This window comes from Pseudomonas sp. TH15, from assembly GCF_016651105.1.
In the GTDB taxonomy this organism is placed as follows: Bacteria; Pseudomonadota; Gammaproteobacteria; order Pseudomonadales; family Pseudomonadaceae; genus Aquipseudomonas.
This window is the reverse complement of the sequence record NZ_JAEKEL010000002.1, coordinates 392501-448393: the sequence shown is the minus strand read 5'-3', so window position 1 is coordinate 448393 and position 55893 is coordinate 392501. Positions and strand designations below refer to the sequence as shown.

The window sequence follows — 55893 nt, the reverse complement described above, 5'->3', positions numbered from 1 at the left end:
AGCAGATCGCCGAACTGCAAAAGCAATTGCAGGAACAACAGCAGCAACTGCAAGCGGCTCAGGCCAAGCAAGAAAGCCCCGATGCCAAAGCCGCCGCTGTTGCCGCCGCGCAGTCGCAGCTCTCAGCCACCTCGGGCTCTTTGGAAACCGCCACCTCGGCGTTGGTGCAGGCGTTACAAGACGAAGGCAGCAGCACTTCCGGGTCGATGGTCAGCACCTCGGCGTGATGCCGATTCCCCTCACCCCAGCCCTCTCCCGGAGGGCGAGGGGACTGACTGCGGTGAATATTCGAGCTACGCCGACCTGAAATTTCGAACCGCACTCAGGCTTTGAAAACCCCCGATTTGCTCCCTTTCCCCCTCGTCCCCTGGGGGAGAGGGCTGGGGTGAGGGGGAGAAAATCTCACTGACACCAAAATTTCAAAAGCCGAACGCAAAAAGCCGCACGATTTCTCATCGTGCGGCTTCTCATATTCGCGCTATCAGGTGTCTTGCTTGTTGCTCAGCACCTTGCCGGTGGCGGCGTCGAAGTCGACGTCGAATTCTTTGCCATCAGCGGTTTTCAGCTCAACTTCATATTCATAACCATTGAAGTGGTTATCCAGATCCGTGTCAGTGATGGTCGCGCCCGGATGCAGTTTCAGAGCTTCAGCGTTCATTGATTCCAGCGGCTTGATCTTGCCGGACTTGACCAGCTCAGGGATCTGGTCGACGCGTACGTCAGCTTGGGCCAGGCCAGCGGTGAGGGTCAGGGCAGCGGCGGTAAACAGGGCAGTCAAGGTTTTCATCGGTTCAATCCTTTTGGTGTTTATCTAAGCGGTGTGCTGTTTGAGTGAGTTCAGGTTAATCAGCGCAACTTAACTCACCCTTAAAAACATCCTGGTCGATTGCGTCGTTTGTTCAATTGCCCCACATCGCAACCTCTCATGCTGTGCCTTCGATCAAAGGAGGTGCAGATGAAACGTATGTTTGCCACGTTGTACGCGCCGCTGTTCTGGGGCGGTTTCATAGGCGGCGGTGTGTGGCTGGCCAATCTTTCAACCGTGTGGCTGTTGCCGTTGTTTCTTGCGGCATTGGCCGTGTCATTCGCGGCTGAATGGGCATTGCCCTACGAGGTGTGCTGGAACCGTGCGGCGGGTGATCGTCAGCGCGACATCTTGCATGCGCTGATCAACGAAGCGTTGAGCGCATTGGGATTGCTCGCATTGCCGGGGTTGGTCGCTCTGTTGGCGATTGACGGTGTGTGGCCAACGGGCTGGCCGTTATGGCTGCAACTGGGGCTGGCGATGTTGATTGCCGATGCGGGCATCAGCCTGATGCATTACGCCAGTCATCGCGTGCCGTGGCTGTGGCGTTTGCATGCGGTGCATCACAGTGTTGAACGCCTGTACGGCTTCAACGGTTTGATGAAGCATCCGTTGCATCAATTACTGGAAGCATCGGCGGGGCTGCTGCCATTGCTGGTGCTGGGCATTCCATTGCAGGTCGCGTCGTTGTTGGCGTTCGCCATCGCCATCCAGTTACTGTTGCAGCATTCCAATGTCGACATGCGCCCCGGTTTTCTGCGCTGGATTTTCGCCTGGGCACCGCTGCATCGCTTCCATCACATGAAGTACGGGCGCGCCGGTGACGTCAATTTCGGTTTGTTCTTCACCGTGTGGGATTGGCTGCTGGGGACAGCGTTCTATACCGAGGATTACCGCATCGGCCAAGGCGATCTGGGGATTGGCAGCCGCCCGGATTTTCCCCGCGACTATGTGGCGCAATTGCTTGATCCGTTCGAGTCGGTGGCGTTGAGCCGTGAGCCGAAAGTGCCTGATGCGCTGCGCCGCTGACTCAGTCCAGCAGTTTCAGGTCGATGTGTTGCAAGGCTTGGCGCGCGGTGACGCCGAAGAGTTTTTTCAGACTGCGTGAGAAGTGCGCCGAATCGGCGAAACCTGCGTTGTGCGCGGCGGATGTCACCGGGTCGCCCGCCAGAATAGAGGCCATCGCCATGCGCAGACGTCGCCACAACACCAGCCTGCGCACTGGCAAACCGACCTGGCTGACCAACAGTCGCTGCAACTGGCTCAAGGATAAACTCGCTGTATCGGCGACGGCGCGGGCGGCGACTTTATCGGTCAGCGAAGCCTCCACCGCGACCAACGCACGTTCGATGCGCGGATCACTGCGCGAGCGACGCGGGCATTGGCGTATCGCCCGATCAAGCGCAGGCAACGTCAGTTCGGCGTTGAACAACGCATCACGCAACGTGTGCGCGGCAAACAGCAACGGTTCGGCATAAACGGTAAACAGCGGATCCGGCGCTTCAACGATTGCATGGCGCACGTTTGAGGCTATCAACAGCTGCGAGGCGCTGAGGGTTTCGCCATCGAGCAACACCGTCACCGGTCGCTCGGGGGCAAGAATGATTTGGTGAGCATAGTGAGAATGGGGCGCCGTGCGCCCCGACACGCCGTGGATCAGGCCATAGTCGTGCCCCAGCCAGAGGCGGCCTGTCCACTCGGTGTGTGTGGTCACTCAGTAACCGTTGTTCTTCAACAGCTGATCGACACTGGCGGCCGCCGGGCGTTTGTAGAACTTCAGCAGTTCGCTGGCGCGGTTGGTGAAGATGCCGTCGACGCCGGCGTCCATCACCTTCTGGTAATCCACGGCATCGTCGACCGTGTAGACGTGCACCAGCATGCCCTGATCGTGGGTGTACTGGTTCATCCAGGGTTGCACCAGATCCGAATAGCTCTGATCGCCGCCCTTGGTCAGCGCCGCCGAAGGGCCGGTGCCGATTGCGCCCTGGGCCTTGGCGTACTCGATCCATTGCTGGAATTCGGCTTTGCTTTTCGGCTCTTGCTTGGCGTAGTAAGTGGCTTTGTCCTTGTCGCCGGACTCCACGAAGGTCACTTTGGATTTCGGCTCGATACTGCCTTCACCGACCCACAGCAACAGGACCTTCGGCACGTTCGGCATTTCTTTTTGCAGCAATTCGAGGCTGCTCTTCTCGAAGGTTTGCAGCACGACCTTGCCTTTGCCCTGACCGACCGACAGCTCGCTCTTCGCCAGTTTCGAACCCGCCGGGCTCAGCCAGCCGCGATCCTGGAGTTTCTCCTTGAGGTCATGCTCGATGCCGGGGAATTGCTTTGGTTCTTTGGTTTCGATGTACAGGCCGGGCTTGTGCAGCGGATTGCCCTGGGCGATGTCGATGATTTCATCGAGGGTCAAAATCTTCAGGCCGACGTAGGCCGGACGCGCACGATCCGGGTAAGCGGCGTTGAACCAGCTACCGGCGTCGAGGGTTTTCAGTTCGGCGAGGGTGAACTGGTTGGCCGGCGCATCCTTGCGCTCAGGGAATTTGCTGGCAACGTCAGTGGTGCGTTGCAGGTTGTTGTCGTGCAGGGCGAACAGCACACCGTCCTTGCTGCGTTGCAGGTCCATTTCCAGGTAGTCGGCGCCCAAATCGCGGGCCAGTTTGTAGGAGGCGGCGGTGGATTCCGGGGCATCGAAGGACGCGCCACGGTGGGCAATCACGGCCGGATGCGGGATGCCTAAAGTGGTCGCCAGCGCGGAGGGGCTGGGCTGGCTGGCAGCCTGTGCCTGGCCGAGGCCGAGCAGCAGGCCCAGCACCAAGGCGCTTTTGGTGAAGGTAACAGGCATGGTCGAGATCCTTTCGCAGAGGTTTTCAAAGACGTCCCTTTTAACAACTGAGCGCCGCGAGCGCTATCGCAAGACCGACATAAACCGGTTTAAAACAGTTTTTTTCTGCGCTTTTGTGCGGTTCTTTGCAGTACTCTTGGCCGCGGTAGTTTCCCCAGCAGAGGGAAACCCGTTCGCCAGCCCTGCGTGTAAACCATCGATCACCGGTCCCTTTGCGACCTTTTGTGAGGTTTATCATGCGCATCACTTCCCAGCTCATCTGCCAGGCCGCCGACCAGCTCAAAGGCTTCGTTGGCCTCAATCGCAAAACCGGTCAATACATCGTGCGTTTCAGCGAAGACTCCTTCGGCATGGACGTGGCGGACGACGGCATCATTCCCACCAGCGAGTTCGTCTGGGCGCCCGGCCCGGAGCAGGCCATGACCCTCAAGCGTGAGTTGATTCAGTTGTTGCTGGATCAAAATATTGATGAGCGGATCAACATTAGCGAACCGTTGCGGGTTTATATGAATCGGCGGGAAGTGCCGGAGATTTCGGCGGTGCGGAGTTTGGTTCAGGGGTGATGTTTTTGTGGTGATCTTGCTCGCGAAGGCGTCCTTCAAAACGCTGCATCAATTAAAGTTTGAACTCATAAGCCCGCTCAACCCGACACACCCGTGTATGACACGCCGCATACCAGGTCGACCGCCCACGCTCACGAATCGCACTGTGCTCCGGGTGATGCTTCCAAGCCAGAATCGCCGCCTCACTGGCCCAGTACGACACGGTAATTCCCAGCCCGTCCTCGCCCCGGGCTGACTCAACACCGAGGAAGCCCTGTTGCTCGCGAGCCAGTTCGACCATGCGTTCGGCCGCCTCGGCGTAACCCTGATCACCGTCGGTGCGCAGGGAGGTAAAGATCACGGCGTAGTAGTGAGGTGGCGGGGTATTGGCGATCATGGCTTTTGCCTCGCACAGGCCTCGATCAATGCTCGAACCAGAGGCGGCAAAGTCCCCTTGAGCGCGGCTCGTTCCGGCTGGAACAAGGTGGCGACGAAGAACGGATGACCTTGTAATTCCACCGCCCGTAAATCCCCTATCGAATCATGACCGACGGCTGTCAGTTGATGGTTCAGCAACGCCTGTTCGAACTCCGGATTCACACCGTAGCGGCAGCGATAGCCTTCGTGAATCTCGGACTTTTCATACGCCTTGGCGATCAACGAGCCTTCAACCAGACGGATGCTGTCGACCGCTTCTACCAGCGAACACGTCAGCGGCGTGAGCAATGCCCGTGCGGCGTCGGGGGAGGTCTCACCGTGCTCGGCATCTGCCCAGCCCAGCACATTGCGGGCGTATTCCAGCACCGCATGTTGAAAACCGCCGCAGGTCCCGAGGAATGGTCGCTGTTGTTCGCGGGCAAAACGGATTGCCCGTAGCGCGCCGTTCATATCGCGATAGGGGCTGGCGGGCACACACCAGAAACCGTCGAACGTATCGAGTGGTGTATCGGCGTGAATGTGGTCAGTGGCGAGCCATTGGAATTGCACGTCCAGGCCTGAATGTTCGGCGGCCATGCCGAGGGCGACGGGGATGGCTTGATGGGCGGTGACTTGCGGGTCGTAGTCGCCGATCAGGGCGATGGAAACAGCGTCCATGGGATTTCCTTTTCTTGAGTAAGACGAAGTGCTTTTGTGGCGCAGTTGTCGGTTGCCGGGGCTCACTATAGATTGGCGTTCACGCACTCAATATTGGCGTTAACCCAATTGATCAATGCACCGACGCACTATCGGCTCGACTACCCGGACCTGGCGCTGATCCTGGCTTTGGTACGCGGCGGCTCTCTGGCCCGGGCTTCACAGCTATTGAAAGTCGACGTCTCGACGGTGTTCCGCGCCGTGCGCCGACTGGAGGCCGCGCTGGGTCAGCAATTATTCGAAAAAAGCCGTGCCGGTTACCTGCCGACCACCTTGGCGCAGACCCTGGCGGAACAGGCTGAACGCGCCGAACAGGCGCTGGACGCGGCACGCATCGGCGTCGAGCAGGGCGGTGAAGTCATCAGTGGCACCGTACGCCTGACCTGCACCGATTCAGTCCTGCAAGGTTTGTTGCTGCCGGCGCTGGCGCAGTTCATGCCGTCCTACCCGGCGCTGACCATCGAACTCAGTACCTCCAACGACTTCGCCAACCTCAGCCGCCGGGATGCCGACATCGCCCTGCGCCTGACCCGCACACCGCCCGAGCATTTGGTCGGTCGGCAATTGGCGAAGATTTCCTACCGGGTCTGCGCCAGTGCGCGCTATCTGCAAGGCGTCGACGCGGCGGATTTGTCAGCACTGACCTGGATCGCCCCGGACGACTTCCTGCCCGATCATCCGACCATTGCCTGGCGTCGTCAGCAATTGCCCGGCGTGGTGCCGGGCTATCGATGCAACAGCATGTTGTCGGTGACGGAGTTGGTGCGAGCGGGGCTCGGCGTCGCGGCGTTGCCGGACTTTCTCATCACCGACGACCTGCGGGCCTTGAGCGAGCCTTTGCAGGGTTACGACACCGCGCTGTGGCTGCTGACGCGCCCGGATTGCCGGGCATTGCGCTCGGTGGTTACGCTGTTCGATGAGCTCGGCCGGGCATTGCGTTTGCCGTGATCAGTCGCGCGGGTTCTTGTTCATGTGCTGATGCATTTCCGAGGTCAGGTTTTCGATGCGCTCGGTCAGGCTCTTGGTCAACTCGGTGAGCCGAGTGTTCTGCTCCAGCAACTCCATCAACTGTGTCGTGTTCTGTGCGGCCTGAGCCTGGCGCTCGCTGTTAGCAACCGCCAGGGCTTCGCGGTGTTGCGCGTCGGCCTCGGACTGGGCTTTATCACGTGCAGCTTGACGGGTCTGGGCCAGCAGAATCAGCGGCGCGGCATAGGCCGCTTGCAGGCTGAACGCCAGGTTGAGCAGGATAAACGGGTAGACGTCAAAGTGAGTCACGCCCGCCAGGTTGACGCCGATCCAGATGGCCACGATCAGGGTTTGTGCACCGAGAAACGTCGGCGTGCCGAAGAACCGCGCAAACGCCTCGGCGCGCAGGGCGAATGTGTCAGTGCCAAAGGTCGGGGCGAGGTGAGCGTGAGGGCGGTGGAAGCGCAGGTGGTCGACGGGAGTGGTTTCAGGTGTTGCGGGTTTTTCTGTGGTCATGATGCACTCGGCGGGGCTTGGGACGTTGCATGACTATAGCCCTGCGCCGGGTTTTATGGCCTCTCGCAGGCAAGCCTTGCTGCCACAAAATCTGTAGGAGCAAGGCTTGCCCGCGAAGGCCGCGCCTCGATTCAAACGCGTCTACACGCGCTCATTGGCAAACATGCTCACCGCCTGCACCGCTTCACTGGCGCCGTCGCGAATCTGCAAAATCACCGTCCCGGCCTGATTCGCCAATTCCACGCCCTCGGCCGCTCGGTCTCGAGTGACGTCCATGCTCTTGATCGCCTGACGGGTTTCGCTCTGAATCAAACCGATCATGTTGGAAATCTCCGCCGTCGAACCGCTGGTGCGCGCCGCCAGTTGCCGTACTTCATCGGCGACCACGGCAAAACCGCGCCCTTGTTCACCGGCTCGTGCCGCTTCAATCGCCGCATTCAGTGCCAGCAGATTGGTCTGATCGGCAATCGCGCGGATGGTGTTGACGATGGCAGTGATCTGTTCGGAGCGTTCACCCAATTGCGCAATCAATGTTGAAGACTCGGCAATGTCCTGAGCAATTTCGCGCATTTCGCTGGCAGCTTGCTGAATCACCTCAGTACCTTGCTCGGCGACTTTTCGGGTCGCCACCGAGATGTGATAAGCCGCGCTGGCACTGCGCGCATCCTGCTCATGCTGCACGACACGGGCGGTGACGTCAGATGCGAATTTCACCACTTTGCACAAGCGGCCGGCGGCGTCGTACACCGGGTTGTAATTGGCCTCCAGCCACACTGTTTGCCCGTGTTTATCCACGCGTTCAAATTGCCCCTGGAAGAATTCACCCTGGTTCAAGCGCCGCCAGAAGTCCTCATAGGCGCTGCTGTTGACCACCGCCTGCGTGCAGAACAAACGGTGATGTTTACCCTTGAGTTCCGCGAGGGTGTAACCCATGCGTGTCAGAAAATTCTGATTGGCTGTGAGAATACTGCCGTCAAGGTTGAACTCGATCACCGCCATCGCACGGTCGATAGCCTGCAACTTGGCGTTTGCCTCACTTTCCTGCTGCACCTTGGCGGTTACGTCCATGGCGTACTTGACCACTTTCACCACACGTCCCGCGTCATCCTTGATCGGGTTGTAACTGGCTTCCAGCCAGATCGGCTGACCCTTGCTGTTGACCCGTTCAAACGTGCCGGACTGGAACTGACCGTTTTTCAGACGTGACCACAACTCGCGGTACTGAGCGCTGCGGCCAAATTCCGGCGTGCAGAAGTGCCGGTGCGGCTGACCGATCACCTGTTCGGGCGCATAACCCATGGTCTTGAAGAAGTTGTCGTTGGCGCGCAACACCACGCCCTCAAGGTCGAATTCAATCACCGCCATCGAGCGATTGATCGCGTCGAGCAGGCCGGATTGTTCAGTGAGTTTGTGTTGCAGATCGTCGAGAGCCGACTTGTGGCGGTTGAAAAACATGCTCGCAGTACTCTGGAAGTAGGGAAGGTCAAGGATTCAGTCCTTATTCCCGCGCTGGCAGGCCGAATACACGGACGGCATTCGGCGGTGACTGCTCAATGCCAGCGTTCCTTGACTGACAGCCGGATACTTATACAAAACTTCATAAAGTTGTACAAGAAGGCGGTCTGTCGCAGTTTTGTATAAGTTTTCAGGCGCTAGTGTTGTCGGTCTCGGGTCGGCCAAGGGCTACGCTGACGGTGTTGCGACCCGTGTGTTTGGCGGTGTAGAGCGCTTTGTCGGCATCGTCCAGCCAGTCGAGCGCATCCTTATACGCATTTTGATACCGCGCCAAACCGATACTCAGGCTCACTCGCAACTCGGGCACCTGCGGATGGCGATATTGTTGCAAGGTCTCACGCAGTTGCTCCATCAGCATTTCGGCCTTGCTCAGTGGCAGGGTCGGCAGGATCACGCAGAACTCATCGCCACCGTAGCGCCCGGCCAGTTCGTATTCATCCAGCAGGCTTTTGAGTTCTTTGCTCAACTGCTGCAGTGCGGCATCGCCGACGATATGCCCGTAGCTGTCGTTGATTACCTTGAAATGATCGATGTCGATCAACGCCAGTGTGGCTTGGCTGTTGTGCTGGCGGCACTGCTGAAATTTCAGGTGCAGCAGGTCTTTCCATGCACCGTGGTTGAGCAGGCCGGTCAGGCTGTCGGTCCGGCTGAGCGTGCTGAGCGCGCGTTTGTGTTGGGCGAGTTTGATCGCCAAGCGATAACAGACCATGCCCAACGCCAGCGGATACAACGTCAGCATCGGCAGGCAGGCCCAGACTTGCGCTTGCGTGGTGATCAGAGTGAATTTGAAACCGAAGATCGCCCAGCCCAACAGCACCCCGGCGAGCTGGGCGAGGGCGCCCAACACGAACAAACGATGGCCGCCCGCCGCGACGTTGTTCATCGTCATCATCGAAAGGATGGTGACAGCGATGAGCGGATTGAATTGGAACGTGGCTGTCCAGAACCCGCCGAACAGCGAGTCGTACAGCAGGTTGCGGCGCTCGGCCCGATAGGGAAAAGCCGCGCGGGTCGACAGTTGATAGGCGAGGTGGGGCCAGAGTGTCCCGTTGAACAACAAAAATGCCCAGACCCAACCTGGCAGGTTCAACGGATAAAGCGCTGCACCCACACTGATACTGCCGATGCCCAGGCCGATGATCCGCGGCATGTAAATACGTCTGGCAAATGACAAGCCCTTGCCGCGATGGTTTTCCATAGTTCTCTGCGCCAGATTCATTCTGTAACACATTGTCTGGTGTTATTCAGAGCTACCGTTCATCGGTAAAGCGGCGGACATTGTCATTTATTCCAACAGGAATAATCAGTGTCCCTGGAAGCCATTTAACCAGGGCGCAGGCGTGGCACAGGCGTGATCTAGAGCTGATAGCAGGCCAGGAACATGTCCATGGCCGACTCGACCACTGTGGTTTGTACATCGGGCGAAAGGCCTGTCTGGCCCATGGAAATCTGCGGCCAGAATGCAAAGGACTTGAGCAGCCCCTGGACCTGTTGCGCGGCAAACTCCGGTGCGACCGGCTTCAGTCGGCCATCGGCCTGGGCAGCGCGAATCCACAGGGTCAGGCCTTCTTCGCGTTCACCCATGCGAGTGATCATGTTCTGGGCGCGCTCGGGGGAGTGGATGGTGGCCGCGATGGCGACTCGTGCCAGGTCGAGAAAGTTGTTGTCGCCCATCATCTGCACTTTCGCCAACAAGATCTGCCGAAGTTGGTCGCGCAGCGGCAGATCAGGGTGGTAGGACGCTTCCTGTTCGGCCGTCACCCGAGCCCATAATTGACTAAGGATTTCGGCGAACAACTCTTCCTTGCTCGGGAAGTGGTTGTACACCGTGCGCTTCGACACGCCGGCGGTGGCAGCAATCTTGTCCATGCTGGTGATTTCAAAACCGTTGGCACGGAATTCGGTAATCGCCGCCAGGATGATGGCTTCGCGTTTTCGGTCGGTCAGGCGCTGTGGAGCTGTCATAAATACGCTTCGGCAGGAAGAAGTGGGGAATTACACTCGGCAGTTTACTTGTGATCCACTTTCATGCAACCTAGAAACTACACTGTGCAGTGTAATGTTTTGTTAATCCTGCACAGTGAAAAATAGAATCTTCGGCTGATGCGTGCGTGCCTTGGCCATTTATCGTCCCAAAGCGGAAAACTGTGAATTGCGCGGTTTTTCTGGAGTCATTCAGTCATGGCCATTTCAACTTCCCCTGCGGATAACGCCTCTACGCCTGAAGCATCCCATCAGGTAGAAGGGCACTTCCGAAACCACGTCCCTGTAGAGCGCGAAGGCTTTCGCAAAACCCTGCGCATCATATGGAACATGATCTTCCACAAACCACGCAACACCCGCCCGAGCGCTGCCGTCCCGGTGCAAGCGCTGACTCGGGCGGCACTGATTGCCGCACCCAATCACAGTGTTTATCGCCTAGGCCACTCCACCGTACTGCTCAAACTGCGGGACAAATTCTGGATCACTGACCCGGTCTTCGCCGAGCGTGCGTCACCGGTGCAATGGGCCGGCCCCAAGCGTTTCCACCAACCGCCCATCAGCCTGGAAGAATTGCCACCGATTGAAGCGGTGATCCTGTCCCACGATCACTACGACCACCTCGACTACCAGGCCGTGCTCAAACTGGCGGACAAGACCAAGTACTTCCTGACCCCGCTGGGCGTCGGCGACACCCTGATCAAGTGGGGCATCGACGCCAGCAAAATCCGTCAACTGGACTGGTGGCAGGGTACTGAAGTCGACGGCATTCAATTTATCGCCACACCGTCGCAGCACTTTTCCGGTCGCGGCCTGTTCGACGGCAACAGCACACTGTGGGCCTCGTGGGTGATGATCGAAGGCCACACACGAATCTTCTTTAGCGGTGACACTGGTTACTTCGACGGCTTTAAACACATCGGCGAACAGTACGGCCCGTTCGACCTGACCCTGATGGAAACCGGCGCCTACAACGTTGAATGGCCGCACGTTCACATGCAGCCCGAGCAAACCCTGCAAGCCCACATTGACCTCAAAGGACGCTGGCTGCTGCCGATTCACAACGGCACCTTCGACCTCTCGATGCACGCCTGGTACGAACCCTTTGATCGCATCCTGGCATTGGCCTGGGAGCGGAATGTGTCGATCAGTACGCCGCAGATGGGCGAGGCGTTCAACATCGCTCAACCACAACGCGGGGATGCCTGGTGGCTGGCGGTCGAAGGGGAGAGTGGGGCGGTGGTGCAGAACGCCTGACGAGTGTTCGTGTTAGGCGAATACAACCTCAATACGCCCCTCTTTCCTTGATCGGGGGCTGACTTCACGACGATCTGCACGTCTCGCCCAAGATGTGAAAGACATTCCATCATTTTGGCCTCACTGATGCCTCGAAATTTTCCTCGCAGCATTTCGGAAAGTTTCGGCTGAGATAGCCCTAGAATTTCAGAGGCCTGAATCTGAGTGAGATGGCGTGCCTTGATGATCTCGCCGATCTTTGCCGCGAGTTGCGACTTGACCTGCATTTCACTGGCATTGGGCAATTCGAGGTCTTGGTAGACGTTGCCGCTGCCTTCTTCAATTTCTATCATTTTCTGATCCTTTCGCGTGATCCTGAGCGGCTCGACGTCTGCCTCGGATCAGATCGCTGTCGGATTGAGCGGTTTTAATCCCGTTTGTCGACTTCTTCTGAAAACAGTGCAAAACGTAAATCGCACTGCCGAAACGAACCGTGTAAATGGCGCGTAAATGTTGGTGTCGAAGTCTCCAATCAACTCCAGTACACCCGCGCCTCCGAACCCTTTCAGGGGTTTTGCATCTGGGTGCTTCAGGCCACTTTTGGCCTCGTCCAGTGCATAACCAAAAACATCCTGTACGTCTGTGGGCATCTGCTTGAGATCTTTCTTGCTACTGCAAACCCACAAGAGCGGCTTCCTTGCACTCATGCGAAAATATACCTATTTGGGAATAAAGATAAACTTGTCCTTTCAATCAGCCATCGCATAATCCCCACGCCCCGCCGTTTCCGCAGCCATCGCGTTCAGACTCGCACTTCGCCCCGGCGCAAACCCGGGAAAGAACACCAACCCCTGCGATTCAAACCGATACGCCAGCGCCAGACGCGCCGCGTCCGCCACCTCTTGCTGCGCTTCAAACCGTTGAATGTCTTCCGCCGAAACCTCGGCCTCCCGCGACAGCTGATCCACACTCCAACCCAGCATCGCTCGGGCCTGGGCGCTGTGGGCCGGGGTGAATTGGAAGAGGGTGATACGTTCCAGGGTGATTTTCATCGCAAGAGAGGCCATGGTGTTCTCCGGGCTCGAGAGTGCTGATTCAAAATATACTGTGTTTTTGTACAGTTGTTTTGATCCCGGATCAAACGCATTTTTTGATTTTTGCTATTTCGCCGTCTCCATCCAGACGGACGGTGCCTGCCCCAGCACCCGACGAAACATCGTCGAGAACGCCGCCGGGCTGTCATAGCCGAAATCCACGGCAATCCGCGTCACCGGCGTCCCCACCGCCAGCCGCGCTAGGGCCAGCACCACGCAGGCTTGTTGCCGCCATTGGCTGAAGCTCAGGCCGGTCTGTTGGCGGAACAATCGATTGAAGGTGCGCAGGCTGATGTGCAACTGATCGGCCCATTGCTGCGGCGATTGATGGATGTTCGGCTGCTGGAGAAACGTCTGACACAACCCGAGCAATCGTCTTTCGACGGGCAGCGGAATGTGCAACGGCAGATGAGCGCTGCGGGCCAGTTCATGCAGCAATAAGTCGATCAGCACACCATCGCGCCCGGCCTCGTCATACGCCAGCGGAACCTCCACCGCCTCCATCAACAAGTGCCGCATCAACGGCGAGACGCTGATCACCTGGCACCGACTCCCCAGATCGACCGCCCTCGGTTCGATATACACACTCCGCGTACTCACCCCCAGCATCAACACTTCATGGGCCACCTCGGCCGGAATCCACACCGCCCGCTGCGGCGGCACCACCCAATTGCCGTCGTGGGTGCTGACCTGCATCACCCCGGTGGCGCCGTATAGGAGTTGTGCTCGGCGGTGTGTATGACGGGGCAACACATGACCGTGAGAATAATCCGTCCCGATCGCCACCACCGGCCGTGGCGTGTCATCCAGCAGATTGATCGAAACATTGCGCATCGGAGCAGCACTCAGTGGTTGGCGTAAACACGAACATTATTGGCTGACTTGCTGAAGCAGGCCAAGCCGCATCGCCCTATCGTTGACAACTCTCTGCTAACGGACGACGCGTGATGTTCTATCTCTTACTGACACTCTTCGGCTGCATGACCGGCGTCACCGCTGTGCTGTTCGGCTTCGGCGGCGGCTTCGTCGTGGTGCCGTTGTTGTATCGCATGCTCATGGCCAGCCACGGCGCCGACGACCCCATCGGCCAATCGGCGATGCACATCGCCGTTGCCACTTCGACCTGCGTGATGATCGTTAATGCCCTGATCGCCACGGCCAAACATCACCGAGCCGGTAACCTCATTCGCCATTATCTGTGGCCGTTGGGCGGGTTTATTGCAGTGGGCTCAGTGGTCGGCGCGATAGCGGCGGTGTGGGTCAGTGGCGAGGTGATTCGCTACGCGTTCATAGCCTACCTCGGCGTGACCATTGTCGACTGCGTGCTCAGACGCGGGTTTCTCACCCAGGTCGAAGGCGTAATCCCTCGGCGACTGGGCGCCGTGGAAACGTCTGGCGGCGGTGTAGGCATTGGCGCCATCGCGACGTTTCTCGGCGTAGGAGGAAGCGTCATGACCGTGCCGCTGTTGCGCCGTTGTGGCTTGAGCATGTCGCAAGCGACGTCCATGGCCAATCCGCTGAGCGTGCCAGTGGCGTTGGCTGGAACGCTGACGTACATGGCGCTTGCCAGGTTCAGTCAGGCCGAGTTGGGCGCGTGGTTTGTCGGGTATGTGGATTTGCTGGCGTTTGCGCTGCTGACGGTGGGATCGATGCTGGGGATTCGACTGGCCACGCCGTGGATCGGTCGGATTCCGGATCGGGTGCATGCGCGTGTGTACATCGGGTTGTTGCTGATGGTGATGATCAGCATGTGCTTAAGCTGAAAGCGAAGGCGCTCGATTCCCCCGCGCAACGTCGACATAATCCGCAACGCTTCCACCGGGCACACGCCCCGTCACTCAAGGATGAAATGATGTATCGCGGATTGTTACGAATCTCCGCCATTTTGCTGCTCGTCGGTTTAGTGCTCCCGAGCCGGGCATGGGCCGACGACAGCAAGCAGGTGTACACCGGCACCCTGGGCAAAGCCGCGATCGTTATGGAAATCGACACCCGTTACAACCAGGGGCGTTACTTCTACAAAAAGTACCGCACCGACCTCGCACTGGACATCAGCAGAGAGGGCGACGCATTAGTGATGGTCGAAGGCGCTGTGATGGAAGGCGATTCGCGCCCGACGCTGCGTTTGCAGCCAAAACTCAACGGCTGGAGCGGCGAGTGGAGCAACTCGGCCGGGAAAGTCCTGAAAGTCGAGTTGCAGCCCTCCGCGCTTCCCGATGTTCCCGCCGGTGCCTTGCCCTATCTCGCCAACCTGCATGACAAATTCCCCTACGAGTACCTGCGGCTGCAAGGTCTGCAACTTACAAAGGGTAAAACCGAAACCTTCATGGGCTACACATTGCAAGTGTGGCGCGAGGCGGAGTCGGGGGTCTCGCTGTTCGAGGTCGTGTCAGGTTATTCACCGCAAGCGCGAGAGCGCATCAATCAACAGTTGATGGCGCGTTTGTGGGGATATGTGGCGGGATACTACGGCTGCCCGGGTGGTTTTTCGCAATCCAGCCAGCCGCTGTGGATGACACCGACAGTGATGAGCGTGCGCCTAACCAACGAGTTTTACTGTCAGGGCGCCGCGCACCCGAATGAAGATGTTGAATCGCTCAACTTTGATAGCCAGACAGGTAAGTTTCTGACCCTTGAGGATGTGTTGTGGGTGGGGCAGGGCAAGCCCTTTCACTTTCTGGCAGGCTACGAAGGCGCATCGGCCAAGGCCTCGGAGGATTACTACAACTATCGCTCCACAGAATTCGCCCCTTGGCTCCTCAAGCAGTTGTTGGAGCTCCATCCCAAACAAATGACCGTCATCGCCGAAGGTGAAAACGACTGCGGATACGATGAGCAGCAACCCTGGCAATTCCCATCGTGGTACTTCGGCGCAAAAGGCATCACCTTCCTGCCGTCGTATCCACATGTTGCAGCGGTGTGCGGCGTTGTCGAGTGGGGCGTGCTGCCCTATGACATAGTCAAACAGCACCCCGGCGGCGTCCCATTGCAATTGCCCTGAGTCGAAGTGCAAACAGAACCTCGATTCCTGACCACAACCCCGCCATAATCCGCACCGAATTTACCTGCGCTGACCCTCAACTGCCGGCGTGGCCTCCGCCTCTTTCAAGGAACGATCAATGGTCAAGGGACTGATGCGCCTGGCGCCGTGTGCCGCTGTGCTGTTCTCAATGCTGTCCACCGCGCACGCCGAAGATAACCGACTGGTGTTCACCGGCACGTTGGGCAAAATGCCGATCGTCTTCGAAGTCGATACCAGCGACCCGGAGCAAGTTACCGGTCGCTACTTCTATGAGAAATTTCACCGCGACCTAGAGCTTAACGGCACCTATAAAAATGACGTCTTGCTGCTCACAGAGGGCAGCGATCGTATGGAACCGGGCAAACCGTTACCGACGCTGAAACTGCAACAGATAGATGGCGGTTGGAAGGGCGAATGGCAAAATCCGAAAGGCAAAAAGCTGCCCGTACTGGTCACCGATACGCCACTTCCCGAAGTGCCAACGAATGCATTGCCGTACATCGTCAAGTTGCCCAAGACCGAGCCTTACGAATATCTGCGGCTTCAGGGCCTGAAACTCAAAACCGGTAAAAAGCAGGACTTCATGGGCTACACCCTGCAATGGTGGGAAGAGCCTGACACCAAGATGACCATGTTCAGCATCGAATCAGGGATGCCAAAAGAAGATCTGCAACGTGTTAACCAGCAGTTGCTCGGCCGCTTGTGGGACGAGGCTATCAGTTACTACGGTTGCCAGTTGCGCGGCCGCGGTTATGCCGAATTCCTCCAGGACGTCACCCCGACGTTTATCTCGCCCAGTGTCATCAGCCTGAACATCTCCACCAGCTATTACTGCGGCGGCGCCCACCCGGACTTTGGCGACTCGCCGATCAACCTCGACGTGCACACCGGGCACACCTTGTCCCTGGAAGACGTGCTGTGGGTGGGCGAGGGCAAACCACTGCTGCACGCCGACCGCGACAACGCCGGCGATACGCCTCTGACCAAGGAAGAAGACGAAGCACGCTCGCGCTACCAACGCGAAGTGTTCGTGCCGTGGCTGATCAAACAACTCACCGCGCTGTACCCCGATGAAATGAAAAAACCGGCTGAGGGCGACGAAGACAGCTGCGACTTCACCGACGAAAGCGTCTGGGGTTACTCCAACTGGCACTTCACCGCGAAGGGCTTGTACCTGGGCGCCTACTTCGCCCGTTTCCAACGGGGATGCGACTCGCCGGACTGGTCAGTGCTGCCGTACTCGCTGATCAAACAGCACCCCGGCGCGGTAAAACTGGAACTACCCAAGGGTTAATCGTTACTCCAGCCCCGGTGCTTCCCGAACAATAAAGTGATCCAGGTTCTCAATACTCGCACTGAACACCCCGAACGTTTGCTCGGGGTTTTTCTTGCTTGGCACCTGCTTCAACTCCGGCGTCACGCCATAGAAGAAACAGAACAACTCCTTCCCGCTCTCGATGGCATGCTTGATCTCTTCCAGAAACGCCTTGCGCTTGCGGTAGTTGTCGATCAGCTTCTTGCTCAAGTAAACATTCACCGAATAAGGCTTCTTCTTCGCCTCGTCCGGCGCTTTGAACCAGACCTTCTGTTCGAAATCGATGCGAAAGCTCTGGGTGTAATCCTTGATCTCCTTGATCTTGCCCCAGTAAATCAGCCCCTTGTTGTCCTGCAGATACTCGATCTTCTTGAAGAACGACCCATAAGGCGCCGTGTGCTCGCCAATCTTCAGCGGCATGCGCTTGAGCAACTCCTTATCCTCGAAGTTCGACACAAAACACTCCACCGGATGGGCGAAGACACTGGTCTTGTCCGGCGCCGACTCGCGGCTCGGGTGCTCTGCATGACTTTCCGCCGAAGTGCCTTTCGGCGCATCCCGCAGCACATCCGCCGCCACCGCCGGACTCGACGGCTTGCGCACATACTCACGCCGAGTCAGTAACAATTCCGACGGGAAATGCTCCTCGCGACTGTCATCCGTTTCCGCACCATCCGCCTCAAGCCCCGAGGCCGGCGTCTTCAAACTGACATAAGGACAATCCGCCACATGCCGCGTGCTGGGCGTGTTCTTGAAGTGCGGGGTGCGCACGTAATTCACATTCTTGGCGTTGAACGTCGTCAACACATTCGCCGCATCGAAGGCCGAACGACAGGCATCGTTGGGGCATTGGAAGTGTTCCTTGGCGGAGTCGAACTCCATCGTCTCGTCGAAATTCAAATCCCGCACGTCATAGATCGACAGCTTGTCGTCGAGGCTGAGGCAGTAGGCGAGGTCGAATTTCATGGTGGGTTCGGGTCCTTGAGTGGGGAAGGGTATTAATAGCGGGAGGCGCGGCGGGTTGCACTGACTGTTTTCTGGATGATGCGGAAACTGTGGGAGCCAGCCTGCTGGCGAATTGGTGGTATTAACTCATTACCGAATCCAGACACCCACTCAGCAGCAACACATTGAATTGTGGTGAGGGGATTTATCCCCGTTGGGCAGCGAAGCTGCCCCAAATCCAGCAAATGAGGTTAGCCAGACAAACTGCAATTATTCCTTTTCGAGTCTTCCAACGTTGTCATAAAGCCAAGCAGTGAATTCCGCTCTGTCGTCCGAATGGTGGCAACGTTGGTGACAGTTGGGGCACAACGCCACAACATTCGTGTCAAGGTCCGAACCCTTTTGCGACAGGTGCTTGACGTGATGCACTTCTAAAAACGGTTTCCCATCCTTTTCAAATGGCGCTGCTTTGCCACAACCTTCGCACTTTCCATCGGCTTGCTGACGAACCCAGCCCCTCAATTCAGGATCGCGAAAGTAAACCTTTCTAGTGGAAGTCGTTTGGATCGGTGTTTTTATCCCCTTAGGGACGTAATCAAATTGCTTTCGCTCAAATTTAGCCGCGCGTTGCTCGAGCAATGCTTCGTCCGCCGTTGGATCAGAATCTTCAAGTGTCAGAACAGTAGATGCATCAAGTGCCTTACGGATGCTGCGCGCTACATTCGCGCCAACATTCTTGGCCGGTTTGTAGCCTTCAATGCGCGTTCTACCCATTTCGACCAGCACTGTAGAGATGTTCTGCATCCGGAACTCAACAGAACCCTTAGTCCGACCGGCTAATGGGCCTTCACGCAAAATGCGATTTTCCTCAGTCTTGACGAATTTCTGACCGCTCTGCTCGCGTACCAGCATTTTGAGATAGGCGTCGACTGCCGCCTGAATCTCTACGTCACTCCAATCGCTATTACTTTTTCCGTGTCCATACAATCGCCGAGGGTTGAAAAGCCTCGGACGATACTGAGTGGCCATCACTGATGTCTACGAAATTTCCTACGACGCTGGAGGATTTTTCATTCGCGTCCTCCTAGGATGAGGGCGAGCACCGTTGCGGTAGGTATTAGCGTGTGCACTGTGAGTCGGAAAATTTAAATTTTTACTAAATAGCTTCTATATATCCAACCATCGATATGTTTATCGTTAATTTCTGCTCTGACATGGATCCAGTCAGATGTGTCGCCTTCTAAATTTTCTATCCAAACTCCCTTCTCTAAACGGGTCAGTTCGGCTGAGTTTTTGTTTGGGTCTTTTCTAAGGATTACTTCATGGCCAGTTACAATGCTCTGACCTTGGAGAAAAGCTCTTTGGCCTTTTGAGAGTGCCCGAACGGATGAGCGTATTTCTTCAGAGGTTTTTGAAACGTCTATATTATTTTGGTAAGTAGTGATCAGTGCTATCAATGCAACGATATTAAGAAATTTCTGTAATTTTTCCCAAAAAAACTAAGAAATACAGTTAGATATCGATGAGCGTCAATAGAGAGCTCAGTAAGTTTTCCCCCTCGCTCGATGACGCTAACTATTTCCTCTTCTAGTTTTGACCGGTTCGCTAGCGTTTCGGATTGGTTTTCCGCATAGGGATCAAGGTCGGGTGCTTCGGCGCTAATTTCTTTGGTTGTTCGAATGGCTTCCGACGAATGCGTCGTTAGATAATTGAATAGAAAAGAGCTCTTTTGCCTTTCGAACCACTCTGGGCCTAATTTAGATATGTCAAATTCAGTTAGTCGCACGACAGCGCTGCGAATGCTGTTGCTTACATTGGCACCGATATTACTCGAAGGTTTATAGCCCGAAATACGTTGTATGCCTAACTGCTCAAATACAGCAGAAATATTTTGCATGCGGAACTCGATTGAGCCCTTTGTTCTGCCGGATAGAGGGCCTTCACGCAGTACACGATTTACATGCGCCTTATTCATAGGTTGGCCAGTTTTTTCGCTTAAAAGCATCTGAAAGTAGGCTTCTACCGTTGCCCCAATCTCCTCTTCGCTCCAAGCGTTGATGCCAATCACAGTATCCATAAATCGTCCGAGGCTTGAAATTCCTCGAACGATACGTATTGGCCATCATAGGTGTCCAGGAAAAATCCTACAGATGAGGCTGTGCATCTGATCTTTCAATATGCGGTCTCGTCAGCTGATTGACTGTTTCGATAGTAGTAGTCTTTGCCACCATGGCTTGGCTGCCTTCTTCTCTCGTTTGGTCGGTTCATTTAATAGGTAAGGCATATCCCTTAGCCGAATCCAGCCCTCATCCTGCCAATGCAGCAAACTCAAAGACATCTCCGGCCAATCCAACAAACTCAACATTGGCCGATTTGAGTCTCCCGAATCCTCCGCATCGCGCAAGGTCGGTACTACCTCATTGGTTAGCCACTCACGCAACACCCGATTCCCCGGTACATAGTGATACACCAACAGCGCATACACACCGGACTCACTCAGCATCAAATGCTGTTCTGGTTCCCCAAAATGCTTAATCCACATGACGCGGCGCTGATCGCTATCTAGCTTGTTGACTACCCGATCATTCAGATGGAAACCCATCAAACGGCCGACATCGCGGGCGGAGAACCATGTCTGGTTTTCGAGTAGAAGGGCATGCAGAGAAAGATTGTGGCGAGAGAAGACGGTTACCGAGCATGGATCAGACATATATATGACCTCTACGTTATAGATTTTGGGAGGGCCTGACCCCAACGTAGAGCGGATTTAAGAAATCCCAACGAGCAGAGCAGTTGCCACCGACGAATTACACGTCTGTGTCACTGACCAAGCTTTCTACGTTGGGCGTTTCTTAGGCACCTGCGATGGAGCTTAGTAGTGCTCGTAGCGGGCTTCAATGGGAAGCGACTGTAAGTGCTGTAGGAGATGGAACGCTGTGACGTAGGCGTAAAAAGGATTACCAATCGCCCATAAAAAAGCCCCGATCAGATCGGGGCTTTTTGCTTTCTCGACTCGCCGACTCAGACAGCAATCGTCAAATCGTGCCGAGCGAGACTATTAGTCCCAGCTCAACGCACCACCAGTCTGATACTCAATAACCCGCGTCTCAAAGAAATTCTTCTCTTTCTTCAAGTCCATAATCTCGCTCATCCAAGGGAACGGATTCGTAGTCCCCGGATACTCTTCCTTCAACCCAATCTGCGACAGACGACGGTTAGCGATGAACTTCAGGTAGTCCTCCATCATCGCCGCATTCATCCCCAACACCCCACGAGGCATGGTATCGCGAGCGTATTCAATCTCCAGCTGAGTCCCCTGCAGAATCATCTGCGAAGCCTCTTCCTTCATCTCAGCATCCCACAAATGCGGGTTTTCGATTTTGATCTGGTTGATCACGTCGATGCCGAAGTTCAGGTGCATGGATTCGTCGCGCAGGATGTATTGGAACTGCTCGGCGACGCCGGTCATTTTGTTGCGTCGGCCCATGGAGAGGATTTGGGTGAAGCCGCAGTAGAAGAAGATGCCTTCCAGGACGCAGTAGTAGGCGATCAGGTTGCGCAGCAACTCTTTGTCGGTTTCGACGGTGCCGGTTTCGAACTTTGGATCGGAGATCGAACGGGTGTACTTCAGGCCCCAGGTGGCTTTTTTCGCGACCGATGGGATCTCGTGGTACATGTTGAAGATCTCGCCTTCATCCATGGCCAACGATTCGATGCAGTACTGGTAGGCGTGGGTGTGGATCGCTTCTTCGAAAGCCTGGCGCAGGATGTACTGGCGGCATTCCGGGTTGGTGATCAGGCGGTACACGGCCAGGACCAGGTTGTTGGCAACCAGGGAGTCGGCGGTGGAGAAGAAGCCGAGGTTGCGCATGACGATGCGGCGTTCGTCGTCGGTCAGGCCTTCCGGGTCTTTCCAGAGGGCGATGTCGGCGGTCATGTTGACTTCTTGCGGCATCCAGTGGTTTGCGCAACCGTCCAGATACTTCTGCCAGGCCCAGTCGTACTTGAATGGCACGAGTTGGTTGAGGTCGGCGCGGCAGTTGATCATGCGCTTTTCGTCGACGGCAACACGGGCGGAGGCGCCTTCGAGTTCAGCCAGGCCTTCGGCAACGTCGAGGTTGTCCAGGGCAGCCTTGGCACGGGCGATGGCGGCGGAGTCGGAGGCGGTCACGGCACGCGCTTCTTGGGCGGCAACGCCACCGGCGGTGTCGAGGCGGTCCATGTTGGCTTCAGTCGCGTGGCCAGCGTTGGCGCCTTTTACGGCTACTTCGCCCGTGTCTTCTTTGTCGAATTCGTCCCAGCTCAGCATGACGTGTCGTCTCCTGCGTGAGGGCCAGTTGCCCGTGTGATGGTTTTTCACACGGTCGTACCGACCGCGTTGGATCTTAAGGAATCGTTTTTTGCAGCAGCTATACGCAGGCATCAAACAGAATTTTGTACGGGTTTCCGAGAGCCTCTGACGGGCGCAGTTCGCGTTGAACGCGTCTGCGGGGCTTCAGAATGGCTTTTGATCCCTGTAAGGGAATATTGCTGACCCGATTAGGGCGGCATTATAGGGAAAAAATGCGCTCGTGGGGGAGGGCGAAAGCGCGCAGGGCGGTCGAGCGGGAGGGGGATTTGAGTCGGAGCGAGGGTTTACAGGGCTTTCGCCGATGTTGGTCTCTGAGAATTTTTTTGATTAATTTTTTCGCCGGGCTTTGGTTGCTCAAGATTTGAGCAAAAAACCGCGTTTTTCACTATATCTTGTGTTTTGCAACCCTTTTGCACGACTCCAGACACAACTGAGCCCGACCGAAGCCGGGCTGGAATCGACCCTCAATGAAGCGCTGAGAGGTCCAATTCGGTGCAGTCTCAAATCATCAATTGGTGCAGCCGTTACCCATAACGCTGTAACGCAGGATGTGGCGTTGGCCTTTGGAGTCGTCGTATTCCATTTTCATCGGAACAACTTCACACACGTTCGGGACTTCGCTCATGGACACGATGTTGGCGATGTCCAGGTGGGTGGAGTAAGTGTATTCCTCAACTACCACGGGTTTTTGCTGTGCGACATCAGTCGGGATCTCGTCTGCCATGGCGGTTGCGCACAGACTGCTGAGGGCCAGAACTAATAAAGCTTTCATTTCAAATTTACCTTTCTAAAGTCGAGAGGGGTCACGCAATCCTTTTGGGATTGCGTGTGGAACTTCAGTACTTGGTTTTTGATTAACTGCCTTCGTGGGGGCTGCAACTTGGTTAATCAGGTTTGCCTTGTTGGCGAGGCTGATTTTAGGCGTCGGGTTTACATTCATATACCCATGCTTTTGATAAACACCTTTCGCGATTCTCGTAACAATCGCCCTCAAGATCAAAAGATCGCAGGTTTCGCCAGCCCCTACGGGGGATGTGGAGGCCCGGGTTGCGTGGCTTCGAGCGGTTTAACGGGATATTCACAGCATTTTGTAGGGGCTTGTTACTACCATCGTCGAATGGTTCTATAGGCCCGGCCCGGCTACAACAGGGTCATACAAAAACAACTATTCCACCGAGGTAAGAAAGATGAGTGCGGCTTCTCTGTATCCCGTTCGTCCCGAGGTAGCAGCCAATACGCTGACTGACGAGGCGACCTACAAAGCCATGTACCAGCAGTCGGTCGTCAACCCGGACGGCTTCTGGCGCGAACAAGCCAAGCGCCTCGACTGGATCAAGCCTTTCACCACGGTGAAGCAGACGTCCTTTGACGATCACCATGTCGACATCAAATGGTTCGCCGACGGCACGCTGAACGTTTCCTACAACTGCCTCGACCGTCATCTGGCCGAGCGCGGTGATCAAATCGCGATTATCTGGGAAGGGGATGACCCGGCCGAGAGCCGCAACATCACCTACCGCGAGCTGCACGAAGAAGTCTGCAAGTTCGCCAACGCCTTGCGCGGCCAGGATGTGCACCGCGGCGACGTGGTGACTATCTATATGCCGATGATCCCCGAAGCCGTGGTCGCCATGCTGGCCTGCACCCGGATCGGCGCGATTCACTCGGTGGTGTTCGGTGGTTTCTCGCCGGAAGCCCTGGCGGGTCGCATCATCGACTGCAAATCCAAAGTGGTGATCACCGCCGATGAAGGCATTCGTGCCGGCAAGAAGATCCCGCTCAAGTCCAACGTCGACGACGCGCTGACCAACCCGGAAACCAGCAGCATCCAGAAAGTCATTGTGTGCAAGCGCACCGGTGGCAACATCAAGTGGAACCAGCATCGCGACATCTGGTACGAAGACCTGATGAAAGTGGCGGGCACTGTCTGCGCGCCGAAAGAAATGGGCGCTGAAGAAGCGCTGTTCATCCTTTACACCTCGGGTTCGACCGGTAAGCCGAAAGGTGTGCAGCACACCACCGCGGGTTATCTGTTGTACGCGGCGCTGACCCACGAGCGCGTGTTCGACTACCGTCCGGGCGAAGTCTACTGGTGCACCGCCGACGTCGGTTGGGTCACCGGCCACACCTATATTGTCTACGGCCCGCTGGCCAATGGCGCGACCACCCTGCTGTTCGAAGGCGTGCCGAACTACCCGGACATCACCCGGGTGGCGAAGATCGTCGACAAGCATAAGGTCAACATCCTCTACACCGCGCCGACCGCCATCCGCGCGATGATGGCGTCGGGCAAGGCTGCCGTTGAAGGCGCCGATGGCAGCAGCCTGCGTCTGTTGGGGTCGGTCGGTGAGCCGATCAACCCGGAAGCGTGGGATTGGTACTACAAGAATGTCGGCCAGTCCCGTTGCCCGATCGTCGATACCTGGTGGCAGACCGAGACCGGCGCCACGCTGATGAGCCCGCTGCCGGGTGCGCACGCACTCAAACCGGGTTCAGCGGCTCGACCATTTTTCGGCGTGGTGCCAGCGTTGGTGGACAACCTGGGCAACATCATCGAAGGCGTCGCCGAGGGCAACCTGGTGATTCTCGATTCGTGGCCAGGCCAGGCGCGCACGCTGTATGGCGACCATGACCGCTTCGTCGATACTTACTTCAAGACGTTCCGTGGCATGTATTTCACCGGTGACGGTGCTCGTCGCGACGAAGACGGTTACTACTGGATCACCGGTCGTGTGGATGACGTGCTTAACGTTTCTGGCCACCGGATGGGCACTGCCGAAATCGAAAGCGCCATGGTTGCTCACCCGAAAGTCGCTGAAGCGGCAGTGGTCGGTGTGCCGCATGACATCAAAGGGCAGGGCATCTATGTCTACGTCACCTTGATCGGTGGCGAAGAGCCAAGCGAGCAATTGCGCCTGGAGCTGAAAAACTGGGTGCGTAAGGAGATCGGACCGATTGCTTCGCCGGATGTTATCCAGTGGGCGCCGGGGCTGCCGAAAACCCGTTCGGGCAAGATCATGCGCCGGATTCTGCGCAAGATTGCCACGGCTGAATACGACGGGTTGGGGGATATCTCCACCCTGGCGGATCCGGGCGTGGTGCAGCATTTGATTGATACGCACAAGACCATGAACGTCGCGTAAGTAGCAGGTTGAAGTGCTGGAAAGCCCCGTTCGGTGTAGGCCGGACGGGGCTTTTTTGTGTCTGTTGGTTTTGTAGTGGCTGGATGGGCCTCATCGCTGGCAAGCCAGCTCCCACAGGGTTTGTGGTGTGTTGGGGGTTTCAGTTAATGCGCAAATTTGGGTTGGCTGGACTGGCGTCATCGCTAGCAGGCTAGCTCCCACAGGTTTTGTGGTGTGTCGGAAACTTCAGCTTTACCGCAAATCCCTGTGGGAGCTGGCTTGCCAGCGATAGCAATCTGTAAGGCGCCGATGTAGCCGACTGTCAGAAACCGAAACCACCCAACCAATAATTATCGATCTGCGTCGTAAGACATTTCCCACTGTTACCCCGTCCCAAGAAAGTAACTGAATGTGTAACCGCCCGCCCCGATCCGGGGCATTGGGAAACGCAAAGCCCCGGATCAGGGCCTCTCAACCCCCTCCGAAAAATTAGACATCACGCTGCGCTTGCCGGATTAGAAGGGTTTGCCAATAATAGGCCCGCAATTTGCAGCATAGATCGGTTCACTATCTTTTGCTCTTGCATGAAATTGCGAGGCTGTCAACGTGCCCAGGCGGCATTCTCAGTGCATCTGTAATTTGTTGTCGCATTGAAGAAATATCGGCTTCCGGCCTGTCGTTAGAATGCCGATCACTCGCTCGTCGTTGCTCGCGTTGAAATCAACGTGGGTTTCCAGGACGCAGCACCGCATTCCGGTTTAACCCATTCGCATATTGGGCCTGTGCTCACTCTGCCGTTTTTGCCCTTTACCGATGGAGTCCCAAGATGAAGAAACTTGTGCTGCTTGGCGCCCTGGCACTGTCCGTGCTGTCCCTGCCGACCTTCGCCGATGAAAAACCTCTGAAAATCGGTATCGAAGCTGCTTACCCTCCGTTTGCCTCCAAGGCGCCGGACGGCAGCATTGTTGGTTTTGACTACGACATCGGCAACGCCCTGTGCGAACAGATGCAGGTCAAGTGCGTCTGGGTCGAGCAAGAGTTCGACGGTCTGATCCCGGCACTTAAAGTGCGCAAGATCGACGCGATCCTGTCGTCCATGTCGATCACTGAAGATCGCAAGAAGTCTGTGGACTTCACCAACAAGTACTACAACACCCCGGCTCGCCTGGTCATGAAGGCCGGCACTCAAGTCAGCGAAGGCTTGACTGAGCTCAAGGGTAAGAACATCGGCGTACAACGTGGTTCGATCCACGAGCGTTTCGCCCGCGAAGTCCTGGCTCCGCTGGGTGCCGAGATCAAGCCTTACGGTTCGCAGAACGAAATCTACCTCGACGTAGCTGCCGGCCGCCTCGACGGTACCGTGGCTGACGCAACCCTGCTGGATGACGGCTTCCTGAAAACCGACGCCGGCAAAGGTTTTGCCTTCGTTGGCCCGGCCTTCACCGACGTCAAATACTTCGGCGACGGCGTAGGTATTGCAGTTCGTAAAGGTGACGCACTGAAAGACAAGATCAACGGTGCGATCGCTGCCATTCGCGAGAACGGCAAGTACAAGCAAATCCAGGACAAGTACTTCGCCTTCGATATCTACGGTAAGTAACACGTCCCGGCGACAAGTCCGAAATGGCGCAAGCAACAGGATCTCTGAGGTTTGCGCCATTTTTTCATCCCAACTTTCGAGGACCTGAATCATGTTGAAAGGCTACGGGGCTGTCATCCTCGATGGCGCATGGCTGACGCTTCAGCTCGCCTTGTCGTCCATGGTCTTGGCCATTGTTCTGGGTCTGATCGGCGTTTCGCTGCGTCTGTCCCCGATCCGCTGGCTGGCTTGGCTGGGCGACCTGTATTCCACGGTGATCCGCGGGATTCCCGACCTGGTGCTGATCCTGCTGATTTTCTACGGTGGTCAGGACTTGCTCAACCGCGTCGCACCGATGCTCGGCTTTAACGACTACATCGATCTGAACCCGTTGGCCGCCGGTATCGGCACCCTGGGTTTCATCTTCGGTGCGTACCTGTCCGAAACCTTCCGTGGCGCCTTCATGGCGATCCCCAAAGGTCAGGCAGAAGCCGGCATGGCGTACGGCATGAGCAGTTTTCAGGTGTTCTTCCGGGTGTTGGTGCCGCAGATGATTCGTCTGGCGATTCCAGGTTTCACCAACAACTGGCTGGTATTGACCAAGGCGACCGCGCTGATTTCGGTGGTGGGCCTGCAAGACATGATGTTCAAGGCCAAGCAGGCGGCAGATGCCACCCGCGAGCCTTTCACCTTCTTCCTCGCAGTGGCGGCGATGTACCTGGTGATTACCAGTGTCTCGTTGCTGGCATTGCGTCACCTTGAGAAGCGCTACTCGGTAGGCGTAAGGGCGGCTGATCTATGATCTTCGACTACAACGTCATTTGGGAGGCCCTGCCGCTGTACTTCGGCGGCCTGGTGACCACCCTCAAGTTGCTCGCGCTGTCGCTGTTCTTTGGTCTGTTGGCGGCGTTGCCGCTGGGGCTGATGCGCGTCTCCAAGAACGCAGTCGTCAACATGAGCGCCTGGCTGTTCACCTACGTGATCCGCGGCACGCCGATGCTGGTGCAGCTGTTCTTGATCTACTACGGTTTGGCGCAATTCGAAGCGGTGCGTGAAAGCTTCATGTGGCCGTGGCTGTCCAGCGCAACGTTCTGTGCGTGCCTGGCTTTCGCGATCAACACCAGCGCCTACACCGCTGAAATCATCGCCGGCAGCCTGCGCGCTACGCCGAACGGTGAGATCGAAGCGGCCAAGGCCATGGGCATGTCGCGCTACAAAATGTACAAGCGCATCCTGTTGCCGTCGGCCCTGCGCCGGGCGCTGCCGCAGTACAGCAACGAAGTGATCATGATGCTGCAGACCACCAGTCTGGCGTCCATCGTGACCCTGATCGACATCACCGGCGCGGCGCGAACGGTCAACGCGCAGTTCTACCTGCCGTTCGAGGCGTACATCACCGCGGGCGTGTTCTACCTGTGCCTGACCTTCATTCTGGTGAAGCTGTTCAAGCTGGCCGAGCGCCGCTGGCTGGGCTATCTGGCCCCGCGGAAGCACTGATATGGAACGCATCGATCATTCATTGCCGTGGAGTCACCTGGGCAGCGAACGCCAGATTTCGGTGTTCCGCTTCGGCCGCGGCGAGCGCAAGGCTTACATTCAGGCCAGCCTGCACGCCGATGAACTGCCGGGGATGCGTACCGCTTGGGAGCTGAAAAAGCGCCTGACCGAACTCGAAGCCCAAGGCTTGTTGAACGGCGTCATTGAACTGGTGCCCGTGGCCAACCCGCTGGGCCTCGGCCAATTGCTGCAAGGCAATCATCAAGGGCGTTTCGAGGCAGGCAGCGGCAAGAACTTCAACCGGGATTTCGTCGAGCTCAGCGCGCCAGTGGCCGCCGAACTGGAAGGGCGCCTGGGGGATGATCCTCACGCCAATATTCGCTTGATTCGCCAGGCCATGAGCGACGCCTTGGCGGCATTGCCACCGGCGGCGAGTCAGCTACAAGGCATGCAGCGCGTCTTGCTCAGCCATGCCTGCACGGCTGACGTGGTGCTGGATTTGCATTGCGATGCCGAAGCGGCGCTGCACATGTACGCGTTGCCGCAACACTGGCCGCAATGGCGTTCGCTCGCCGCACACCTGAATGTGAAAGTGGGCCTGCTGGCGGAAGACTCCGGCGGCAGTTCCTTTGACGAAGCCTGTTCGCTGCCGTGGCTGCGTCTGTCGCGCCACTTTCCGGATGCGCAGATTCCACTGGCGTGCCTGGCGACTACCATTGAACTGGGCGGTCAGGCCGATACCACTCGCGCCGATGCCGTAGCGTACGCCGAAGGCATTCTGGCGTTCCTCGCCGAGCAAGGCCTGATCAGCGGCGAATGGCCGAAACCGGCCCAGGACGCGTGCGAAGGCATGCCGTTTGAAGGCACTGAATTGTTGTTCGCACCGCACCCGGGTGTGGTGAGTTTCCTGCGTAAACCCGGTGAATGGGTTGAAGCTGGCGATGAGATTTTCGAAGTGATCGATCCGTTGGCGGATCGGGTCAGCACGGTGTGTGCTGGTACGTCCGGGGTGCTGTTTGCCATTGAACGGCTGCGTTATGCCCAACCCGGTTTCTGGCTGGCCAAGGTGGCGGGGCGCGAAGCGCTGCGTCACGGGCGCTTGCTCAACGACTGACTGACTGTTTTTGTGAGAACCGACCGCATGTACAAACTTGAAGTCCAAGACCTGCATAAACGCTATGGCAGTCACGAAGTGCTCAAGGGCGTGTCCCTGAAAGCGGCGGCTGGCGATGTGATCAGCATCATCGGCTCCAGTGGCTCCGGCAAAAGTACTTTCCTGCGCTGCATCAACCTGCTTGAGCAGCCACACGCAGGCAGGATTCTGCTCAATAACGAAGAGCTGAAACTGGTCGCCAACAAGGAAGGCGCGCTGAAAGCCGCCGACCCGAAACAGTTGCAACGCATGCGTTCGCGCCTGTCGATGGTGTTCCAGCATTTCAATCTGTGGTCACACATGACCGCGATGGAAAACATCATGGAAGCGCCGGTCCACGTGCTCGGCATGACCAAGGCCGAAGCTCGCGAAAAGGCTGAGCACTACCTGAACAAGGTCGGTGTGGCGCATCGCAAGGACGCTTACCCGGGCCACATGTCGGGCGGCGAACAACAGCGCGTGGCGATTGCCCGTGCGCTGGCGATGGAACCTGAGGTGATGCTGTTCGACGAACCGACCTCGGCCCTCGATCCGGAACTGGTCGGTGACGTGCTGAAAGTCATGCAAGCCCTGGCGCTGGAAGGCCGGACCATGGTGGTGGTGACGCACGAAATGGGCTTTGCCCGTGAAGTGTCGAACCAACTGGTGTTCCTGCACAAAGGTGTCGTCGAAGAGAGCGGCAACCCGCGTGAAGTACTGGTCAATCCACAGTCCGAACGCTTGCAACAATTCCTCTCGGGCAGCCTGAAGTAATCGCTCCCGTTACGCACCAAATTAGGTCATGCTGCGCACCGCGCGCCAGATGGTCTAATTTGGTTGCAGCCGCCTTCGGCCTTTAACACTGTTTTAGTTTCGGATTGCCCGCCATGACTGCCCATCGAATTGGTTTCCTGATTTGGCCCAGCACTAAAGCTCTGACGCTTGCGCTGGCTGAGGAGGCCTTGCGTGTTGCTCAGCGTGTGCATCCAGACGTTGTCTACGAACTGTCGTTCTTGCAGGCCGAACCGCCGACCGAAGGCGCCTGGCAATTGCCCGGTGAGCCTTGGGCCGGCAAGCTCGAAAATTTCCAGAAGTTGTTTTTGCTCGCCGATGAGCCGCCGACCGCACTTGCGCCGGCCCTCAGCAGTTCGCTCAAACAACTGGTGCGTGCCGGTTGTGTGATTGGCGGTTTGTCCGCTGGTGTTTATCCGTTGGCGCAGTTGGGTTTGCTCGACGGTTATCGCGCGGCTGTGCATTGGCGCTGGCAGGACGATTTCGCCGAGCGTTTCCCGAAAGTCATCGCCACCAGTCATTTGTTTGACTGGGATCGCGATCGCTTGACCGCGTGCGGCGGCCTGTCGGTGCTCGATTTGCTGCTGGCCGTATTGGCCCGCGATCACGGCGCCGAACTGGCCGGTGCGGTCTCGGAAGAACTGGTGGTCGAACGCATCCGTGAAGGCGGCGAACGCCAGCGCATTCCACTGCAAAACCGCCTCGGCTCCAGCCATCCGAAGCTCACCCAAGCGGTGTTGCTGATGGAAGCCAACATCGAAGAACCGCTGACCACCGACGAAATCGCCCAGCACGTCTGCGTGTCGCGTCGGCAGTTGGAACGGATCTTCAAGCAATACCTCAACCGTGTGCCGAGCCAGTACTACCTGGAGCTGCGCCTGAACAAGGCCCGGCAGATGTTGATGCAAACCAGCAAGTCGATCATCCAGATCGGCCTGTCCTGTGGCTTCTCTTCGGGGCCGCACTTCTCCAGCGCCTATCGCAACTTCTTCGGTGCCACGCCGCGGGAAGATCGCAACCAGCGGCGCAGCAGCAGCCCGTTCGAGTTGTCGTCGGTACCTTCAGAGCGTGGTTGATCGCCGCGCGTTATCTTTCGGTCTATTCGTCGACCTCCGAACCTTCGGAGGTTGAAATCTCTATTTCTGCCCACTCGACGGTGCTTTCGATTCCAAAGTGCATGCCGTGTTGTTTGAAGTAGGCGGTGAGGACTGTCTGGCTGTGCGCATCGAAAGGGTTGCCGCGTAAATTGATCGATTCGGCTAGCTTTATCGGCAGTTCGAGAATGTCACTGGGCATCTGGGTGATCGCGTTGTCGCTCAAGTCTGCGGTGGTGAGGTGTTTGAGTTGCAGCAAACCCTCGGGGAGTTCGCTGATGCCGGTTTTGTTGAGCGTCAACGCTGACAAACGGCTCAACTGGCTCACATTGGGTGCCAGTCCCAGCGCGTTGTAGCTCAAATCGAGAAACTCCAGCTTGACCATTTCACCCAGTCCCACCACGGTTTCGGCGCTCAGACTGATGTTGCATTCGGTCAGGAACAGCGCAGTAAGATCACCCATTTTGAACACTGCCTGAGGGATGTCGCCGAGTGAAAACTCGCGAATGTTCAGCGTCCTGAGTTTGGGAAAACCGTTCAGGAATTGATCCGCACCGGTCGTGGCACCTTCTTCGCTGAACAAGCTCAAGTTCGACACATGACTGAAGTCTGCCCTCAGTGCCGGTAACTCGCCGATGATGGTGGTCGGCAGGTTGAGCTCGTACAGCGTCTCGCCATTTTCACCGAGTTCTTCGAACTCGCTTTCCCTGCGCCAGCATTCTTCGACCAGTGCCTTGAATTCATCCCGTGCCGACTGCTCCTCTGTCAGTTCGAGCAGGGTGAACGGGGCGTTGGTGAACGGGTTGATTGCCGGAATATCACCGGTCCAGGCAGCCAGATCCTCTCTAAGAGTCGAGTATTCGTTTTCCAGCCGAGTCAGTTCCAATCGGGCGTTATCCGTGAGTCCCGGTAGGCGGTAGAAAAACTGGCTGGCTTCCTGTGTGTTGAACAACGAATAAAGCTGTTTTACCCGAGTGATGTCCACCTCTTCACAGAGCACGTCGAGCGTTTCCCCGTATTGATGAAAAAGCGCTCTTATTCTGTCGCGCGTAACGCTCGAAACGGGGTTGTGGGAAAAGTCGAAACCGGAGGTGATTTCTTGCGGGTAATGGAAAAAACCCTCTGGTATTTCGCTGATCTGGTTGTCGCTGAAAACACCGTTATGCAATTTCGGATGATTCAGCAGTCCGTTTGGAAGATCGGTGATGCCGGTGTCGGCCAGGTCGATGTAGGTCAACCCGGTCATGCCGGTGATATCCGGCGCTCGCCCCAGTGGGTTGCCATATAAATCCAGTGCGCTCAGCGAAGTCAGTCCGCCCAATGTGGCCACTGCTGCGTCATCCAGGGTGATGCCGCATTCGGCCAGTACCAGTTGATTCAGATTTGGCATGAGCCCGATGGCCTGGGGCACGCTACCCAGATTGCAGCTGCGAATTTGCAGATGCTTCAGTCCGGTGAAATTGCGCAGGAAACGGTCTGTGCCGAGTACCGCACGACTGCCTTCCAGTGACAGGTGAGTGACGTGTCTGAAATCCGCGGTGAGTTGCGGCAGCTCGCCGATGATCGGCTGCGCGAAATGCAGCGGTAATTGCGCCTCGGGGCTCTCGTTGTCAAGCGTTGTGCGTTCGATCCAGCAACGCTGCAGAGCGTCCTTGAATGCCAGACGATCATTCTTCGCTTCGGAGAACGCTGCAGCATCGAACCGGGTGCCGGTCAGTGGGTGCAGCCTTGGCGTTTGTGTTGTCCAGGCGTCCAGATCAAGTCGCAGTTGCGCAAGCTCGGCGGTCAGACGCGTCAATTCCAGGCGCGGACCCGCTGGGTAGGTCATCAGCCTTTGCATGAATGCTTGCAGTTGTGCTGGCGTAAACGATGGGTTGAGCGCCATCGCCTGATGTTCAAGCACCGGAACATAAGGGTTGAACTGTCTGTAGCCTTCGCTTCCTCCGGGTAAGCGCATGATGTGCGGATCGTAAGCCGGCTTGAGTTCGCGGTGCAGTGCGAGGATTTTTTCAGATCGTCGCGGACCAGTGCATGTTCGCGGACGGCCTGCTTGAGCTTTGTGCCTGCGCCGATGTTGATGTCCAGCGCGTCGCGCGCATTGTCGGGCAGGGCCTGCAGCACGGCATTGTAGAAATCGAACGCTGCTGACAACGGCTGATCGTGTTCGTCGTAAGCCTGGTAGCGGCCATCTTCAAGCAACACCAGGGTTTTGCGCGGCACGGCATCGGCGGGGCCAATGCTGTCGCGCAGTGTGCCGTGGACGCCGTACTCGTGAACTTCGATTCGCAGGTTTTTTGGCCACCCGGGAAGACCTTCAAGTGAGTGCAGTGCCAGCCGATCAGTGTCCAGCGGTTTGCTTGAGTCCAGGTACAAACCTTCAAAGGCGCGGCTGGTGCGGACGTCTTCCATGGCCCAGCGAGACAGTTGTACCAGCCGCTTGGGCACAGATGACTGTTGAAGTGGCTGGCGTTCTTCGCCCGTGACAGTGCGCAGTATCTCCCGGGCGACGCTGGTGGGGAGGCCGGGCGTTGCGTCGATAAGCTTTTGCGAAGCTGCGTGGGTGCTGTGTTCGAGGGCGCGATAGCGTGCATCGAACAAAAGCGTACGGCGCTCGGTGGCGATGTTCGCCAAGGTTTTCCTCAGCGTGTGAGCTCGCGCCGTAGAGGATATGGGAGGGCGGCCGGGCTCTTCGTTCAATAGCGTTTTGAGCTCGCTTTCGTCGAGTTTCGACAACAGATTACTGAGCAGATCGCCCGAACCCGCCGGCGGTTCGTTCAGTTCAATCGTCGGCAGATCCTGGCGGTTGCTTTCCCAGACGGTTTCGCCTTGAGCGTTGAGCAGGCGCAGGCTCTTGTCCTCTGGCCAGGGGCAATGTTCGGTCAGCAGTTGCAACTGAGTGATCGGCTCGGCCTGGGAAAATTCGGCGGCGTCGGGGCTGTGCATCTGATCGATGAAAGTACGAATGGCTTTATCGATGTTGAAGCGTTTGAGGGTGTCTTCCAGCAGCGGTGGAAGTGGCTCGCGCTCAGCGTGAAATTTGCGCAGCACGCCTTCGTGGCAGCCGCTGCTGGTGAGTGCTTGTTCCAGCTCGGCGGGTGACAGGCTGTCGACCGTATGACCAATACGTCGCAGCAGTTTGTCGGTCGGCCAGGTCAGCGGGCGATCAAGCTCTGTTTGCCATGTGCCGCTGTGGAAGTGGTCAAGCGCAGGAAGATAGGCATCTGCGCGCGTCGGGTGATCAATTCGAAAACCAGTGGAACCTGGCTCCGGCCTGACGGCGAAGACTTTGCCGTCCAGCGGCAGTAGTCGTTTCCCTTGGCTCTGATGCAGGCCGTATTGATCCGGCAAGGAGCCTTTCGCAGGAGTAATAGTTTGTTCGTAGGGGGCGAGATCGGCTTTCCAGTAGAGGGTTTTTCCGCTCGGAGTGATGACGGGTTTGAAGCGGTCAATGAACCGCAGCACCTGTTGCGGCAGCAGGTTGCGAAACTCCCCGGCCAGGAGCATACCGCCGGCAGCAAATGTTCCCAGTTGCACAACCGATTCAACGGCGTCCATCAGATGCAAAAAAGCTTCGGATCGTTGCCCCTGCGCCCATTCGATGATGCCCTCAAAGGTCTCGTTCAGAAACTGATAGGCCATGTAACCGAGCATCAGCTCTCCGAGAAACGGCACGAACGGCGTCGCCACCAAAGCGGCGACGGTCAACAACGTTGACGCGATGTTCGTCAGCGAATCCCAGAAGGCCCAACGTGCTTTCTGATCAACCCATGCTGTGGGCACGGCGAGGTCTTTGCCGTCGTTGAGGATTTTGTTCAGCGCATCTTCGAATTGCTGCTGCCATAACGATGCATTGATGATCTCGACGCGAAACTGCAGATTGGGATTTTCAACGGCGACTTCGCGCCAGGCAGGTTTCGGATCGCCTCGTTCGTGCGGGTAATACTGAATCTGCAACAGGCGTGCTTTGAGTGTCGAGAAGAAGCGGCCGCGCTCGTTGTGAGCAATGAAGCGACTGAAAAAATGCTGATAGTCGCTTTGTCGTAGCTGCCGGGTCAGCTCGGCGGCGAATACGGCGCTGGAAGCGTATTCCTTGATCGGGTGCTCGGGATCGTTCGGCACGTAGGCGACCACTCGGCTGACGTGCTTGCTGGTATTCAGGTCGGGCGCAAACACGATAATGCCGTGCAGCTTTGAGGACAGCAGCGACAGGCTATTACTGCACAAGGTTTCGCCGTCGAGCCGCATGCCTTGCAAGCCGTCGATCAAGCCGCCGATGAGACGGAACAGATCTTCCTGAAGGTCGTTGTTCATGCGCGCGTACAACAGTGCCGATTTCAGCGCGGCTTTCTGGCTGGTTTCAACATGCAGACGCAATGTCGCTGCCACGTCGGGTCGGCTGACACCGAGATGGTGTTGCAGATGCTGTTGGTATTGCGCACCGAGATCGAGTGTCCGACACAGTTTTATGAAGTCGGGTATTGATAGCGTCCGGGTGATGTCCGGGAGGGTTTTGAATTGCTCGCGCTCGTCTGGCCGGGTGATGAAGCAGGAGTCGGGCTCGAACGCATCCGCTTCGGTTTCCTGGCTCTCGAAGTTATGCCGCGCGGCGTCCAGTAAGGACAGGCTCCAGACCCGCTGGGCGCCCGTGGAAAATCCGAACCAGGGATTTGTCACAGGAATGTACAGACGAACGAACGTGTTGTTGACGTCGAGAGTCAGGCCGAATTGATCCTTGATGGCTGCTGTCAGCAACGGCGCGGCAAAGGCGTCGACATCCTTGAGATCGGCCAGCAGGCGATCCACCTGGTTCTGCGCTGTCCAGTGCTGCGCATTCAGTGCGCCCAAATCAACATGATGCTGACGAGGAGAGGTTGCCAGCCCAGGCTCAGGGTGTGGCGCTTTGCGCCGCAATGCATCGCGTCGCGATGCAGAAGCGCTGGCCAGCCAATCGGGTGTGGCGTGATGCAGGTGCAGAAAATGCGTGTCGTCGTGCGCCGTGTCGAAATCGTCGAGACGGGCGGTAGATTGAAGCGGTTGTGACAGGTTCATACGCTCATCCATTAGCGTGTGGTGAGCGCCCAGCAAATCAGAAAAAATGATCATGTGCGGTACATAGTTACCGCACATTGAATTCATTGATCAAATACAGTGAAGCCACCGCAGATCTCTCTGGGCAGTTTAAACTGCGCCTTTGCGACGGTATATGTCGCATTGCCGTAAACCCGGCTGAAACCGGGGTTTGCGCTATAAGAAGTTGTCGCTTGGCGGCAAGGCCGGGCTGAAAACTGTCCTTACAATCCCCTCATCGCTCGCCAGTTTCAGGCGAGTGTTCCTCATCAGGAGACTCCGATGTCCGTTGAGCACGCTGCGGTACAACGCGCCGATTTCGACCAGGTAATGGTTCCCAACTACGCGCCTGCCGCATTCATCCCTGTGCGTGGTGCCGGTTCCCGCGTTTGGGACCAGTCTGGCCGCGAGCTGATCGACTTCGCCGGCGGGATTGCCGTTAACGTATTGGGCCATGCGCACCCGGCGCTGGTCAGTGCATTGACCGAACAGGCGAACAAGCTGTGGCACGTGTCCAACGTGTTCACCAATGAGCCGGCCCTGCGCCTGGCGCATAAGCTGATCGACGCCACTTTTGCCGAGCGCGTGTTCTTCTGCAACTCGGGCGCCGAAGCCAACGAGGCCGCCTTCAAGCTGGCCCGTCGCGTCGCGTTCGATCGTTTCGGCAGCGAGAAGTACGAAATCATCGCCGCGCTGAACAGCTTCCACGGCCGCACCCTGTTCACCGTGAACGTGGGTGGCCAGTCGAAGTACTCCGACGGCTTCGGTCCTAAAATCACCGGCATCACCCACGTTCCTTACAACGATCTGGCGGCTCTTAAAGCTGCCGTTTCCGATAAGACTTGCGCCGTGGTGCTGGAACCGATCCAGGGCGAGGGCGGCGTACTGCCGGCCGAGCTGGCTTACCTGCAAGGCGCCCGCGAGCTGTGCACCGAGCACAACGCGCTGCTGGTGTTCGACGAAGTGCAAACCGGTATGGGCCGCAGCGGCAAGCTGTTCGCCTACCAGCATTACGGCGTGACCCCGGACATCCTGACCAGCGCCAAGAGCCTGGGCGGTGGTTTCCCGATCGCGGCGATGCTGACCACCGAAGCGTTGGCCAAGCACCTGGTCGTCGGCACCCACGGCACCACTTACGGCGGCAACCCGCTGGCGTGCGCTGTCGCAGAAGCCGTGATCGACGTGATCAACACCCCTGAAGTGCTGAGCGGCGTCAACGCCAAGCACGACAAGTTCAAGGCTCGCCTGGAGCAGATCGGCGAGAAATACGGCCTGTTCACTCAAGTGCGAGGCCTGGGCCTGTTGATCGGTTGTGTGCTGAGCGATGCCTGGAAAGGCAAGGCCAAGGACATCTTCAACGCCGCCGAGCGTGAAGGCCTGATGATTCTGCAAGCCGGCCCGGACGTGATTCGTTTCGCGCCAAGCCTGGTGGTTGAAGACGCGGACATCGATGCAGGGCTGGACCGTTTCGAACGCGCTGCGGCGAAACTGACTCAAGCCTGATAGACCCTTCGACGCCTGACTGTTCGGGCGTCGAACCCAATTTTTTATGCCGGGCCAGATTCAATGTGGGACTGGGCTTGTTGTGGCGAGGGGGCTTGCCCCCGTTCGGTTGCGAAGCAATCGTAAATCGGTCACCTCTTTCTGACTGAAAGATCGTGGTAACTGGTTTTAAGGGCGCTTCGCACCCCAACGGGGGCAAGCCCCCTCGCCACACAAGCCCGGTCCCACATTAGTCCGAGTGTTTGCAATGACTGCCCGGTTATTTTTCCTAAAAGAGTTTTCGAGAAAGGAGTGACACCATGCTGGTGATGCGCCCCGCGCAAATGGCTGATCTGGGCGAGGTACAGCGTCTGGCTGCGGACAGCCCGATTGGTGTCACTTCCTTGCCGGATGACGTTGAACGCCTGAGCGACAAGATCGCGGCAAGCGAAGCCTCGTTTTCCGCTGAAGTCAGCTTCAACGGTGAAGAGAGCTATTTCTTTGTCCTCGAAGACATCGCCACCGGCAAACTGGTGGGCTGCTCGGCCATCGTTGCGTCGGCCGGTTATTCCGAGCCGTTCTACAGTTTCCGTAATGAAACCTTCGTGCATGCCTCCCGCGAGCTGAAGATTCATAACAAGATCCACGTGCTCTCCCAGTGCCACGACCTGACCGGCAACAGCTTGCTGACCAGCTTCTACGTGCAACGAGAACTGGTGGGCTCGCCTTGGGCGGAACTCAATTCCCGTGGCCGCTTGCTGTTTGTCGCCAGCCACCCGGAACGCTTCGCCGATTCGGTCGTGACCGAGATCGTCGGTTACAGCGACGAGAATGGCGATTCGCCGTTCTGGGATGCCATCGGTCGCAACTTCTTCGACCTCAACTACGCCGCTGCCGAGCGTCTGTGTGGTCTGAAGAGCCGGACTTTCCTGGCCGAACTGATGCCGCATTACCCGATCTACGTGCCGCTGCTGCCGGACTCCGCTCAAGAAGCGATGGGCCAGGTACATCCGCGTGCGCAAATCACCTTCGACATACTGATGCGCGAAGGCTTCGAGACTGATCATTACATCGACATTTTCGACGGCGGCCCGACCCTGCACGCCCGCGTCTCGGGGATTCGTTCGATCGCCCAGAGCCGTGTGGTCCCGGTGAAAATCGGTGAGCCGGTCAAAGGCGCCGGTCGTCAGTACCTGGTGGCCAACGCCCAGTTGCAGGATTACCGCGCCGTATTGCTCGAGCTCGATTACGCGCCGGGCAAACCCGTGACCCTGGATCTTGAAGCGGCCGAGGCCTTGGGCGTCGGTGAAGGTGCCAGCGTGCGCCTGGTGGCGGTTTAACGCCTGCCGTTATGTCTAGAAAGAATGCCTGAAAAGCAGCGAGTTTCACGGGTGGCGCAAGCGGCCCGTTTGAGGAGATAGCATGATCGTTCGTCCCGTACGCAGCAGCGATTTACCCGCTCTGATCGACCTGGCCCGCAGCACCGGCACCGGCCTGACCACCTTGCCGGCTAACGAAGAACGTCTGGCCCACCGGGTCGGCTGGGCCGAGAAGACCTTCCGCGGCGAAGCCGGGCGGGGCGATGCGGACTACCTGTTCGTGCTCGAAGACGACAACGGCCGCGTGGTGGGCATTTCCGCCATCGCCGGTGCCGTCGGCATGCGTGAGCCTTGGTACAACTTCCGGGTTGGCCTGACTGTCAGTGCATCGCAAGAGCTGAACATCTATCGCGAAATTCCAACGCTATTCCTGGCCAACGACCTGACTGGTAACTCCGAGTTGTGCTCGCTGTTCCTGCACGCCGATTACCGTACAGGCCTCAATGGCCGCATGTTGGCCAAGGCGCGGATGGTGTTCATCGCTGAATTCCCGCAACTGTTTGGCAACAAGATCATTGCCGAAATGCGCGGTGTGTCCGATGAAGCCGGGCGTTCGCCGTTCTGGGAAAGCCTGGGCCGACACTTCTTCAAAATGGAATTCAGCCAGGCGGATTACCTCACGGGTGTTGGCAACAAGGCGTTCATCGCCGAGCTGATGCCGAAGTTTCCGCTGTACACCTGCTTCCTGTCGCCAGACGCGCGCAACGTGATCGGTCAGGTTCACCCTGATACCGAACCGGCCCTGGCCATGCTCAAAAGCGAAGGTTTCAGCTATCAGGGCTACGTCGACATTTTCGACGCAGGCCCGGCAGTGGAGTGCGAAACCAGCAAGATCCGAGCGGTACGCGACAGCCAGGCGCTGGTGCTGGCCATCGGCACGCCGGGTGACGATGCCACGCCATTCCTGATTCACAACCGCAAGCGCGAAGACTGCCGGATCACTGCCGCGCCAGCACGCTTCGCCGCCGGTACTTTGGTGGTCGATCCGCAGACCGCCAAACGCCTTCAACTCAACGCCGGTGATCAAGTGCGCGCCGTTCCGTTGTCCGCTGCTCGGGAGTCGAAATAATGAATTCGCTATACATCGCAGGTGAATGGCTGGCTGGCCAGGGTGAAGCTTTTCAATCGCTGAACCCAGTGACCCAACAAGTACTGTGGACCGGCGAAGGCGCGACCACTGCTCAGGTTGAATCGGCCGTGCAAGCCGCGCGTCAGGCGTTCCCGGGCTGGGCCCGTCGGACCCTGGACGAGCGCATCGCAGTGCTGGAAGCCTTTGCCGCCGCCCTAAAGAACCACGCTGACGAACTGGCTCGCTGCATCGGTGAAGAAACCGGCAAACCCCTGTGGGAAGCGGCGACTGAAGTCACCAGCATGGTCAACAAGATTGCGATCTCGGTACAGAGCTACCGCGAACGTACCGGCGAGAAGAGCGGCCCGTTGGGCGACGCCACCGCGGTATTGCGCCACAAGCCACACGGCGTGGTGGCGGTGTTTGGTCCTTACAATTTCCCGGGTCACTTGCCAAACGGTCACATCGTACCGGCGCTGCTGGCCGGTAACAGCGTGCTGTTCAAGCCAAGCGAACTGACCCCGAAAGTCGCTGAACTGACGGTCAAGTGCTGGATCGAAGCCGGCCTGCCGGCAGGTGTGTTGAACCTGCTGCAAGGTGCTCGCGAAACGGGTATCGCACTGGCGGCGAACTCGGGCATCGACGGTTTGTTCTTCACCGGTTCCAGCCGTACCGGCAACCATCTTCACCAGCAATTTGCCGGGCGCCCGGACAAGATCCTCGCGCTGGAAATGGGTGGCAACAATCCGTTGGTGGTCGATCAGGTGTCGGATCTTGATGCAGCCGTTTACACCATCATCCAGTCGGCGTTCATTTCTGCCGGTCAGCGTTGCACCTGTGCTCGCCGCTTGCTGGTGCCGCAAGGCGCCTGGGGTGACACCTTGCTGGCGCGTCTGGTCGCGGTCAGCTCGACGATTGAAGTCGGTGCATTTGATCAAACGCCTGCGCCGTTCATGGGCTCGGTGATTTCCCTCGGCGCGGCGAAAGCGTTGATGGATGCACAGGAACATTTGCTGGCGAATGGTGCCGTCGCGCTGCTGGAAATGACTCAACCGCAGGCTCAGGCAGCCTTGCTGACGCCAGGTATTCTTGATGTCAGCGAAGTGGCTGATCGTCCTGACGAAGAGCTGTTCGGCCCGTTGCTGCAAGTGATCCGCTACGCTGATTTTGAAGCGGCGATCGCTGAAGCCAACGACACGGACTATGGTCTGGCCGCCGGTTTGCTGTCGGATTCCGAAGCACGTTATCAGCAGTTCTGGCTGGAAAGCCGCGCCGGTATCGTCAACTGGAACAAGCAACTGACCGGTGCTGCGAGCAGCGCGCCATTCGGCGGCGTCGGTGCTTCGGGTAACCATCGCGCCAGCGCTTATTACGCGGCAGATTACTGTGCGTACCCGGTGGCTTCGCTGGAAACCCCGAGCCTGGTCATGCCTGCCTCGCTGACGCCTGGCGTGCGGATGTCGTAACGCCCATTCGCGAGCAGGCTCGCTCCCACATGGATTACGCAAAACTTGTGGGAGAGAGCCTGCTCGCGATGGCCGCGACACGTTGTACTGAATTGTTACTTGATGCCTATAAAAACAGATTCTCGTGGAGCCTCGCTGATGAAATCCTATGAAGTCAATTTTGACGGTCTAGTGGGGCCGACCCATAACTACGGCGGCCTGTCCTACGGCAACGTCGCGTCCCAAAGCAACAGCCAGCAGTCTTCGAATCCGAAGGAAGCGGCGTTGCAAGGACTGGCGAAAATGAAAGCCCTGATGGAAATGGGCTTTCAACAAGGCGTACTGGCACCGCAAGAGCGTCCGGACGTTGCTGCATTGCGCCGTTTGGGTTTCAGCGGCACCGACGCTCAGGTGATCGAACAGGCCGCTAAAGATGCAATGCCGCTGTTGGTCGCCAGTTGCTCAGCCTCGAGCATGTGGGTAGCCAACGCCGCCACCGTCAGCCCAAGTGCTGACACCGCCGATGGCCGTGTGCATTTCACCGCTGCCAACCTGAACTGCAAATATCACCGTAGCATCGAACACCCGACCACCAGCCGCGTGCTGGGCGCGATGTTCGCTGACCAGAAGCACTTTGCTCACCACGCCGCATTGCCGGCCGTGGCGCAGTTCGGCGACGAAGGCGCGGCCAACCACACCCGTTTCTGCCGTGAATATGGCGAAGCCGGCGTCGAGTTCTTCGTGTTCGGTCGCAGCGCATTCGATACCCGTTACCCGGCACCGCAGAAATACCCGGCGCGACAGACCCTCGAAGCTTCCCAGGCTGTGGCTCGTTTGCACGGTTTGAGCGATGACGGCGTGGTCTACGCGCAACAGAATCCTTCGGTGATCGATCAGGGCGTGTTCCATAACGACGTGATCGCAGTGGGTAATGGCGAAGTCTTGTTCTATCACGAGGACGCGTTCCTCGACACCGAACAGATGCTGGCCGAGCTTTCCGGAAAACTCGCCAAGGTCGGTGGGAAATTTCAGTCTGTCTGCGTACCGCGTTCCGCGGTAACCGTTGAGGACGCGGTTCGGTCCTACCTGTTCAATAGCCAACTGCTGTCGCGTCCTGACGGCTCCATGCTGTTGATCGTGCCGGAAGAGTGCCGTGGCAACGAGCGTGTCTGGCAGTACCTGCAAGGTTTGACCAGCTCTGGCGGGCTGATCCGCGAAGTGAAAGTTTTCGATCTGAAGCAGAGCATGCAGAACGGCGGTGGCCCGGCTTGCCTGCGACTTCGCGTCGCCCTCAACGAAACCGAACTGGCGGCCGTCAATCCAGGGGTTATCATGACGGCACCGTTGTACGGCACATTGACCGAATGGGTCGACAAGCACTACCGCGACCGCATGACCGAAAACGATCTGGCGGACCCGCAATTGCTGCTTGAGTGCCGGACGGCACTGGATGAACTGACGCAAATCCTTAAACTGGGCGCGGTTTATCCATTCCAGATCAATTGAACGTCGGCGCGCGCTCTACCTGAGCGTGCGCTGCTTCATCTCAAACGAGAGCGTAAAAAACATGAGCGATACCCTGCAGCTGATCCTTGAAGACACCGACGGCACGCAACTGGAAACCTCCTGCACCCGCGTCGCGGTCATGTGGCAAGGCAAAGAGCTGTGGATCCAGCAAGACGGCCGCGGCCAACTGCTGATCGGCGTCGACGTCGAAGAAGGCGATGCTGAATACGCCAACCTGCTGCTGCGCCCATTGGCGACTAATCTGGTAAGTCTGCAACTGGAAATGGAACCGGCCGAAGTCGGTGACGAAGACCACGTGCACGGCCCGGATTGCGCACACGACCACTAAGGAAATCGCTCTATGCTCGCCCTCGGCAAACTGCTTGAACTGACCCTCGCCGGCCGCGAACCGGCGGAGAAGACTCAACTGACTGTCGAAGGCGTGCGGATGCGCTGGTTGAGCGAAGGTGCGCTGGAAGTCCGGCCACCTGAAGCGCGGGACAATGGCCTGGACCTGCTGCTGTCAGCCGGTATCCATGGCAACGAAACAGCGCCGATCGAGTTGCTTGATCGCCTGTTGCATGACATCGCCCGCGGCGATCTTAAACCGCGCGCACGTATTCTGTTCCTGTTCGGTAACCCCGAGGCGATCCGTCGCGGCGAGCGTTTCATCGAGCAGGACGTCAACCGGCTATTCAACGGCCGTCATGAGCAAAGCAGCGGTTCCGAAGCCCTGCGCGCTTGTGAACTGGAGCGACTGGCGGCGAGTTTCTTCAGCCTGCCGGATCGCGACCGTCTGCACTACGACCTGCACACCGCGATTCGTGGCTCGAAAATTGAGCAGTTCGCGCTGTATCCGTGGAAGGAAGGTCGCCAGCATTCGCGACTGGAACTGGCTCGCCTGCGCGCCGCCGGCATGGAAGCAGTGCTGTTGCAGAACAAGCCGTCCATCGTCTTCAGTTCCTACACCTACGACAAGCTCGGGGCCGAGGCTTTTACCCTCGAATTGGGCAAGGCCCGACCGTTCGGGCAGAACGCCGGGGTTAATGTCGATCTGCTCGAGACCCGTCTCAAACAGATCATCGAAGGCAACGAGCCAGCCCTGGCCGAAGCGTCGCTGGACGGTTTGCAGCTATTCAGCGTGGCGCGGGAAATCATCAAGCACAGCGACAGCTTTCGCTTGAACCTGCCAGCGGACATCGAGAACTTTTCGGAGTTGGAAGTGGGTTACGTGCTGGCCGAAGACATCGCCCAGACCCGCTGGATCATCGAAGAGAAGGGCGCCCGGATCATCTTCCCGAACCCCAAGGTAAAGAACGGCCTGCGCGCCGGCATCCTGATCGTGCCGACCAGCGACGAGAACCTCGCCTGACCTCGATCTCAAACCCGACACAAAACCAATGTGGGAGCGGGCTTGCTCGCGAAAGCGGACTGACAGTCAACATAGGTGTTGAATGTTAAACCGCTTTCGCGAGCAAGCTCGCTCCCACATTTGGTTTGGGTGAGGCCGAAGGCCCCACCCGCATACGCAGTTTTTGTGTTTAGACCGCTACCGCACGCGGTTCACTACGACGCAATGCACGCGTCTTGTGCAGCGTGTCCGCGCAAGTCTTCGCTGCTTCCTGGCCTTTATGCACGAAATGCTCGAAGAAGAACTTCTGATGTTCTTCGCCAGCATGGAAGTGGTGCGGGGTCAGGACCACCGAGAATACCGGCACTTCAGTTTCCAGCTGAACCTGCATCAGGCCGCTGATCACCGACTGGGCGACGAATTCGTGACGGTAGATCCCGCCGTCCACCACCAAGCCTGCGGCAACGATACCGGCATAACGGCCAGTTTTGGCCAGCAGCTTGGCGTGCAGCGGAATTTCAAAGGCGCCGCCGAGTTCGAAGAAGTCGATGTCCGATTCCTGATAGCCCTGGGCAATCATCTCGGCCAGGAAGCCCTTACGGCTCTGGTCGACGATTTCTTTGTGCCAGCAGGCCTGGATGAACGCAACGCGCTCGCCCTGATGGTTTTTGCTTTTGCTATCGATTGCGGTGGGTTGCATGTTCTGGTTCCTGTTTGTGTGAAAAACAGGGCTTATGAATCGAATGGGATTTAAGGGTACGCGCGCTCGCACGAATGCCGGCGGACGGCCCTTTGGCGCCAATCCCGTTCTCTCTTCATCCGGACTATGACCGTCGGCCCCGGGATCACACCGGGTCTGCTGACCTTGCCGCCAGTCACCGCCCAAGGCGTGCTGTCACCAAGCGCTCGCGGGCTATGCGCATTGCGCGCAATTACCGCCGGTGGGGAGTTGCACCCCGCCCTGAGAACGTTTTGCCGCCAGAATGTTTGGCGGCGAAGCGTTTTTAACACATATTTTGTGCATGCGCATCGCTGCTTTCTGATGATTGATATCGATTTTTTCGAAGGGGTAAAGCGTCTTTTCCTCGCCCAAGGGTTGATTATTCGTCGGCATGACCGCAGTAATTCCTCTTGGAAAGTGAATTCCCCTGATTACCGAGGCCAGATTTATGAGCGTTATCGATCTTCGCAGCGACACCGTCACTCAACCGTCCAAAGGAATGCTCGACGCGATGGCCACAGCGGCCACCGGTGACGACGTTTACGGTGAAGATCCGACGGTCAATCGTCTGGAAGCCGAACTGGCCACGCGACTGGGTTTTGCTGCAGCGCTATTCGTTCCGACGGGAACCATGAGTAACTTGCTAGGGTTGATGGCCCACTGCGAGCGCGGCGAGGAATACATCGTCGGTCAGCAGGCTCACACTTATAAGTACGAAGGTGGCGGTGCCGCGGTGCTCGGCTCAATCCAGCCACAGCCGCTGGAAGTGCAGGCCGATGGGTCCCTGGACCTGGCCCAGGTTGCCGCAGCGATCAAGCCTGACGACTTCCACTTCGCCCGCACACGCTTGCTGGCCCTGGAAAACACCATGCAGGGCAAAGTCCTGCCACTGGAGTATCTGGCCCGGGCGCGCAGTTTCACCCGTGAACACGGTTTGGCCCTGCACCTGGATGGCGCGCGGCTTTACAACGCGGCGGTCAAGCTGGGGGTTGATGCCCGGGAGATCACTCAGCATTTCGATTCGGTGTCGGTCTGCTTGTCCAAGGGGCTGGGCGCTCCGATCGGTTCGGTGTTGTGCGGCTCGGTCGAGTTGATCGGCAAGGCGCGACGCCTGCGCAAAATGGTCGGTGGTGGCATGCGTCAGGCCGGGATTCTGGCGGCGGCAGGGTTGTATGCGCTGGATCACAATATCCAGCGCTTGGCCGACGACCATGACAATGCGCAATTTCTTGCCGACGGCCTGCGTAAAGCCGGTTACGACATCGAACCGGTGCAGACCAACATGGTTTACGTGCAGATAGGCGACAAGGCCGAGGCGATCAAGGCGTTCGCGGCTGAGCGTGGTATCAAGCTGAGCGCCGCCGGCCGTCTGCGAATGGTCACGCACATGGACGTCAGCCGCGCACAAATCGAGCAGGTCATCGCGACATTCGTCGAGTTTTCGCGCAACTGACAGCGTTAGCCGTCCAATTGACCGTTTCTATCGTATAAACACGCTGTACCCCGCGCGCAGGGCCGATATAATGCGGCCCTTTGCCGTCGCTTCGTCTGTTGACGTTTCGCACAGGCCTTTGGCCGCAGCCTCCGTGGAAGAACCTAATGAAAAGCGCAGAAATCCGTGAAGCCTTCCTTCGCTTCTTCGAAGAGCAAGGCCACACCCGTGTAGCCTCCAGCTCTTTGATTCCGGGCAACGACCCAACCCTGCTGTTCACTAACGCGGGGATGAACCAGTTCAAGGACTGCTTCCTGGGCCAGGAAAAACGTGCGTACACCCGTGCGACCAGCAGCCAGAAGTGCGTGCGTGCCGGTGGCAAGAACAGTGACCTGGAAAACGTCGGTTATACCGCTCGTCACCACACGTTCTTTGAAATGCTGGGTAACTTCAGCTTCGGTGACTATTTCAAGCACGATGCGATTACCTACGCCTGGACCTTCCTGACCGGTGTCCTGAAACTGCCCAAGGAAAAACTCTGGGTAACGGTCTATGCCTCGGATGACGAGGCTTACGACATCTGGACCAAACAAATCGGTGTTCCGGTCGAGCGCATGATTCGCATCGGCGACAACAAAGGTGCGCCATACGCGTCCGACAACTTCTGGACCATGGGCGATACCGGCCCGTGCGGCCCTTGCACCGAGATTTTCTACGATCACGGCGATCACATCTGGGGTGGCCCACCGGGTTCGCCGGAAGAAGATGGCGACCGTTACATCGAGATCTGGAACAACGTGTTCATGCAGTTCAACCGCACCGCCGATGGGGTGTTGCATCCGTTGCCAGCGCCATCGGTAGATACCGGCATGGGCCTGGAGCGGATCAGTGCGGTGATGCAGCACGTTCATTCGAACTATGAAATCGACCTGTTCAAGAACCTGCTGAGCGCGTCGGCCGAGGCTATCGGCTGCAGCAACGACGATCAGTCGTCGCTCAAAGTTGTCTCCGACCACATTCGTTCGTGCGGTTTCCTGATTGCCGACGGCGTGCTGCCGTCCAACGAAGGCCGTGGCTACGTGCTGCGCCGGATTATTCGTCGTGCGTGCCGTCACGGTAACAAGCTGGGTGCGACCGGCAGCTTCTTCTACAAGATCGTCGCGGCGCTGGTTGCCGAGATGGGCGAAGCGTTCCCGGAGCTCAAGCAGCAACAGGGCAATATCGAGCGCGTACTCAAGGCCGAAGAAGAGCAGTTCTCCAAGACTTTGGAGCACGGCCTGAAGATTCTCGAGCAGGATCTGTTGGAACTCAAAGGCACCGTGGTGCCGGGCGATGTGGTGTTCAAGCTGTATGACACCTACGGTTTCCCGATGGACCTGACCGCTGACATCGCTCGCGAACGTAACCTGACGGTTGACGAAGTCGGTTTCGAGCGCGAAATGGAAGCTCAGCGTGTTCGTGCTCGCTCGGCCAGCTCGTTCGGTCTGGACTACAACACCTTGGTCAAGGTTGACGTAGCGACCGAGTTCACCGGCTACAAGGCCACCAGCGGTTCGGCCAAAATTGTCGCCATCTATAAAGAAGGCCGCTCGGTCGACGTCTTGAGTGAAGGCGAAGAAGGCGTGGTTGTTCTCAATCAAACGCCTTTCTACGCTGAGTCCGGCGGTCAGATCGGCGACTGCGGTTATCTGCAAGTCGGCAGCAGCCGTTTCGATGTGCGCGACACCACCAAGACCGGCGGTGCGTTCCTGCATCACGGTGTGCTGGCTTCGGGCAGTCTGACGATCGGCGCGCCGGTAGAAACTCATGTCGATGCCGACGTGCGTCACGCGACTTCGCTGAACCACTCGGCGACGCACTTGCTGCACGCTGCATTGCGTCAGGTGCTGGGCGAACACGTTCAGCAGAAAGGCTCGCTGGTCGACAGTCAGCGCTTGCGCTTTGACTTCAGCCACTTCGAAGCCATCAAGCCTGAGCAGTTGAAGGCGCTGGAAGACATCGTCAACGCCGAGATTCGCAAGAACTCCGCGGTTGAAACTGAAGAAACCGATATTGAAACCGCCAAAAAGAAAGGCGCCATGGCGCTGTTTGGTGAGAAGTATGGCGACAACGTGCGCGTGCTGAGCATGGGCGGTGATTTCTCCGTCGAGCTGTGCGGTGGCATTCACGCTAACCGTACCGGCGACATCGGCCTGCTGAAAATCATCAGCGAAGGCGGTGTGGCCTCCGGTGTGCGTCGTATTGAGGCGGTCACGGGAGCTGCGGCACTGGCCTACTTGAACGCTGCTGAAGAACAACTCAAGGAAGCGGCCAACCTGGTCAAGGGCAGCCGCGACAACCTGATCGACAAGCTGTCGGCTGTGCTGGAGCGCAACCGTCTGCTGGAGAAGCAACTCGAGCAGTTGCAAGCCAAGGCTGCCAGTGCGGCGGGCGACGATCTGTCGTCTTCCGCGCTGGATGTCAAAGGTGTGAAAGTGCTGGCCGTGCGTCTGGACGGTCAGGACGGCAAGGCGCTGCTGGCGCTGGTCGATCAACTGAAAAACAAACTCGGCCGCGCAGTGATCCTGCTCGGCAGTGTCCATGAGGATAAGGTCGTTCTGGTTGCAGGCGTAACCAAGGACCTGACTGGCCAACTCAGAGCCGGTGATTTGATGAAGCAAGCCGCTGCGGCAGTGGGCGGGAAGGGCGGTGGTCGTCCAGACATGGCGCAGGGCGGTGGTGTAGACGCCGGCGCACTGGATGCCGCATTGGCCCTGACCGTTCCATTTGTAGAGCAGGGTTTATAAGGCGGTTTGCCGGCGCCGCGGTCTAGTGGCGGTGTCGGCAACTGTTTGAGTGATTATTGGGCGCCCTTCATGGGCAGAGGCGGCTTTGAAATGGCTTTGATCGTACAGAAATTTGGAGGCACCTCAGTCGGTACTGTCGAGAGAATCGAGCAGGTCGCCGACAAGGTTAAGAAATTCCGCGATGCCGGCGATGACCTGGTGGTTGTGCTGTCTGCAATGAGCGGCGAGACCAACCGTCTGATCGATCTGGCCAAGCAAATCAGTGGCGACAGTCAGCCGGTTCCGCGTGAGCTGGATGTGATCGTCTCCACCGGTGAGCAGGTGACGATTGCCCTGTTGGCCATGGCGCTGATCAAACGCGGCGTGCCAGCGGTGTCCTACACCGGCAATCAGGTACGGATTCTGACGGACAGCGCGCACAATAAAGCGCGTATCTTGCAGATTGACGATCAGAAGATTCGCGGTGACCTGAAGGCTGGTCGTGTGGTGGTTGTCGCCGGTTTCCAGGGCGTTGACGAGCACGGCAACATCACCACCCTCGGTCGTGGCGGTTCCGACACCACCGGCGTGGCGCTGGCAGCGGCCTTGAAGGCTGACGAATGCCAGATCTACACCGATGTGGACGGCGTCTACACCACCGACCCACGTGTGGTGTCCGTGGCCCAGCGCCTGGACAAGATTACCTTTGAAGAGATGCTGGAAATGGCCAGCCTCGGTTCCAAGGTGTTGCAGATCCGTGCGGTGGAATTCGCCGGCAAGTACAACGTTCCGCTGCGCGTACTGCACAGCTTCAAGGAGGGTCCGGGCACCCTCATTACTATTGATGAAGAGGAAACCATGGAACAGCCGATCATTTCCGGCATCGCTTTCAACCGCGATGAAGCCAAGCTGACCATCCGTGGCGTGCCAGACACCCCGGGTGTGGCGTTCAAGATTCTTGGGCCTATCAGTGCTGCGAACATTGAAGTCGACATGATCGTGCAGAACGTTGCGCACGATAACACCACCGACTTCACCTTCACCGTGCACCGCAATGACTTCCAGGCCGCACAAACCGTGCTGGAAAACACCGCTCGCGAGATCGGTGCCCGTGAAGTCGTTGGTGACATCAAGATCGCCAAGGTCTCGATCGTCGGCGTCGGCATGCGTTCTCACGCAGGCGTAGCCAGCCGCATGTTCGAATCCCTGGCCAAGGAAAGCATCAACATCCAGATGATCTCGACCTCGGAAATCAAAGTTTCCGTCGTGATTGAAGAGAAGTACCTGGAACTGGCTGTGCGCGCTCTGCACACGGCTTTCGAACTGGATGCGCCTGCCCGTCAGGGTGAGTGATGCGGTTCCCGAAGGGCGCGGTCTGACCGCGCCCTTCGTCTTTTTTGAATAGCGCGACCCGAGAACTGTTCTTTTGCTCGCGCTGGTCAATACTCAGGCATGTAGGGCTGCGATCGTTCCGGTTGTAGGTCGAGTGCCTTTTTTTTGCAGACTGTTGTCCCTGAACTGAAATGCGTGAGGAGAAAGGTATGCTGATTCTGACTCGTCGGTGCGCAGAAAGCCTGATTATTGGTGATGGCGAAATCACTGTGACCGTGCTCGGCGTCAAAGGAAATCAAGTGCGTATTGGTGTCAACGCCCCGAAAGAGGTGGCTGTGCATCGTGAGGAAATTTACCTGCGTATCAAGAAAGAGAAGGACGAAGAACCAAGCCATTAATTTTTATCGTTTTTTATGTTTGCAAACGGGGAAAAGGTTGGTTAAGATACGCCCCGTGTTGCGGAGAGCTGGCCGAGTGGCCGAAGGCGCTCCCCTGCTAAGGGAGTACACCTCAAAAGGGTGTCGGGGGTTCGAATCCCCCGTTCTCCGCCATTATTTGCGTAGTACGTTGTAATCTGGCTTCTTCGGTAAGTTGTTGAAATTACTAGAAAAAGTGTTTGACATAGAGATTAGACGGCCTATAATGCGCGGCAACAAATGCACTCGTAGCTCAGCTGGATAGAGTACTCGGCTACGAACCGAGCGGTCACAGGTTCGAATCCTGTCGAGTGCACCATTTAAGAGTTGTTTGCAGTAATGCGAGCGACTTTGCTTCAGCCAGTTGTGGTCTGGTTTAAAAACACAAAATGCACTCGTAGCTCAGCTGGATAGAGTACTCGGCTACGAACCGAGCGGTCACAGGTTCGAATCCTGTCGAGTGCACCATTTAAGAGTTGTTTGCAGTAATGCGAGCGACTTTGCTTCAGCCAGTTGTGGTCTGGTTTAAAAACACAAAATGCACTCGTAGCTCAGCTGGATAGAGTACTCGGCTACGAACCGAGCGGTCACAGGTTCGAATCCTGTCGAGTGCACCAAACACCAAAAAGCCTGCGTCTAACGCGGGCTTTTTGCTGTCTGGGATTTGGCTTTTCCTTTGACGCATCCTTTCTCATCAAACTCGACGTGTGCGCTGCGACCTCGCTTGAGGTCATAGCGATAACTAGTGGCCGAATTCCGAATGCTGATCTTGTCCGGTTTGCCGAGAGCGCTTTCAACGTCCTGCTGGGTCATGCCGGCAACGACCCGCTGATTGATGATTGCTTCGCGACGTTGTTTGGCGTCGATCAGGTTGCCGCACAGATGCTCTGCGACGCCGACAATGCCGGGCTCTCGCCCCTGGATATTCATGCCGGATGTTTTTTCGTGATTGGCTTCCGGCATCACGGCTACGACGGATCCGGGCGAGTAGGGGTGAACCTCCTGTTTTGAGAGTCGTTCGCCATGCGAGCAACTCATTGATGTGAATGTGATGCTGCCGTCCGCCGCTTCGCAGCGATGCAGGGTTGTCGCTTCACCACTACGCGCTAGGCAAAACAGGCAGGTCAGTACAAAAAGAATTGATTTTGTTGGCATTCGGCGTCCTCCATGACGTTCCGCCTGAAGGGTAGTCGCTACATTTTTTGGCGGTGGTGTGTTTTCTTTTCAGGATAAGTCGTCGCAGTTTCATCGGTAAGGGCAGCGCTCAGGTTTGTCTTGCAAGCGCTTGTTTCAACCACGATTTTTTAGCGTTTTAAACCGTCAGGCGGTGTATCATTGCGCCCGTCAGCCCCGCCGGGGCTTGTGGAAAACCTCCATGGACTTACCCAGTAGTTACTCAGTACCCCGTTTTTCCAATCATGAATTGACTGATTGATCCTTCCGGCGTACCCCGCTGCTGGGAGTGGAGTTCGCCTATGTCCGAAGTTGAAGTAAAGAAAACGCAGGAAAGCTTGCAAGACCGCCTCGCTCAAGTTGTTGAGCTGCTGCAGCGTCAGCGAGTGGTCGAAGACCTGACTCATCGCCAGGAAGGTCCGCATCACGATCGGGTCGAGAACCTGGTTCACCGGCAAAACCTCGTCGAGCTGCAACGCAAGCTCGATGATCTGCACTCCGCTGACGTTGCCTACATCCTTGAAGCTCTGCCGCTGGGCGATCGTCTGACGCTCTGGCAATTGGTCAAGGCTGATCGTGACGGCGATATTCTGCTCGAAGTATCCGACTCGGTCCGTGAAACCCTGATCGCCGACATGGACGATCACGAGCTCCTGGCTGCAGCCAAGGACATGGATGCCGACGAACTTGCTGACCTGGCCTCCGAGCTGCCGCGAGACGTCGTCCATGAGCTGATGGAAACCCTTGATGGCCAGCAGCGTGAGCGCGTTCGCTCCGCGTTGTCCTATGACGAGGAGCAGGTCGGTGCGCTGATGGACTTCGAGATGGTGACCATCCGTGAGGATGTCAGTCTTGAAGTGGTTCTGCGTTACCTGCGTCGCCTTAAAGAGTTGCCGGGACATACCGATAAGTTGTTTGTCGTCGACTACGACGGCGTGCTCAAGGGTGTCCTGCCGATCAAGCGGTTGCTGGTTAACGATCCGGATAAACAGGTTTCCGAAGTCATGGCTAGCGATCCGGTGAGTTTTCACCCGGACGAAGACGCTTACGATGCCGCTCAGGCGTTCGAGCGTTATGACTTGATCTCCGCGCCTGTTGTCGACAAGAACGGCAAGCTTATTGGTCGTCTGACCATCGATGAAATGGTCGACCTGATTCGTGAAGAGAGCGAAAACGAAGTTCTCAACATGGCAGGTCTGCGTGAAGAAGAAGATATTTTCGCGTCAGTCTGGAAATCCCTGCGTAACCGTTGGGCCTGGCTGGCGGTGAACCTGATCACTGCGTTTATAGCGTCCCGGGTAATCGGTCTGTTTGAAGGCTCCATCGAGAAGCTGGTAGCGCTCGCGGCATTGATGCCTATCGTGGCGGGTATTGGTGGTAACTCGGGTAACCAGACGATCACAATGATCGTTCGAGCCATGGCCCTGGACCAGGTCAGTACCGGCAACACGTCGCGCTTGATGCGCAAAGAGCTTGCGGTGGGTTTGATCAATGGCTTGGTGTGGGGTGGTGTAATTGGTGTCGTCGCCTATCTGCTCTATGGCAGTTGGTCCCTTGGTGTAGTGATGACCGCCGCCATGACGCTCAACTTGTTGCTGGCGGCGCTGATGGGGGTATTAATACCCATGACTCTCGCGCGTCTGGGGCGCGACCCGGCAATGGGCGCCAGTGTGATGATCACGGCCATGACCGACAGCGGCGGGTTCTTCATCTTCCTGGGGTTGGCGACAATCTTCCTGCTCTGAATAGCTTCTTCAAGGCCCGCCAAATTGGCGGGCTTTTTTTTGCTCCGAATTTCGGGCAAAAAAAAGCCAGCGATTATGCTGGCCTGAGTTTTCTAGAGTGAGTCAGGACGCGTCTGCGGCCATTTCGGCGTCATGGGCGATCAGCGAAACAAGTGCGTTTTGCTGGCGGTGGGAGAGTTGGCGGAAGCGTTGCAGTAGTTCGCGTTCGTGCAGTGACAGCTCTGGGCTGTCCAGGCGCATGCTCAGCTCTTCGCCCAGTGCGCCTTCCTGAATAAGACTCTGCTCAAGGCGCGCAATGATTTCGGAGTTCATGCTGCGATGATGATTGCGAGCCACCTCGGCAATGCGTTCACGCATTCCGTCTGGCAGACGTACGACGAACTTGTCAGCCGTACGGCTGGAATAAATTGCCTGTTTCAATGGGCGCATATATTTAACCGGTTAGTTCAGGGGAGCGGTTCTCGGGATTGGCCGCAGGATGTCTGTTAGGACAAGCACTCTGGCCAAATGTTCAACCTGAATTGATAGAGGCTCGCATCATGCCTCAAAGTAGCCAGATCATTGGCGTCAATTCTGTGACAAATATTGAACTGGATAAAGGCGTTATGCCAGCACCAATTATCAGAAATGCGGACTGGTTTGAAAACTTCGCTTTAACCCGCATCACTGTTCGCTTCCAAGTGCACATCAATAGATGCCCAAAGGCATCAGAACGTGCATGCTATGGCGCTTTCGATCCTTGTTCCTTGCCTTTACAGGATAGTGGCAATTTGCCGATTTACTAGGGGCGGGCACCTGCCAGAGGACATTTCAGGATGGATGGCAAGCTTATTTATCTAATGGGCCCTTCCGGTTCAGGCAAGGACAGTCTGATTGAGGCTGCGCGTCAGCCGTTACGCGCGATGAATTGCGAAATCATGCGCAGGGTCATCACTCGATCGGCTGAATCGGTGGGGGAGGACGCCATCGGTGTAACGGCTGAGGAATTCGATCGCCATGAGCGCGCCGGGGATTTCTCGCTGGCATGGCGAGCGAACGGTCTCGCATACGGAATCCCGGTGGATATGGATCAACTGCTATCGGCCGGACGAAATGTGCTGGTTAACGGTTCTCGTGCAAACCTGCGCCAAGCGCAGGAACGTTACCCAACGCTATTACCGGTTCTGTTGACGGTAAAGGATGAGGTGTTGCGTGAGCGCCTCCTTCAGCGTGGTCGAGAAACGCTGAAGCAAATTGATGAGCGGCTTGCCCGCAATGCTCAATTTCAGAATCGCAGGTCAAGTGATTCGCCCGCGTATCTGATCGACAATTCTGGTGACCTGGTCAGCGCCGTCAATCATCTCCTGGAATGGATACAACTCAACGCAACACAGGGTCAAACTTGAACTTGCGTCCTGCTACCAATGCGAGAACAAAAAATACCGCGAATATGCCGCAGCCAATCAGGGGAAGGGTAATTTCGGTTTCCTCGAACAGCGAAAAATGCAAGGTGCCACTCAAAAAGGCGAGGATCAGAAATCCTGCTGCTGAC

At 57.3% G+C, this 55893-nt stretch carries 50 protein-coding genes, 4 tRNA genes, 4 pseudogenes and 1 riboswitch (2 of these 59 only partly in view); of the genes and pseudogenes, 32 read left to right on the top strand and 26 right to left on the bottom strand.

Going from position 1 to position 55893, the window contains the following annotated elements:
• A protein-coding gene (locus tag JFT87_RS25865) for a hypothetical protein (protein WP_201206011.1) crosses the window boundary here: on the top strand, positions 1-227 show its 3' portion. 217 nt of this gene lie to the left of the window's left edge; the window shows 227 of its 444 coding nt (coding positions 218-444); the start codon falls outside the window, past its left edge; the stop codon is at positions 225-227.
• Positions 228-481: 254 nt separating this feature from the next.
• Here the strand turns inward: JFT87_RS25865 and JFT87_RS25860 are convergent, their stop codons facing one another.
• Positions 482-787, bottom strand: coding sequence for a PepSY domain-containing protein (locus tag JFT87_RS25860; RefSeq protein ID WP_201206009.1), 306 nt, complete (start codon positions 785-787; stop codon positions 482-484).
• A gap of 168 nt (positions 788-955) precedes the next feature.
• On the opposite strand from JFT87_RS25860, the gene JFT87_RS25855 reads away from it, so the two are divergent.
• Entirely contained in the window at positions 956-1834 is an 879-nt protein-coding gene (locus JFT87_RS25855) for a sterol desaturase family protein (protein ID WP_201206007.1), read from the top strand.
• A gap of 1 nt (position 1835) precedes the next feature.
• Here the strand turns inward: JFT87_RS25855 and JFT87_RS25850 are convergent, their stop codons facing one another.
• Positions 1836-2519: a helix-turn-helix domain-containing protein gene (locus JFT87_RS25850; protein ID WP_201206005.1), complete on the bottom strand. Its 684-nt coding sequence runs from the start codon at positions 2517-2519 to the stop codon at positions 1836-1838.
• A complete protein-coding gene (locus tag JFT87_RS25845) occupies positions 2520-3647 on the bottom strand; it encodes a glycerophosphodiester phosphodiesterase (protein ID WP_201206003.1) in 1128 nt (375 codons plus the stop codon). It abuts the gene before it with no gap.
• 236 nt (positions 3648-3883) lie between these two features.
• On the opposite strand from JFT87_RS25845, the gene JFT87_RS25840 reads away from it, so the two are divergent.
• Positions 3884-4210, top strand: a complete 327-nt coding sequence (locus JFT87_RS25840) for a DUF2025 family protein (RefSeq protein ID WP_201206001.1) — start codon at positions 3884-3886, stop codon at positions 4208-4210.
• A 52-nt stretch (positions 4211-4262) separates the two neighbouring features.
• Here JFT87_RS25840 and JFT87_RS25835 read toward each other — a convergent pair whose 3' ends face one another.
• Both JFT87_RS25835 and JFT87_RS25830 read right to left on the bottom strand, forming a co-directional pair.
• Entirely contained in the window at positions 4263-4586 is a 324-nt protein-coding gene (locus tag JFT87_RS25835; protein WP_201205999.1) for an antibiotic biosynthesis monooxygenase family protein, read from the bottom strand.
• Positions 4583-5284, bottom strand: coding sequence for a CTP synthase C-terminal region-related (seleno)protein (locus tag JFT87_RS25830; protein ID WP_201205997.1), 702 nt, complete (start codon positions 5282-5284; stop codon positions 4583-4585). The genes JFT87_RS25835 and JFT87_RS25830 overlap by 4 nt, the downstream gene beginning before the upstream one ends.
• A 72-nt stretch (positions 5285-5356) precedes the next feature.
• On the opposite strand from JFT87_RS25830, the gene JFT87_RS25825 reads away from it, so the two are divergent.
• On the top strand, positions 5357-6271 hold the full coding sequence (locus tag JFT87_RS25825; protein WP_446739749.1) for a LysR family transcriptional regulator: 915 nt from the start codon (positions 5357-5359) through the stop codon (positions 6269-6271).
• Here JFT87_RS25825 and JFT87_RS25820 read toward each other — a convergent pair whose 3' ends face one another.
• From JFT87_RS25820 to JFT87_RS25805, 5 genes and pseudogenes are all read right to left on the bottom strand, one after another.
• On the bottom strand, positions 6272-6805 hold the full coding sequence (locus tag JFT87_RS25820; RefSeq protein WP_201205995.1) for a DUF1003 domain-containing protein: 534 nt from the start codon (positions 6803-6805) through the stop codon (positions 6272-6274). It lies immediately after the preceding gene.
• Between the two features lie 141 nt (positions 6806-6946).
• Positions 6947-7378, bottom strand: a pseudogene (locus JFT87_RS28950) (methyl-accepting chemotaxis protein); the annotation flags it as partial.
• A gap of 117 nt (positions 7379-7495) precedes the next feature.
• A pseudogene (locus tag JFT87_RS28945) lies at positions 7496-8170 on the bottom strand (PAS domain-containing protein); the annotation flags it as partial.
• A gap of 280 nt (positions 8171-8450) precedes the next feature.
• A complete protein-coding gene (locus JFT87_RS25810; protein ID WP_201205991.1) occupies positions 8451-9518 on the bottom strand; it encodes a diguanylate cyclase in 1068 nt (355 codons plus the stop codon).
• 158 nt (positions 9519-9676) lie between these two features.
• Positions 9677-10285 (bottom strand): TetR/AcrR family transcriptional regulator, encoded by a 609-nt coding sequence (locus JFT87_RS25805; RefSeq protein WP_201205989.1) that lies wholly within the window; start codon positions 10283-10285, stop codon positions 9677-9679.
• A 216-nt stretch (positions 10286-10501) separates the two neighbouring features.
• Here JFT87_RS25805 and JFT87_RS25800 point away from each other — a divergent pair, with 216 nt between their 5' ends.
• Positions 10502-11557 (top strand): MBL fold metallo-hydrolase, encoded by a 1056-nt coding sequence (locus JFT87_RS25800; RefSeq protein WP_201205987.1) that lies wholly within the window; start codon positions 10502-10504, stop codon positions 11555-11557.
• A gap of 12 nt (positions 11558-11569) precedes the next feature.
• Here the strand turns inward: JFT87_RS25800 and JFT87_RS25795 are convergent.
• The 4 genes and pseudogenes from JFT87_RS25795 to JFT87_RS25780 all read right to left on the bottom strand — a co-directional run bounded on the left by JFT87_RS25795 (position 11570) and on the right by JFT87_RS25780 (position 13464).
• Positions 11570-11889: pseudogene (locus JFT87_RS25795) on the bottom strand (helix-turn-helix domain-containing protein).
• Positions 11876-12243 (bottom strand): annotated as a pseudogene (locus tag JFT87_RS28735) (type II toxin-antitoxin system RelE/ParE family toxin). The pseudogenes JFT87_RS25795 and JFT87_RS28735 overlap by 14 nt, the downstream one beginning before the upstream one ends.
• A 42-nt stretch (positions 12244-12285) precedes the next feature.
• A complete protein-coding gene (locus JFT87_RS25785; protein WP_201205985.1) occupies positions 12286-12603 on the bottom strand; it encodes an XRE family transcriptional regulator in 318 nt (105 codons plus the stop codon).
• Positions 12604-12696: 93 nt separating this feature from the next.
• Positions 12697-13464, bottom strand: a complete 768-nt coding sequence (locus tag JFT87_RS25780) for an AraC family transcriptional regulator (RefSeq protein ID WP_201205983.1) — start codon at positions 13462-13464, stop codon at positions 12697-12699.
• Positions 13465-13577: 113 nt separating this feature from the next.
• On the opposite strand from JFT87_RS25780, the gene JFT87_RS25775 reads away from it, so the two are divergent.
• The 3 genes from JFT87_RS25775 to JFT87_RS25765 all read left to right on the top strand — a co-directional run bounded on the left by JFT87_RS25775 (position 13578) and on the right by JFT87_RS25765 (position 16946).
• Complete coding sequence (locus JFT87_RS25775) at positions 13578-14393, top strand: sulfite exporter TauE/SafE family protein (RefSeq protein ID WP_201205981.1); 816 nt, start codon at positions 13578-13580, stop codon at positions 14391-14393.
• On the top strand, positions 14381-15631 hold the full coding sequence (locus JFT87_RS25770; protein WP_342367200.1) for a hypothetical protein: 1251 nt from the start codon (positions 14381-14383) through the stop codon (positions 15629-15631). Before JFT87_RS25775 ends, JFT87_RS25770 begins: the two co-directional genes overlap by 13 nt.
• Before the next feature lie 118 nt (positions 15632-15749).
• Positions 15750-16946, top strand: a complete 1197-nt coding sequence (locus JFT87_RS25765; protein WP_201205979.1) for a hypothetical protein — start codon at positions 15750-15752, stop codon at positions 16944-16946.
• Between the two features lie 3 nt (positions 16947-16949).
• Here the strand turns inward: JFT87_RS25765 and JFT87_RS25760 are convergent, their stop codons facing one another.
• The 6 genes from JFT87_RS25760 to JFT87_RS25735 all read right to left on the bottom strand — a co-directional run bounded on the left by JFT87_RS25760 (position 16950) and on the right by JFT87_RS25735 (position 23035).
• Positions 16950-17933 (bottom strand): hypothetical protein, encoded by a 984-nt coding sequence (locus JFT87_RS25760; protein ID WP_201205977.1) that lies wholly within the window; start codon positions 17931-17933, stop codon positions 16950-16952.
• 249 nt (positions 17934-18182) lie between these two features.
• Entirely contained in the window at positions 18183-18941 is a 759-nt protein-coding gene (locus tag JFT87_RS25755; RefSeq protein ID WP_201205975.1) for an HNH endonuclease, read from the bottom strand.
• A 424-nt stretch (positions 18942-19365) separates the two neighbouring features.
• A complete protein-coding gene (locus JFT87_RS25750; protein WP_201205973.1) occupies positions 19366-19989 on the bottom strand; it encodes a hypothetical protein in 624 nt (207 codons plus the stop codon).
• Between the two features lie 111 nt (positions 19990-20100).
• Positions 20101-20622 carry a BRO-N domain-containing protein gene (locus tag JFT87_RS25745; RefSeq protein ID WP_201205971.1) on the bottom strand — a complete coding sequence of 174 codons (522 nt, stop codon included), beginning with the start codon at positions 20620-20622 and terminating at the stop codon, positions 20101-20103.
• Positions 20623-20970: 348 nt separating this feature from the next.
• Positions 20971-22221, bottom strand: coding sequence for a ribonucleotide-diphosphate reductase subunit beta (locus JFT87_RS25740; RefSeq protein ID WP_092279009.1), 1251 nt, complete (start codon positions 22219-22221; stop codon positions 20971-20973).
• 550 nt (positions 22222-22771) lie between these two features.
• The gene (locus JFT87_RS25735) at positions 22772-23035 is read right to left on the bottom strand and encodes a DUF2790 domain-containing protein (RefSeq protein WP_201205969.1); all 264 of its coding nucleotides are present in this window, start codon (positions 23033-23035) and stop codon (positions 22772-22774) included.
• Between the two features lie 415 nt (positions 23036-23450).
• On the opposite strand from JFT87_RS25735, the gene acs reads away from it, so the two are divergent.
• The 7 genes from acs (at position 23451) to argR (ending at position 31461) form a co-directional block, all read left to right on the top strand.
• Positions 23451-25406: an acetate--CoA ligase gene (gene acs, locus JFT87_RS25730; protein WP_201205967.1), complete on the top strand. Its 1956-nt coding sequence runs from the start codon at positions 23451-23453 to the stop codon at positions 25404-25406.
• Between the two features lie 805 nt (positions 25407-26211).
• On the top strand, positions 26212-26985 hold the full coding sequence (locus tag JFT87_RS25725; protein WP_201193875.1) for an ABC transporter substrate-binding protein: 774 nt from the start codon (positions 26212-26214) through the stop codon (positions 26983-26985).
• 91 nt (positions 26986-27076) lie between these two features.
• The gene (locus JFT87_RS25720; RefSeq protein WP_054044772.1) at positions 27077-27766 is read left to right on the top strand and encodes an ABC transporter permease; all 690 of its coding nucleotides are present in this window, start codon (positions 27077-27079) and stop codon (positions 27764-27766) included.
• Positions 27763-28461 (top strand): ABC transporter permease, encoded by a 699-nt coding sequence (locus JFT87_RS25715; RefSeq protein ID WP_201205964.1) that lies wholly within the window; start codon positions 27763-27765, stop codon positions 28459-28461. Before JFT87_RS25720 ends, JFT87_RS25715 begins: the two co-directional genes overlap by 4 nt.
• 1 nt (position 28462) lies before the next feature.
• Entirely contained in the window at positions 28463-29575 is a 1113-nt protein-coding gene (locus tag JFT87_RS25710; protein WP_201205962.1) for a M14 family metallopeptidase, read from the top strand.
• A gap of 27 nt (positions 29576-29602) precedes the next feature.
• Positions 29603-30367, top strand: a complete 765-nt coding sequence (locus tag JFT87_RS25705) for an ABC transporter ATP-binding protein (protein WP_201205959.1) — start codon at positions 29603-29605, stop codon at positions 30365-30367.
• Positions 30368-30480: 113 nt separating this feature from the next.
• Positions 30481-31461 carry a transcriptional regulator ArgR gene (argR, locus tag JFT87_RS25700; protein WP_054044763.1) on the top strand — a complete coding sequence of 327 codons (981 nt, stop codon included), beginning with the start codon at positions 30481-30483 and terminating at the stop codon, positions 31459-31461.
• 22 nt (positions 31462-31483) lie between these two features.
• Here the strand turns inward: argR and JFT87_RS25695 are convergent, their stop codons facing one another.
• Positions 31484-33307 carry a leucine-rich repeat domain-containing protein gene (locus tag JFT87_RS25695; RefSeq protein ID WP_201205957.1) on the bottom strand — a complete coding sequence of 608 codons (1824 nt, stop codon included), beginning with the start codon at positions 33305-33307 and terminating at the stop codon, positions 31484-31486.
• Positions 33307-36528, bottom strand: coding sequence for a dermonecrotic toxin domain-containing protein (locus tag JFT87_RS25690; RefSeq protein ID WP_201205954.1), 3222 nt, complete (start codon positions 36526-36528; stop codon positions 33307-33309). Before JFT87_RS25690 ends, JFT87_RS25695 begins: the two co-directional genes overlap by 1 nt.
• Before the next feature lie 300 nt (positions 36529-36828).
• Between JFT87_RS25690 and JFT87_RS25685 the strand changes: the two genes are divergently transcribed.
• The 7 genes from JFT87_RS25685 (at position 36829) to astE (ending at position 44799) form a co-directional block, all read left to right on the top strand.
• Positions 36829-38049 carry an aspartate aminotransferase family protein gene (locus tag JFT87_RS25685; protein ID WP_201205952.1) on the top strand — a complete coding sequence of 407 codons (1221 nt, stop codon included), beginning with the start codon at positions 36829-36831 and terminating at the stop codon, positions 38047-38049.
• 299 nt (positions 38050-38348) lie between these two features.
• Complete coding sequence (gene aruF / locus JFT87_RS25680; protein WP_201205950.1) at positions 38349-39368, top strand: arginine/ornithine succinyltransferase subunit alpha; 1020 nt, start codon at positions 38349-38351, stop codon at positions 39366-39368.
• 82 nt (positions 39369-39450) lie between these two features.
• Positions 39451-40476 carry an arginine N-succinyltransferase gene (astA, locus tag JFT87_RS25675; RefSeq protein WP_201205948.1) on the top strand — a complete coding sequence of 342 codons (1026 nt, stop codon included), beginning with the start codon at positions 39451-39453 and terminating at the stop codon, positions 40474-40476.
• A complete protein-coding gene (gene astD, locus JFT87_RS25670; RefSeq protein WP_201206757.1) occupies positions 40473-41942 on the top strand; it encodes a succinylglutamate-semialdehyde dehydrogenase in 1470 nt (489 codons plus the stop codon). Before astA ends, astD begins: the two co-directional genes overlap by 4 nt.
• Before the next feature lie 138 nt (positions 41943-42080).
• Positions 42081-43427, top strand: a complete 1347-nt coding sequence (gene astB / locus JFT87_RS25665; RefSeq protein WP_201205945.1) for an N-succinylarginine dihydrolase — start codon at positions 42081-42083, stop codon at positions 43425-43427.
• A 61-nt stretch (positions 43428-43488) separates the two neighbouring features.
• Positions 43489-43776 carry a hypothetical protein gene (locus tag JFT87_RS25660; RefSeq protein WP_033056735.1) on the top strand — a complete coding sequence of 96 codons (288 nt, stop codon included), beginning with the start codon at positions 43489-43491 and terminating at the stop codon, positions 43774-43776.
• 12 nt (positions 43777-43788) lie between these two features.
• Complete coding sequence (gene astE / locus JFT87_RS25655; RefSeq protein WP_201205942.1) at positions 43789-44799, top strand: succinylglutamate desuccinylase; 1011 nt, start codon at positions 43789-43791, stop codon at positions 44797-44799.
• Positions 44800-44968: 169 nt separating this feature from the next.
• Here astE and JFT87_RS25650 read toward each other — a convergent pair whose 3' ends face one another.
• Positions 44969-45478: a 6,7-dimethyl-8-ribityllumazine synthase gene (locus tag JFT87_RS25650; RefSeq protein WP_201205940.1), complete on the bottom strand. Its 510-nt coding sequence runs from the start codon at positions 45476-45478 to the stop codon at positions 44969-44971.
• A gap of 102 nt (positions 45479-45580) precedes the next feature.
• Positions 45581-45751: riboswitch (FMN riboswitch) on the bottom strand.
• Between the two features lie 196 nt (positions 45752-45947).
• Between JFT87_RS25650 and ltaE the strand changes: the two genes are divergently transcribed.
• The 8 genes from ltaE to JFT87_RS25610 all read left to right on the top strand — a co-directional run bounded on the left by ltaE (position 45948) and on the right by JFT87_RS25610 (position 52061).
• Positions 45948-46952 (top strand): low-specificity L-threonine aldolase, encoded by a 1005-nt coding sequence (ltaE, locus tag JFT87_RS25645; protein ID WP_201205938.1) that lies wholly within the window; start codon positions 45948-45950, stop codon positions 46950-46952.
• A gap of 146 nt (positions 46953-47098) precedes the next feature.
• On the top strand, positions 47099-49717 hold the full coding sequence (gene alaS, locus JFT87_RS25640) for an alanine--tRNA ligase (RefSeq protein ID WP_201205936.1): 2619 nt from the start codon (positions 47099-47101) through the stop codon (positions 49715-49717).
• Positions 49718-49807: 90 nt separating this feature from the next.
• Positions 49808-51049, top strand: coding sequence for an aspartate kinase (locus JFT87_RS25635; RefSeq protein WP_201205934.1), 1242 nt, complete (start codon positions 49808-49810; stop codon positions 51047-51049).
• 188 nt (positions 51050-51237) lie between these two features.
• On the top strand, positions 51238-51426 hold the full coding sequence (gene csrA, locus JFT87_RS25630) for a carbon storage regulator CsrA (protein ID WP_002554426.1): 189 nt from the start codon (positions 51238-51240) through the stop codon (positions 51424-51426).
• A gap of 62 nt (positions 51427-51488) precedes the next feature.
• A tRNA-Ser gene (locus JFT87_RS25625) sits at positions 51489-51579 on the top strand.
• Between the two features lie 107 nt (positions 51580-51686).
• Positions 51687-51763, top strand: a tRNA-Arg gene (locus JFT87_RS25620).
• A gap of 72 nt (positions 51764-51835) precedes the next feature.
• A tRNA-Arg gene (locus tag JFT87_RS25615) sits at positions 51836-51912 on the top strand.
• Between the two features lie 72 nt (positions 51913-51984).
• Positions 51985-52061 (top strand) — tRNA-Arg (locus tag JFT87_RS25610).
• Between the two features lie 19 nt (positions 52062-52080).
• Here the strand turns inward: JFT87_RS25610 and JFT87_RS25605 are convergent.
• Positions 52081-52599: a cell envelope protein SmpA gene (locus JFT87_RS25605; RefSeq protein ID WP_201205932.1), complete on the bottom strand. Its 519-nt coding sequence runs from the start codon at positions 52597-52599 to the stop codon at positions 52081-52083.
• A gap of 320 nt (positions 52600-52919) precedes the next feature.
• On the opposite strand from JFT87_RS25605, the gene mgtE reads away from it, so the two are divergent.
• Positions 52920-54362, top strand: a complete 1443-nt coding sequence (gene mgtE, locus JFT87_RS25600) for a magnesium transporter (RefSeq protein WP_201205930.1) — start codon at positions 52920-52922, stop codon at positions 54360-54362.
• Between the two features lie 102 nt (positions 54363-54464).
• Here mgtE and JFT87_RS25595 read toward each other — a convergent pair whose 3' ends face one another.
• Complete coding sequence (locus JFT87_RS25595; RefSeq protein ID WP_003178899.1) at positions 54465-54791, bottom strand: Arc family DNA-binding protein; 327 nt, start codon at positions 54789-54791, stop codon at positions 54465-54467.
• Positions 54792-55177: 386 nt separating this feature from the next.
• Between JFT87_RS25595 and phnN the strand changes: the two genes are divergently transcribed.
• Positions 55178-55747, top strand: coding sequence for a phosphonate metabolism protein/1,5-bisphosphokinase (PRPP-forming) PhnN (gene phnN, locus JFT87_RS25590; RefSeq protein ID WP_201205928.1), 570 nt, complete (start codon positions 55178-55180; stop codon positions 55745-55747).
• Here the strand turns inward: phnN and JFT87_RS25585 are convergent.
• A protein-coding gene (locus JFT87_RS25585) for a PA3371 family protein (protein WP_201205926.1) crosses the window boundary here: on the bottom strand, positions 55722-55893 show its 3' portion. Its footprint extends 8 nt past the window's final position; only the last 172 of its 180 coding nucleotides appear in the window; its start codon lies off the right edge, out of view; its stop codon occupies positions 55722-55724. The two genes, phnN and JFT87_RS25585, sit on opposite strands and share 26 nt — an antisense overlap.

What these genes read in the sequence shown, in the direction of transcription:
- JFT87_RS25775 (WP_201205981.1), top strand. Translation starts at nt 13,578, where the DNA reads ATGTTCTATCTCTTACTGACACTCTTCGGCTGCATGACCGGCGTCACC.
- JFT87_RS25705 (WP_201205959.1), top strand. Translation starts at nt 29,603, where the DNA reads ATGTACAAACTTGAAGTCCAAGACCTGCATAAACGCTATGGCAGTCAC.
- JFT87_RS25695 (WP_201205957.1), bottom strand. Translation starts at nt 33,307, where the DNA reads ATGACCTACCCAGCGGGTCCGCGCCTGGAATTGACGCGTCTGACCGCC.
- JFT87_RS25710 (WP_201205962.1), top strand. Translation starts at nt 28,463, where the DNA reads ATGGAACGCATCGATCATTCATTGCCGTGGAGTCACCTGGGCAGCGAA.
- JFT87_RS25840 (WP_201206001.1), top strand. Translation starts at nt 3,884, where the DNA reads ATGCGCATCACTTCCCAGCTCATCTGCCAGGCCGCCGACCAGCTCAAA.
- JFT87_RS25725 (WP_201193875.1), top strand. Translation starts at nt 26,212, where the DNA reads ATGAAGAAACTTGTGCTGCTTGGCGCCCTGGCACTGTCCGTGCTGTCC.
- JFT87_RS25810 (WP_201205991.1), bottom strand. Translation starts at nt 9,518, where the DNA reads ATGGAAAACCATCGCGGCAAGGGCTTGTCATTTGCCAGACGTATTTAC.
- csrA (WP_002554426.1), top strand. Translation starts at nt 51,238, where the DNA reads ATGCTGATTCTGACTCGTCGGTGCGCAGAAAGCCTGATTATTGGTGAT.
- JFT87_RS25845 (WP_201206003.1), bottom strand. Translation starts at nt 3,647, where the DNA reads ATGCCTGTTACCTTCACCAAAAGCGCCTTGGTGCTGGGCCTGCTGCTC.
- alaS (WP_201205936.1), top strand. Translation starts at nt 47,099, where the DNA reads ATGAAAAGCGCAGAAATCCGTGAAGCCTTCCTTCGCTTCTTCGAAGAG.
- JFT87_RS25685 (WP_201205952.1), top strand. Translation starts at nt 36,829, where the DNA reads ATGTCCGTTGAGCACGCTGCGGTACAACGCGCCGATTTCGACCAGGTA.
- JFT87_RS25835 (WP_201205999.1), bottom strand. Translation starts at nt 4,586, where the DNA reads ATGATCGCCAATACCCCGCCACCTCACTACTACGCCGTGATCTTTACC.
- JFT87_RS25750 (WP_201205973.1), bottom strand. Translation starts at nt 19,989, where the DNA reads ATGGATACTGTGATTGGCATCAACGCTTGGAGCGAAGAGGAGATTGGG.
- JFT87_RS25605 (WP_201205932.1), bottom strand. Translation starts at nt 52,599, where the DNA reads ATGCCAACAAAATCAATTCTTTTTGTACTGACCTGCCTGTTTTGCCTA.
- acs (WP_201205967.1), top strand. Translation starts at nt 23,451, where the DNA reads ATGAGTGCGGCTTCTCTGTATCCCGTTCGTCCCGAGGTAGCAGCCAAT.
- JFT87_RS25735 (WP_201205969.1), bottom strand. Translation starts at nt 23,035, where the DNA reads ATGAAAGCTTTATTAGTTCTGGCCCTCAGCAGTCTGTGCGCAACCGCC.
- aruF (WP_201205950.1), top strand. Translation starts at nt 38,349, where the DNA reads ATGCTGGTGATGCGCCCCGCGCAAATGGCTGATCTGGGCGAGGTACAG.
- JFT87_RS25595 (WP_003178899.1), bottom strand. Translation starts at nt 54,791, where the DNA reads ATGCGCCCATTGAAACAGGCAATTTATTCCAGCCGTACGGCTGACAAG.
- JFT87_RS25690 (WP_201205954.1), bottom strand. Translation starts at nt 36,528, where the DNA reads ATGAACCTGTCACAACCGCTTCAATCTACCGCCCGTCTCGACGATTTC.
- JFT87_RS25820 (WP_201205995.1), bottom strand. Translation starts at nt 6,805, where the DNA reads ATGACCACAGAAAAACCCGCAACACCTGAAACCACTCCCGTCGACCAC.
- JFT87_RS25755 (WP_201205975.1), bottom strand. Translation starts at nt 18,941, where the DNA reads ATGGCCACTCAGTATCGTCCGAGGCTTTTCAACCCTCGGCGATTGTAT.
- JFT87_RS25720 (WP_054044772.1), top strand. Translation starts at nt 27,077, where the DNA reads ATGTTGAAAGGCTACGGGGCTGTCATCCTCGATGGCGCATGGCTGACG.
- astB (WP_201205945.1), top strand. Translation starts at nt 42,081, where the DNA reads ATGAAATCCTATGAAGTCAATTTTGACGGTCTAGTGGGGCCGACCCAT.
- JFT87_RS25740 (WP_092279009.1), bottom strand. Translation starts at nt 22,221, where the DNA reads ATGCTGAGCTGGGACGAATTCGACAAAGAAGACACGGGCGAAGTAGCC.
- JFT87_RS25650 (WP_201205940.1), bottom strand. Translation starts at nt 45,478, where the DNA reads ATGCAACCCACCGCAATCGATAGCAAAAGCAAAAACCATCAGGGCGAG.
- JFT87_RS25715 (WP_201205964.1), top strand. Translation starts at nt 27,763, where the DNA reads ATGATCTTCGACTACAACGTCATTTGGGAGGCCCTGCCGCTGTACTTC.
- JFT87_RS25800 (WP_201205987.1), top strand. Translation starts at nt 10,502, where the DNA reads ATGGCCATTTCAACTTCCCCTGCGGATAACGCCTCTACGCCTGAAGCA.
- JFT87_RS25635 (WP_201205934.1), top strand. Translation starts at nt 49,808, where the DNA reads ATGGCTTTGATCGTACAGAAATTTGGAGGCACCTCAGTCGGTACTGTC.
- JFT87_RS25765 (WP_201205979.1), top strand. Translation starts at nt 15,750, where the DNA reads ATGGTCAAGGGACTGATGCGCCTGGCGCCGTGTGCCGCTGTGCTGTTC.
- JFT87_RS25805 (WP_201205989.1), bottom strand. Translation starts at nt 10,285, where the DNA reads ATGACAGCTCCACAGCGCCTGACCGACCGAAAACGCGAAGCCATCATC.
- phnN (WP_201205928.1), top strand. Translation starts at nt 55,178, where the DNA reads ATGGATGGCAAGCTTATTTATCTAATGGGCCCTTCCGGTTCAGGCAAG.
- JFT87_RS25785 (WP_201205985.1), bottom strand. Translation starts at nt 12,603, where the DNA reads ATGGCCTCTCTTGCGATGAAAATCACCCTGGAACGTATCACCCTCTTC.
- JFT87_RS25745 (WP_201205971.1), bottom strand. Translation starts at nt 20,622, where the DNA reads ATGTCTGATCCATGCTCGGTAACCGTCTTCTCTCGCCACAATCTTTCT.
- JFT87_RS25830 (WP_201205997.1), bottom strand. Translation starts at nt 5,284, where the DNA reads ATGGACGCTGTTTCCATCGCCCTGATCGGCGACTACGACCCGCAAGTC.
- mgtE (WP_201205930.1), top strand. Translation starts at nt 52,920, where the DNA reads ATGTCCGAAGTTGAAGTAAAGAAAACGCAGGAAAGCTTGCAAGACCGC.
- ltaE (WP_201205938.1), top strand. Translation starts at nt 45,948, where the DNA reads ATGAGCGTTATCGATCTTCGCAGCGACACCGTCACTCAACCGTCCAAA.
- astA (WP_201205948.1), top strand. Translation starts at nt 39,451, where the DNA reads ATGATCGTTCGTCCCGTACGCAGCAGCGATTTACCCGCTCTGATCGAC.
- argR (WP_054044763.1), top strand. Translation starts at nt 30,481, where the DNA reads ATGACTGCCCATCGAATTGGTTTCCTGATTTGGCCCAGCACTAAAGCT.
- JFT87_RS25860 (WP_201206009.1), bottom strand. Translation starts at nt 787, where the DNA reads ATGAAAACCTTGACTGCCCTGTTTACCGCCGCTGCCCTGACCCTCACC.
- JFT87_RS25760 (WP_201205977.1), bottom strand. Translation starts at nt 17,933, where the DNA reads ATGAAATTCGACCTCGCCTACTGCCTCAGCCTCGACGACAAGCTGTCG.
- JFT87_RS25660 (WP_033056735.1), top strand. Translation starts at nt 43,489, where the DNA reads ATGAGCGATACCCTGCAGCTGATCCTTGAAGACACCGACGGCACGCAA.
- astE (WP_201205942.1), top strand. Translation starts at nt 43,789, where the DNA reads ATGCTCGCCCTCGGCAAACTGCTTGAACTGACCCTCGCCGGCCGCGAA.
- JFT87_RS25780 (WP_201205983.1), bottom strand. Translation starts at nt 13,464, where the DNA reads ATGCGCAATGTTTCGATCAATCTGCTGGATGACACGCCACGGCCGGTG.
- JFT87_RS25855 (WP_201206007.1), top strand. Translation starts at nt 956, where the DNA reads ATGAAACGTATGTTTGCCACGTTGTACGCGCCGCTGTTCTGGGGCGGT.